Source organism: Streptomyces sp. NPDC057950 (assembly GCF_042887295.1).
GTDB classification, from domain to species: Bacteria; Actinomycetota; Actinomycetes; order Streptomycetales; family Streptomycetaceae; genus Streptomyces; species Streptomyces kaempferi.
Genome location: NZ_JBHVPP010000022.1, coordinates 162157 through 218266, shown reverse-complemented (window position 1 = coordinate 218266; position 56110 = coordinate 162157). Strand labels below are relative to the sequence as shown.

The window sequence follows — 56110 nt, the reverse complement described above, 5'->3', positions numbered from 1 at the left end:
TCCCACAGGCCGACGCCGCGCAGACCGGGTGTGTCGATGAGGACGCCGCCGCCGGGGAGCGCGAGAAGGTTGCGGGTCGTCGTGGTGTGGCGGCCCTTGCCGTCCACGTCACGCGCGGCCTGGACATCCATCACGTACTCGCCGATCAGGGCGTTGGCGAGGGTCGACTTGCCCGCGCCGGACTGTCCGAGGAGCACGGTCGTGCCGCCGGAGAGGACGGCCGCCAGTACGTCGAGCCCCTCCCCCGTGCCGGCGCTCACCGGGAGTACGGCGACCCCCGGCGCGGTGGTCTCCACGTCCTGTACGAGGTGACCGAGGGTGACGGGGTCCGGGACCAGGTCGGCCTTGGTGAGGACGACGACGGGTTGCGCGCCGGATTCCCAGGCCAGCGCGAGGAAGCGTTCGATGCGGCCGAGTTCGAGTTCCACGGCGAGCGACACGGCGACGACGACGTGGTCGACGTTGGCCGCGAGGATCTGTCCCTCGGAGCGTTTGGAGGAGGTGGAGCGCACGAAGGCGGTACGGCGCGGCAGATACGTGCGTACGTAGCGCGGGTGGCCCCCGGGTTCGACGGCGACCCAGTCGCCCGTGCACACGACCCGCAACGGATCGTGCGGGGTCACGAACGCGGTGTCCGCGCGCAGGACACCGTCGGCGGTGACCACGTCGCACTGCCCGCGGTCGACGCGGACGACCCGCCCGGCCAGCAGCCCCTCGGCGTCGTACGGGGCGAACTCGTCCGCCCAGGCGTCGTCCCAGCCGTACGGCTGGAGAGGGTGTGCCACGGGGAAAACGGAGGAAGTCAAGGGAAACCCTTCACAAGGGTGGCCCCGGCACGCGCACTCGGGCGCGAGGAAGGTGGAAGGTCAGCCGGCGGCCACGGAGGTGGACTTGATGAACTTCTGGATGCGGGCAGCGCCCATCTCAGTGACAGCCATCGGTCACACCTCCTTCATCGCTCAGCCGGCAGCGGCGGCCGACGGCCACCGTGTGAAGCGGTCCTCACTGTATAGAGAGCCGATTCTCGGCGCCACCGGATATTTCCGCTCCGGCACGGCACCGGACCGGCACACGTCACCGCGGGCCGGAGGTGGGCCCATGCGACCGCCCTCCCGGCCGCCCTCCCCGACCGGCGCCCTAGACCGGCGCCGTCCAGCAGACGCCCCCTCAACCACCGTCGTCACAGCGGCTGTTGTTGAGGGTGAAGCCGTGCGGGGCCGAGTTGGCGCCGCTCCACGAGCCGAGGAAGCCGAAGGCGAAGGTGCCGTTGGCGGCGACGGATCTGTTGTAGTCGGCGGCGGTGGCCGTGACCCTGGCGTCGTCCTGGGCGAAGGTGCCGTCCCACATCTGGCCGACGCGCTGGCCGTCGTCGAAGGTCCAGCCCAGCCGCCAGGTGCCGAGGGCCTCGGCGGAGGTGACGGTGACGGTGGCCTGGAAGCCGTCCGGCCACTCTTTGACGATCTCGTACTTCACCTCGCAGTCCGCCGGCGCGCTCTTGGTGACGTCCGCCGGCCGGTGCGACTTGTCCGCGGGCTCGGAGGACTCTCCCTGGGCCTCCGGGTCCGAGCCGGCCTCCGGCCGTGCCGTCGAGGCCGCGGTGGCGGTGGCCGTGGCGGGCGAGCCCGACGTGGCCACCGGGAGGGAAGGCACGGGCTCCGCCACCGGCTGCCGCTCGTCCGGCGCGCCGGACGCGGGCGTACCGCCGCCGTGGGAACCGCCGAAGGGCATCAGGGAGACCGTGAGGGTCAGCGCCGACACGACGGCGGCGGCCACCAGGATGCCGGTCCGGCCGATCCGGGGCCGGACCGGCCCGCCCTCGGCGAGGCCCGTGTCCACCGTCGCGTCCGTACGGCCGCCGGCCCGTCCCGCCTCCGCGGCGCGGCGCCGCCGTTCCAGATACGCGAGTCCGCCCCAGCCGATCACGCCGCCCGAGATCGCCGCGGGCAGCCCACCGCCGTGCAGCCGCAGACAGGCGGCCGCCTCGGCGCACCGCACGCAGCGCGCGAGATGCCGCGAGAGGTCCCCGGGGGTCTCGGCGCCGGACGAGCGGGTGACCGCGTCCAGGAGCCGTGCGTAGCTGCGGCAGTCGGCGTCCATCGGGGTGTCGAGGTGGTTGCGATGGCAACGGTCCCGGAACAGCGCCCGCACCTGGGTGAGTTCGGTACCCACGGACGACGGGTCCAGGCCGAGCCGCCGGGCCACCGCGGGCAGCGGCAGCGATTCGACCTCGGCCAGCCACAGGAGGGCGGCGTCCGGCTCCTGCATGTCCTGCAGGCCGCGCAGCGCGACGGGGCGGTGCAGCGGCGGACCGGTGTAGCGCGCGGCCTTCTCGGAGTTGAGCCACAGCCGCAGGTCGGGGTCGAGCCGGTGGCCCAGGCCGCCCGCCTCCCAGGCGGCCGCCGCGGCCCGGACCGAGGTCAGCATCAGGGGAATGCGGGGCAGCCGGAGCACCCTGCGGCCGGTGCCGGTGCTCTTCGATGCCGCGGTGGCGGCGCGCAGTTCGGTGATGCCGTGCGTGAAGGCCTCGGTCGCCAGGTGCGTGGCCGCGGCCGAACCGGACGTGCACAGATCGGCGTACGACAGGACCGCGTCCCAGCACTCCGAGAGCAGTGCGGCCTCGGCGGCGTCCTGGGGGGTCGGCAGGTCGGGCATGGGGGGGTCCTGCATCAACTGCTTCCATGTGCTACGTCAAAGAACGCAAATTCCAACTCGTCTTCTGTACTGGAGAGTTGGTAGCCATCTCAACGACGGGGCCCGAGCCTTTCACGGTTTCCGCACAACTGACAAGCGAGGCATTCAATTCATGCGGCGGTCGATCACGGTGTCCCTCGGGGCACCGCGACCGGTCATGGCGCCACGCAAGGGCCTCCCTCCCGTGGTACGGGAGGGAGGCCGGAAAGTCTCGGTCTCAGGCGGATCTCACGAGACGGCGGACCCACTCGTGTCGGCGGCCGCGGGCTCCAGCGCCGGAAGGCTGTCCATGAAGGAGCTGACCGAGAAGACCGCGTTGCCCGGTCCGGGCGGGCCGTATCCGGGCGGGGAGGACAGCCCGAAGTCGTCCATCGTGGAGCGGTACGCCTCCAATAGGCGGATGTGGTACTCGAGCGGCGCGCCCTGGGGGTTGGCCTTCCCGAGGGGGGTCGTCGGCTCGGGGCACCAGGTGGTGAAGCGGGGGGTGATGCCGTGCGACATGAAGAAGCGCAGCCCCTCGGTGGTCGAGGCGATGGCCTCGTCGACCGTGGTGAAGCCGAACGGCTCGGCCATCTCCACGCCCGCCACGAAGTTGGGGATGACGTTGCGCGCGCCGAAGATCTCCGCCGAGTCGAGGATCCGCCGGTGCCACTCGTCGCGGCCGACGTAGCGCTCCTTGCCGGGGCAGTAGAGCTCGAAGAGACGGCGGTCCCACACCTCGTAGTTGGGGTGGTAGATCTGCACCCCGTAGTCCTTGAACCGCTGTACGTCGTCGCGCGGCAGCGCCTGTGCGACGACCTTTCCGATCCACCGCCCCGGGAACCGCTCCTCGATGGCCTTGGCGTAGTGCCCGTAGAAGTCGGCCTCGTCGCGGCCGGCGACCCGCGAGGTGATGGCGCCGCCGGTGAGGGTGTACGCGGTGGACGCCTTGGCGGTGTCGTACCGGTCGATGATCTCCAGCGCTTCCAGGACCTCCTCCACGTCCTTCACGCCGGTGTACGGGCGTCCGGCCGCCTTGTGCTGGCGCCAGTTGTGGTTGATGTCGCAGTACTGGCACTCCTCCTTGGCACCGAAGTACTGGCAGACGCGGAAGACGGTGAGGTAGATCAGGTAGCCCCACTGGATGGTGGGAGCCACCTCCATCACGGACTTCCCGTTGGAGAGGGTGTGCCGGTAGTACTCGGGCATCGGCGGCACGCCGACGTCGGAGATCCGCTTGCCGTCGAGGTACAGCCCGAGCATGCCGTCCTCGTCGGCGGCCACCCGGTACGGCGAGGCGGGGTTGACGCGCACGGACACGACCGTCCGCCGCAGGTCGTACGGGCCGCCGGTGAGGATGATCTCCTCGGGCGGACGCCTCAGGGCCGCCTCGCCCAGCTCGGGCAGGGTGCCGTGGTCGAAGGAGAAGATGAAGTACGACTTGGGCTTGACGTCACCGGCCGCCTCGTTGGTGGTATCGCTCAGCGCCGAGGCGTCGAAGGCCACACCCCCGCGGAGCAGGTCCTCCTTGAAGACGGCTTCCCGCGGTACGTGCGGGAACCGCTCCATCAGATCCTCGACCAGCGCGGTGCGGCTGCCGCCCATCCCGTTCTCCTCGCTCCCGGCTCGTGCCGAGCCCTGTGGCTCGACTCCTCACGGTATGCCCCTGCCTGCGCGTCAGCCGTGCCGGGTCCCCTCGCGTCGCGCGATGTGCGCGGGCGCGACCAGCTCGGGCGGCAGCAGCGGGTCGGGCTCGGGTGCGCCCCAGACCGTCGTGAGCGGCAGCGTCCCGGCCCAGAGTCCGAGCGCCGCGTCCGGGCCGTCCCCGTCGCCCGGGGCGCCCGTACGGATCTTCACGGAGGCCTCTTCCAGGGAGAGGGCGAGGAGGGGGGTCGCGGCCAGTTCCCGGCGGCTCGGGCGGCGGGCGTAGGCCCACTGGCCCGGCGTGGCGTGCTCGGTGAGCCGGCGCAGTCCCTCCGTCTTCTCCTGCGGGTCGGTCACCTTCCGCGGTACGCCGTGGATCATGGCGCTCCGGTAGTTCACCCCGTGCTCGAACACGGACCGCGCCAGGACGAGCCCGTCGACGTGCGTGACGGTCACGCAGACCGGCGACCCCGCCGCCAGGCTCCGGCCGGCGACCGACCCGTGCACGTACAGCGACTCCTCGTCCCGTCCGTAGACCGTCGGCACGACCACCGGGCGGCCCTCGACGACCACCCCCAGATGGCAGACGAATCCAGCGTCCAGGATGGCGTCCAGCTCGCCCCTGTCCAGGGAGCCCTGCTCGCGCAGACGGCGGTGGCGGGTGAGGTCGGTCTCGGGGAGCGGATTGTGGACCATGAAGCGAATATTACCGATAGCGCAGACATGGATCCATAAGTCGACGGAATCAGCAGCCACGGATGTCATTTTCGACGGAATCCGTCACTGCTGCTGACTCGCACCGACGCCTGCGGGAAGCCCTCACCGCGGTCACGCCCGCCGGCGTCCCCGGCGTCCCCCCGTCACGCCATCCGCCCGAGCTCCCGTTCGTCCACGCGGAACTCCGGCACCCGGCCGGAGACCAGCCGCTCGGCCTCCCCGACCACCACCAGGCCGAGCCGGGCGAGTTCGTTGCCCTGGGAACCCGCGAGGTGCGGCGTGACGAAGGCGTTCGGAAGGTCGTACAACGGGGAGTCCGCCGGGAGCGGCTCGGGCTCGGTCACGTCGAGGATCGCCGCGATCCGCCCCGCCCGCAGCTCGTCGGTCAGCGCGTCGTGGTCGACGAGCGAGCCGCGCGCGGTGTTGACGAGCACCGATCCGTCCGGCATCAGGGCGAGTTCGCGACGTCCGATCAGATGCCGTGTCCCGGCGGTCTCGGGTGCGTGCACGCTGACGATGTCGCTGCCGCCGAGCAGCGCGTCGAGCGGCAGCAGCGCCACCCCGAGCGCGGCGGCCCCGGCCTCGTCCACGTACGGGTCCGCGAGGCTCACCCGCAGATCGAAGGGCCGCAGCAGTTCGATGAGGCGGCGGCCGGTGCGCGAGGCCCCGATGACGCCGACACGGCGGCCGAGGTTGCCGATGCCGGGGACGACCCCCTGGTGCGGGAACATCCGCTCGGTGCGCAGGCGGTCCCGGTACGCGAAGACGTTCTTGCCCGCGAGCAGGATCATGGCGAGCGTGTACTCGGCGACGGGCAGCGCGTTGGCCCCGGCCGCCGAGGACACCACGAGCCCCCGCTCCCAGACCGCGGGCGTCACGAAACCCTTCACGGAGCCCGCGGCGTGCAGCACCGCACGCAGTTCCGGCGCCCCTTCCAGCACGGCCGCGTCCAGCGGCGGGCACCCCCAGCCGCTGATCAGGATCTCGGTCCCGGCCAGCGCCTCGCGGACGGCGGGCCGGGTGAAGTCCTCGGCGACCACGCCGGGATCGATGTCGACGAGGTCCCGCAGCCGGGCCAGCACCCCGGGCGGGAAGATCCGCGGCACGTTCTGCGCGGTCATGGCGAACATCGCGACGGGGCGCTCGGACAAGGAGTCGGCCTTCCGGCTCGGCGACCTCGGGGGAAAGCGTTCTCTACGTTAGGCGGCGCCACGTGAGAGGGTCAATGGACGGGCCGCCGGGACGCCCGGGGCGACGAGGTAGTTTCCAGCAGTGGCCGCCGCGCACCGCACGGCCACGAACGGCGACTCCCCGGAGAGGGACGACAGGAATGACCAAGCCCCTGACCAACTGGGCCGGAAACATCACGTACACCGCCGAGGAACTGCACCGGCCGCAGTCGCACGACGCGCTCGCGGCACTGGTCGCGAAGAGCGACCGGGTGCGGGTGCTGGGCAGCGGGCACTCCTTCAACCGGATCGCCGACCCGGGCCGAGGCGGCGTCCTGCTCTCGCTGTCCGCGCTGCCCCCGGTCGTGGACGTCGACACGACGGCGCGTACGGTCCGGGTCGCGGGCGGCGTCCGCTACGCGGAGCTGGCGCGCCGGGTCCACGAGCACGGGCTCGCCCTGCACAACATGGCCTCGCTGCCGCACATCTCGGTGGCCGGGTCCGTGGCGACCGGCACGCACGGCTCGGGCCTGCGCAACGGCTCGCTCGCCTCGGCCGTCCGCGAGGTGGAGCTGATCACGGCCGACGGTTCGGCGCTGACGATCGGCCGCGAGGACACCGGCTTCGACGGGGCGGTGACCTCGCTCGGCGCGCTCGGCGTCGTCACCGCGCTCACCCTCGATCTGGAGCCGGATTTCGAGGTGAGCCAGCACGTGTTCACCGAACTCCCGGAGGACGGGACGGACTTCGAGACGGTGGCGGCGACGGCCTACAGCGTGAGTCTGTTCACCGACTGGGGGCGGCCCGGCTTCCGGCAGGCGTGGCTCAAGCGCCGCACCGACCAGCCGCTGCCGGAGTTCCCGTGGGGGACGCCGGCCACCGGGGCGATGCACCCGGTCCCGGGCATGCCCGCCGTGAACTGCACCCAACAGCTCGGTGTCCCCGGCCCCTGGCACGAGCGGCTGCCGCACTTCCGGGCGGAGTTCACCCCCAGCAGCGGGTCCGAGCTGCAGTCCGAGTACCTGCTGCCACGCCCGGACGCGGCGGACGCGCTGCGCGCAATCGGCACGATCCGCGCGATCGTCGCTCCGCTGCTGCAGATCTGCGAGGTGCGGACGGTCGCCGCCGACCGGCAGTGGCTGAGCCCCGCCTACGGACGGGACACCGTGGCCCTGCACTTCACCTGGGTCGAGGACACCGACGCCGTACTGCCGGTGGTACGGCGGGTCGAGGCGGCGCTGGAGCCGTTCGATCCGCGGCCGCACTGGGGCAAGGTGTTCACCGTGCCGTCGGACGTGCTGCGCGGGCGCTATCCGCGACTGGACGACTTCCGGGCGCTGGCCCGTGCGACGGACCCGGCGGGCAAGTTCGCCAACGCCTTCGTGTCGGACTTCCTCCACCCCCTTTCCTAACCCCTTGTCGAACGCCTCTCCCCGGCCGTAGCCTTGCGCCGCGCCGGGGCTCACGCGCCCCGTCCCGGGCCCCGGTCCGCACCGTACGTCACGCGTCGGCGACGACCGCCCGGGGCCCGCTCGTGGTTCGGAGGACCGACGTGGCAAGGCCCGTGAAGCGCACATCACGCGACATCCGCACCGCGAACCGCTACGAGGTACTGCGCCAGATCATCGCCGAGTCCCCCACCTCCCGCCAGGAGTTGGCGGCGGCCACCGGGCTCAGTCTGGCCACGGTCGCCACGCTCGTAGGCGAGTTGCTCGGCCTCGGGATGCTGACCGAGGTCGGGTTCGAGGACTCCGCGGGAGGCCGCCCGCGGGGTCTGGTCGCGGTCGACGCGTCGGGGGGCGCGCTGATCGGCGTCGACATCGCGGAGACCTACGTCCGTGTGGAGCTGTTCGACCTCGCGCTGAACGTGCTCGCCCGCGCCGCCGAGGACATGCGGCCCGGCGGGAGCCGCCCGGATCAGGTCGTCGGACATGTCGTCACGGCCGTGCGATCGGTGGTCTCCCAGGCCGGCCCCATGGGTGCGCGCGTCCTCGGTGTCGGCGTGAGCGTGCCGGGTCAGGTGGACCGCGACACCGGGATCTCCGCGTACGCCCCGAACTGGGACTGGCACGACGTACCGCTGCTCGACCTGCTCTCCGAGCACCTCGCGTACCCGCTCCACCTCGACAATCCCCTGCGCGCCTGCACGGTCGCCGAGTTGTGGTTCGGCGCGGCCCGGGGGCGCGGGGACGCGGTCGTGGTCGATCTCGGGACCGGGGTCGGTGCCGGGCTCGCGCTCGGCGGCGCGCTGCACCGCGGGGTCAGCAACAGCGCGGGCGAGTGGGGCCATACGACACTGGTCCTGGACGGACGGCCCTGTCACTGCGGCAATCACGGCTGCGTGGAGACGTACGTCGGGGCGCCCGGCATCATGCTCAGCCTGCGTGAGTCGCACCCGGGCAGTCCGCTGCTGCGCCCCGGGGACCAGACCGCCACGATCGACGCGCTCGCGCGCGCGGTCGCCGCCGGCGATCCGGTGGCGGTCGAGGTCGTCCGGGACACGGCACGTCACCTCGGCGCGGGCATCGCGGTCCTCGTCAACCTGCTGAACCCGGAAGTCGTGGTGCTCAGCGGCTGGGTCGCCGCCGCGCTCGGTGAGCCGCTGCTGCGCGAGGTGCGTGCGGCCGTCGCCCGGCACGCGCTGAGGCGGCCGCTGGCCGCCACCGAGATCGTCCTCTCCCCCGTCCCCGGCGACCCGGTCTGTCTGGGCGCCGCCACCTTCGCCCTGGAAGGGGCCCTCGACGCGGTGGGGCTCGGACCCGTGCACGGCAGGACCGCCGTGCGCCGCTCCGTCCCCGCGCGAAGCCGTACCGCACCACTGTCCTGACACCGGGAGACCCATGTCCTTCCGCAGTCCGCCCAGGTTCCCGGCCGCGCCCGGCCGCGAGGAGCATCCGTCCGCCGTCGACTACGTCGAGGACGTCACACCCAGCGGCGAAGCACTCCCGCCGCGCGCCCGGTACACGTCCTCGGACGCCATGTCCCTCTCACTCAACGGCAGTTGGTGCTTCCGGCTGTCCTCCACCGCCGACGCGCAGGACGACTCCTTCGCGGCGGAGGGCTACGACGCCGCGGACTGGGCCCGGGTGTCCGTGCCCGGCCACTGGGTGCTGCAGGGACACGGCGCGCCGATCTACACCAACCACCGCTACCCGTTCCCGGTCGACCCGCGCACGTACCGACCGAGAACCCGACCGGTGACCATCTGCACACCTTCGACCTGCCGTCCGGGTGGCCCGCAGACGGCGCGGCGGTGCTGCGCTTCGACGGAGTCGAGTCCTGCGCCCGGGTCTGGCTCAACGGCACCGACGTCGGGGAGTTCAAGGGCTCACGGCTGCCGCACGAGTTCGCGGTGGGCCATCTGCTGAAACCCACGGACAATGTGCTGGCCGTCCGGGTCCACCAGTGGTCGGCGGGCTCGTACCTGGAGGACCAGGACCAGTGGTGGCTGCCCGGCATCTTCCGTGACGTCACACTGCTGCACCGTCCGGCGGGCGCGGTGCTCGACTTCTTCGTGCACGCCTCGTACGACCATGCCACCGGCACCGGGACCCTGCGCGTCGACTCCGACGTGGACGGGCGGGTCACCGTGCCCGCCCTCGGCATCGACATGGCGACCGGCGAGTCCGTGACCGGACCGGTCCGGCCGTGGACCGCGGAGACACCGCGGTTGTACGACGGGATGCTGGCGACCGGGGGCGAGCGCGTCCCGCTGCGGATCGGCTTCCGCACGGTGACCCTGGAGGACGGCCTGATCAGGGTCAACGGCACGGCGATCCTCTTCAAGGGCGTCAACCGGCACGAGTGGCATCCGGAGCGGGGCCGGGCCCTGGACCTGGAGACCATGCGCGCGGACGTGCTGCTCATGAAGCGGCACAACATCAACGCCGTCCGGACCTCGCACTACCCGCCGCACCCCGCCTTCCTCGACCTGTGCGACGAGTTGGGCCTGTGGGTGATCGACGAGTGCGATCTGGAGACCCACGGCTTCGTCGCGCAGGCCTGGCGCGGCAACCCGGTGGACGACGACCGCTGGACCCCGGCACTGCTCGACCGCGCGGCCCGCATGGTCGAGCGGGACAAGAACCACCCCTCCGTCGTCGTCTGGTCACTCGGCAACGAGGCCGGCACCGGCCGCGGGCTCACCGCGATGGCCGAGTGGATCCGCGGCCGGGACCGCTCGCGGCTCATCCACTACGAGGGCGACCACGACTGCCGTGACACGGACCTGTATTCACGGATGTACACCGCCCACGACGAGGTCGAGCGGATCGGCCGGGGCCTGGACGGCGGACCGCCCGAACGGCGCGGGCTCCCGTTCGTTCTCTGCGAGTACGGCCACGCCATGGGCAACGGCCCCGGTGGACTGGCCGACTACCAGCGCCTGTTCGCCTCCCACGACCGCGTCCAGGGCGGCTTCGTCTGGGAGTGGATCGACCACGGCGTCAAGGACGGGCGGTACGGGTTCGCGTACGGCGGCGACTTCGGCGAGGAACTGCACGACGGGAACTTCGTCTGCGACGGACTGGTCTTCCCTGACCGGACGCCCTCGCCCGGACTGACCGAGTTCAAGAAGGTGATCGAGCCGGTCCTGATCGACGGCCGCGGCGCGGACGGCACCGTACGGATCACCAACGCCCATGACTTCGCGGACCTCTCCGCGCTGGCCTTCACCTGGTCCTTCCACGCCGACGGTGGGACCGTCGGGGCGGGCCCGCTGGCCGTGCCCGCCCTGGCCCCGGGCGAGTCGGCCGTGGTGAAGCTGCCGGAGCGGCCCGCCGTCGGCGGGGGCGCCGAGACGGGGTGGACGGTACGGGCACTGCTGGCCGCCGACACGGCGTGGGGGCAGAAGGGCCACGTGGTGGCCTGGGCCCAGGTCCCGGTCACCGGGCGCGCGCCGATCGCCATGACCGCCGGTGCGCGTCCGGTCCTCGGCGACGGCCTGATCACCCTCGGGCCCGCCGCCTTCGACGCCCGTACGGGTGCGCTGCGTTCGGTCGGCGGGGTGGCGGTCACCGGGCTGCGTCTGGACGTGTGGCGTGCGCCGACGGACAACGACGACGGTGCCGCCTGGCAGGCGGATCCGCGCCTCGGCCCGCTCTGGCGGAAGCTGGGCCTGCACCGGATGCGGCACCGCCTGGAGGCGGTGGAGGCGGGCGAGGACGCGCTGACCGTACGGACCCGGGTGGCGCCCGCGGCGACGGAGGTGGCCCTGCGTACCGCGTACCGGTGGACGTCCGACGGGACCCGGCTGCGGCTGACCGTGTCCGTGGCCCCGGAGGGCGACTGGACGCTGCCGCTGCCCCGGCTCGGGGTCCGGTTGGGGCTCGCGGGCACGGCCGACCGGGTGAGGTGGTTCGGCGGTGGCCCCGGCGAGGGATATCCGGACACCAAGTCCGCTTCGGTCGTGGCCCGTTGGGAGTCGACGGTCGACGGGCTCCAGACGCCGTACGTCCGCCCGCAGGAGAACGGCGCCCGCCCCGACGTCCGGTGGGCGGAGATCGGCGGACTGCGGGTCGACGGCGAACCGGAGTTCTGGTTCACCGCGCGCCGCTGGACGTCGGAGCAGCTCGACGCCGCCGGGCACCTCACCGACCTGTCGGCGGGCGACACGGTGTGGGTCAACCTAGACCACGGCCAGCAGGGCATCGGCTCCCAGTCGTGCGGCCCCGGTGTACTGCCGCCCTACCGACTGCCCGCCGCTCCCGCGGAGTTCACCTTCCTCTTCGCGGAGACGGAGGGCTGACCCCGCACAGGGGCCGTGGCGGCCCGGTCGGGGCGGGTCTTCGTGGGCACGCGGGCCGAGCGGACGTCAGCGGGCCCCTGTGAGCGCCGGCCTCAGGACGTCCGCCAAGGGGATCGTGGGCCGCCCGAGAAGCCGGCCGAGCGTGGGGTCGGCGGGCGCGAACCCGCCCTGGCGGCTCGCGGCGAACAGGCCCACGAGCAGGTCGGCCGTCGGTTCGGGGAGCCCGTGCGCGACCAGGCCCGCGCGGTAGTCGGCGTCGGAGACGACGATCCGGCGGACCGGGCGGCCCGTCAGCCGCGAGGCGATCTCCGCGACACCGGCCAGGTCGAGCGCCTCGGAACCGGTGAGGGCGGGCGTCACCCCGTCGGGGCCCGCCCCGGTGAGCGCGAGCGCCGCCGCCTCGGCGAGGTCGGCGTGGGCGGTCCAGGCGACGGGTCCGTCCTCCGGCGCGACCAGTTCACCCGTCCGCGCCGCCGCGCCGAGCAGCATCACGGCCGAGGTGGCGTAGAAGCCGTTGCGCAGCGCGGTGAAGGCGACGCCGCAGTCCCGCAGGGCCGCCTCGGTGGCGGCGTGGTCGGGCATCGGGGGGAAGGGCGAGGACGGGTTCGCGCCCATGTGGCTCGTATAGAGGACGTGCCCGGCGCCGGCCGCCACCGCGGCCTCGACGGCCGTGCGGTGGTGGCGGACGGCCGCCTCGCCGGTGGCGTCCGTCGACACGACGAGGACCTTGGCGGCGCCCTCGAAGGCGTGCGCGAGGCTCGCGGGGTCGGCGAAATCGCCGCGCCGGACGCGTACGCCCCGGTCCATGAGGCCGCGCGCCCGCTCCGGGTCGCGCACGCTGACGCCGATCCGCCCGGCGGGCACGCGCTCCAGCAGCTGTTCGACGACCGCCCGGCCGAGTTGGCCGCCGGCCCCGGTGATGATGATCATGATGACCTCCTTGGGTGTTTCCACTGATAACAGAATGACAGTATCACCGGAATCAAAGGAGTGCTAACGCGATTCTGTTATCGTCGGAAACATGGAGAACGTCGACGTCACGCCCCCGGACGGGCACCGCGAGCGCATCGTCACGGCCGCTTCCCGGCTGCTGGCCGAGGGCGGCCCCGAGGCGGTCTCGACCCGGGCGGTGAGCGCCGCGGCCGGGGTGCAGCCGCCGACCATCTACCGGCTCTTCGGCGACAAGGAGGGCCTGCTCGACGCGGTCGTGGCCCACGGTTTCACGGCCTATCTGACCAGCAAGACAGCGCGGGAGCCGACCGACGACCCGGTCGAGGACCTGCGCACCGGCTGGGACCTGCACGTGGGCCTCGGCCTGGCCAACCCGGCGCTGTACACGCTGATGTACGGCCGCTACCGCCCCGGCACGTCCTCGCCCGCGGCCGTCGCCGCCTTCGCGGTGCTGGCCCGGCACATCCGGCGCGTCGCCGAGGCGGGCCGGCTGGCAGTCCCCGAGGACCGCGCCGCGGCCCTCGTCCACGCGGCCGGCTCCGGCACGACGCTGACGCTCATCGCCACCCCCGCGGACCGCCGCGACCCGGAGCTGTCCCGCACCGCCCGCGAGGCGGTCATCGCGGCGATCACCACGGACGCTCCCGCCACGGCGGCCCCGGGCCCCGTCGCGGCCGCCGTCACCCTGCGCGCCGTACTCCCCCGTACCGACGCCCTGACCGCCCCCGAACGCGGCCTCATGGAGGCGTGGCTCGACCGCATCGCCGACAGCGACACCGACACCGACACCGACACCGACACCGACTGAGAACGCTCCCCGGGCGTCTTCGTCACCCGGGTGCTGCGGTCCTTCGCCTCCCGCACCCCGGACCTGCCCGCGCCGAAGGCCGCTCCGCCCGCCTCACCCCCGGCGCCGGACTCGACTCACGGGGGCCAACTCCCCTACCGGACCGCGGCCTCGCCCGCGGAGCTCAGCGGCGCCGGCTCCGCCGAGTTCCCCGGTGAGCACATCGGCGTCGTCGAGCACCCCGTCCCGTTCGCGGACCGGCTCACGGCCCTCTTCACCGGGGTGGCCGGGGGCTCCAGCGGTCGCCGCCGGACTGCCCCGCACCTTCCTGGCCGAGCGCCTGTACCGCGTCGTAGGCCGGCGCCGTGCCCCGCGCCGGACGGCCGGCCCGGATGTCCCGCACGGCGTCGAGGGCCGCGCCCAGCGCGCGCCGGTAGAGGAACGAGCCGAGACTGATCCTGCGTACGCCGAGGTCGGCGAGGTGCGCGACGGACGGCCCGGACGGCGAGTAGAGGATGTTGAGCGGCACGTCGAGGCTCGCCACGAGGGCGGAGATCCGGGCGGGGTCGGTCAGGCCCGGGACGAACACGCAGTCGGCGCCCGCCTGTCGGTAGAGGTCGAGGCGGCGGAGCGTCTCCCGTGCGTCCTCGCCGTCGCCGAGCCAGTGGGTGTCGGTGCGGGCGTTGACGAAGAGGTCCGGTACGGCGGCCTTGACCGCCGCGATCTTCGCCGCGTGCGACTCGGCGGGACCGAGCCCGTCCTCGAGATTGACGCCGACGACGCCCGCGGCGGCCAGTTCGCGTGCCAGCCCCGCCACCTCGTAGGGGTCCTGTGCGAAGCCGTCCTCGGCGTCCACGGACAACAGGTACGGCCCGGCGGCGAGCCGCCGGGCCAGGCGCACCGTCAGGTCCCGGGTCGCGGCGGCACCGTCCGGCAGCCCGGCGGCGGCGGCCACACCGAGACTCGTCGTCCCGATCGCCTCGAAGCCCTCGGCGGCGAGGAGCGCCGCGGAGGCGTGGTCCCAGGCGTTGGGCAGAAGCAGCGGGGCGCCGGTGTGGTGGAGTGCGGCGAAGGGCGTCGGGCGGGAGGCGGGGCGCCGGATCCCCGCGGTGGGCTGATCGGCGTTCATGTTCCCCACGCTAGTGCCACGACCCTTCGGCGCCGGCCGAACCGTGTCCGCCGGAGCGCGGACGGACGGTCACCGGCGCGGACCGGCGGTCACCGGCGCGAACGGGCGATCACAGGGGCGCCACCGACCACGACGACGCCGTGCAGCGCCCGTCCGCGGAGCTGAAGCGGAAGCGCGCCGCCGGACCGGAGGCCCAGCTCACACTTACGTCGTACGCCCCTTCCACCGTCACGGACACCAACTCGTCGAGGGGCCGGGGATCCGGTTCGGCGGTGAGGCGGGCGAGGGCGACGAAGAGGGTCGCGTCGTCTCCTGCCGCACCGGCCCCCTCCACAAGGCCGTGCAGGGAGAGGAGTTCGGACCGCGGCGCGAAACCGTGCGGCCAGCCCGTCACACGTACCGGTGTCCCGGGAGCCGCTCCCGCGACCAGGTGCGCCCGCACCTCGACCGCGCCGTGCGCGACGACGAGGCTCGTGACCCGGACGCCGTCCCCGTTCCGGTGCCGGGACGCCGCCCAGCCGCTCCCGGCACCCAGCGGCTCGATGTGCGTACGGCTCGGGTCACCGCCGACGATCACACTGTTGTCGTGACAGGGATGGTCGCCGGTCGGGACACCGTCGTCGGCCGAGGCACCGGAGTGGCTCGGAGCACCGGAGTGGCTCGGGGCGCCCGCTTCCTCCGGCGCCGAGGGCCGCGTGAGCGTCGAATAGGCCAGCCGCGTGTAGTACGGGTCGTAGCGGACGTCCTCGCTGCCGTGGTTGTGCAGGCGGACCAGGCCGTCCGAAGCGGTCGTCTGGAGCAGCCAGTTGGGCGGGCCGACAGGAGTGACCGCGTCGGCGCGGTCCGTCGGGCCGGGCTCCTCGCGGGCCGTCCACACCTCGTCGTCGGACGGGAGGAGCAGGCCGATGAAGCCCTTGCTCGCCCAGTACGGGGACGCGGGGCCCGAATAGCCCTGCAGGACCGACTCGTCGGGGCCGTGCCAGCCGAGGGTGAGCAGCCCCCGTCCGTCGACCGCGCCCCGGTCGAGGAAGTGGCGCAGCGCACCGGACGCGAGGCGCCGGGTCTCGCCCGGCGCCAGCGGCGTACGGCCCGTCAGCGCGCCCAGCCACAGCGGCGCGGCGGTCGCGAAACGGTAGGTCAGGGAGCGGCCCTGGTGCACCGGGGCACCGTCGGCGCCGAACAGCCGTGCGTAGTCCTCGAGATGGCGCGCCAGCCGGCCGCCGTACAGGTCGAGCAGCCGCTCGTCGCCGGCCAGCCGGGCGTGCAGCACCGGATACAGGTGCATCGCCCAGCCGTTGTAGTAGTCGAAGGCCCGGCCGGGACCGTCGCTGTACCAGCCGTCGCCGAGGTACCACTGCTCGATGCGGTCCAGGCCGCGGTCGACCGCGGCGCGCGCGGCCTGCGGCTCGTGGCCGATCTCCGCCAGGAACCCGCCCACCGTCACCGGGAACAACTCCCAGTTGCAGGGCCAGGGTTCGGCGGTCAGCGCGTCGCCGAGCCACCCCGCCGCACGCTGCCGTACGGCGTCGTCCAGGCGGTCCCACAGCAGTGGCCGGGTCAGCCGCAGCGCCAGGGCGACGGACGCGGCCTCGACGAGCGGCTGGCTGCGGTCCCGAACCCGCGGCCAGACACCGGCCGTTCCCGCGGCGAGGCCGTCGGCGTAGCGTTCCAGGACCTTCTCGTCGCGGCGGAAGGCGGCCAGGAGCAGGGTGCGGGCGTAGCCCTCCAGACCGTCGGAGAGCCTGCCGGACCAGCTCGTGCGGTCCGCGGGCAGGTGGTAGAGCGCGCCGTCGGCGGTGGCGTAGGGGGCGACCGCCGCGAGCAGGGAGTCGGCGGCCGCCTCCCAGTGGGCTCGTGTGCAGCCGGTGTACGGGCTGAGGGCGCGGTCCTCGGGGAGTGCGAGGAACGACGGCGGTGAAAGGGGCGGCATCGGCGGACTTCCTTTCTGTGCCGTGGCATCCGTGTCATCGGATCTGTTCATCGGATCTGTTCGTCGGCGTCTGTTCATCGGCGTCTGTTCATCGGATCCGATGAACGGATCCGTGCCGTGGGAACGACGAAAAGGTAGAGGTGGGGTACGGGGAGGTCAACGGGGCCCGGCGGGCGTCGCCCCGCGGATCGGCTAGCGTCGTGACATGACCAGTGACGCCTCCCGCAGCGGCCGACCCCCCACCCTCGCCGGCGCGCTCGCGTCGGGAACGGTGGTCCTGGACGGCGGGATGTCCAACCAGCTCGAGTCCGCCGGACACGATCTGAGCGACGAGCTGTGGTCGGCGCGGCTTCTCGCCGAGCGGCCGGAGGCGATCACCGAGGCCCATCTCGCCTACTTCGAGGCGGGCGCTGACGTGGCGATCACCTCCAGCTACCAGGCCACCTTCGAGGGCTTCGCCAGGCGTGGCATCCCGCGCGAGCGGGCGGCCGGACTGCTGCGCCTCAGCGTCGGATCGGCGCGCGAGGCGGCCCGTCGGGCGCGCGCGAAGGGTGTCACACGGCCCCTGTGGGTGGCCGCGTCGGCCGGCCCGTACGGGGCGATGCTCGCGGACGGCTCGGAGTACCGGGGCCGGTACGGGCTGAGCGTGGCCGAACTGGAGCGCTTCCACCGGCCGCGCCTGGAGGTACTGGCCGCCGCCTCGCCCGACGTACTGGCCCTGGAGACCGTGCCGGACACCGACGAGGCCCGTGCGCTGCTGCGGGCGGTGCGCGGGCTGGGCGTACCGGCGTGGCTGTCGTACAGCGTCGCCGGTGACCGTACCCGGGCCGGGCAGCCCCTGGAGGATGCCTTCGGCGTGGCCGCCGAATCGGACGAGATCATCGCGGTCGGCGTGAACTGCTGCGCGCCCGAGGACGTGGACGGCGCGGTCGCGACGGCGGCGCGGGTGACCGGCAAGCCGGTCGTGGTCTATCCGAACAGCGGCGAGGTGTGGGACGCGGGGGCCCGTGCGTGGAGCGGGTGCTCGACGTTCACCGCCGAGCAGGTGGCCGGCTGGCGGCGGGGCGGGGCCCGGCTGGTCGGCGGGTGCTGCCGGGTCGGCCCTGCGGCGATCACGAGGATCAGGGAGTCGCTGGCCCCCGGAGGCTGACGGCCGTACGACGCGACGCGGGCGGGTGAGGGAGCCCCCGGGCCCGCCGGTCGCCCACGCCGGTCGCTCACGCCGGCCCCGCGCGGGCGACCCCGCGGACGGGCGACGGGACCTCGTCCGCGGACCCGGGGTGGCCGTCGTCAGGACCGAGGGGTTCCGCCGGAGCGACGCAGACGGCGTACGGCCGACAGCGGAGCGGCTGTCCGGGCGGGCGAAGCGGCGCGAGGGCGCGACGCGGGTGGGGACCCCGGACCGCCGAACGGACCCCGGGCGCTCGCCGGTTTTTTCGACTCCGCCGTCCAGAGGGCGAGTTCACGATCACGTGGCCCTTGGACGATGTGCGGTCCCGCCGTGCCGAACACCCGTACCGGATGGGTGGTGTCCCAGGGCTGCCAGCCGGGGTCGCCCTCGGCCGCGAACCGCACCCAGGCCGCGTGCATGGTGTCGGCGAGTTCCCGCGGGGCGCCCTCCCCGGCGAGCATCGCCGACTCCGGTGCCTCGGCGGTGTCGAAGACGAAGCCGAGCTCCAGGGCGTGGCAGGCGCCGAGGCGGGGCACGTTCGAGGGCCAGGCGAACTCGTAGGCGTACGAGCGGGAGTGCCCGCGGCGGGCGTCCGCGAGCCGGTGCAGCGGAACCCTCAGGAGGTGGTCGGTGACCATCTGGCCGACGAGGTCGCCGGTGCTCGCCGCCGGGTGGATCGCGCGGTAGCCGCGCGGCACCTCGTGGCCGCAACGACAGCGGGCCATGGCACCGGCGACGGCGACGGCACCGAGCCGGTCGACGCGTTCCAGCAGGCCGCCGGGGACCAGCCAGAGGCGGTACTCCTCACTGGTCCAGCCGAGAAGCAGGTCGACGCCGGGTGCGGCGCCCTCCAGGAGGGCCTCCAGCGGGTCGCGCGGGACCAGGTCGCCGTCGACGACGATGCCGAAGGAGGGCCCGCCGAGCACGGGGCTGCCGAGCCGGCTCGCCTCGGCCTGGGTGCGCAGCAGCCGACCGCGGTCGACGGCGGCGAACGCCTCGGCCGTCGCCGGGACCTTCAGCCGGGCGGCCATCCTGCGGACCATCCGGCGCACCTTGTCCCGGTCGGCCGCCTCCGGTGGCCCGCTCTGCAGGACCGCCCGGTGGAAGAGTCCCCGGGCATGGGGACCGGCGAGCAGCGCCCCGATACTGACGGCGCCCGCGGACTCCCCGAAGACGGTCACCCGGTCGGGGTCGCCGCCGAAGCCCGCGATCGACGCGCGCACCCACTCCAGGGCGGCCAGCTGGTCGCGCAGACCGGGGTTGGCCGGGCGGTCCGGGAAGAGGCCGTAACCCTCCACACCGAGGCGGTAGTTGAGGGAGACCAGGACGACCCCGTCCCGGGCGAAGGCGCGGCCGTCGTAGACGGGCACGGCCGACGAACCGCGGGTCAGCGCCCCACCGTGGATCCACACCAGTACGGGGAGCCGGGCACCGGGGCCCGGTTCCGGCGTCCACACGTTCAGGTTGAGGCAGTCGTCGCCGGGCACGACGGGGTCGGCCAGCAGCCGCGCGAACGCCTCCGAGTACGGCGGTTTGGGCGGCGTCGGCCCGAAGGCGCCCGCGTCGCGCACCCCGTCCCAGGGCTCGGGGGGCACCGGCGGCCAAAAGCGGCGCGGGCCGAACGGCGGGGCCGCGTAGGGGATGCCGCGGAAGACGGCGACCGCGCCCTCGTACCTGCCCCGCACCGCTCCGTAGGGGGTGGTGACCACCGGATCCGTCTGCCGTACCGCGTCCGTCGCCATCCGATCACCAGCTCCTCGCCGCTCGCGCACCTTCCCGGCCGGGCATCACATCGCTTCCGACGGTTCCCGCTGTGGCGAGGGGCCGGTGGCCCGGTGGCGCTCCTCGTCCTCCAGCCGTGCGGGGGCGTGGCACGACTGCCCGTCCGCGCTGTCGATGATGTCCTCGTACACCCGGACCTTGAAGGTGATGATGTCCATGCACTGCTCGAGCTGCTTCATCCGGGCGGCCACCTCACCCTGGTGCCGCCGCAGGAGCTCGATGCGTTCCGGCTCGTTGCCGGTGCCCTGCCTGGCGAGTTCGGTGTAGCGGCGGATCTCCGGCAGGGCCATACCGGAGGCTCGCAGGATGATGCACAGGTTCAGCCAGTCCACGTCCTGCTCGCTGTAGACGCGCCGGCCGCCGGGGTCCCGTGGCACGGGATTGACCAGGACACCCTCCTGTTCGTAGAACCGCAGCGCGTGCACGCTCAATCCCGTGCGTTCGGCGACCTGTCCGATGCTCAGGTTCCCCTTGCTCTCAGCCATGCCGCCGAGGATACGGGCTTGATCTCGAGTCGACTCGAGCTCCTAGAGTGCGGCGCACAGTGAACTGGCCAGCAAGGGAGCCCAGCCATGCGTTACCGCGTCCTCGGCGGCACCGGCATCGAGGTAAGTACGTACTGCCTCGGGACCATGATGTTCGGCGCGGTCGGCAACCCCGACCACGACGACTGCGTCCGCATCATCCACACGGCCCTCGATGAGGGGGTCAACTTCGTGGACACGGCGGACATGTACTCCGCGGGCGAGTCAGAGGAGATCGTCGGCAAGGCGTTGCGGGGCCGTCGCGAGGATGTCGTACTCGCCACCAAGGTCCACTTCCAGATGGGGGAAGGACGCAATCGGAGCGGAAACTCGCGGCGCTGGATCGTCCGGGCGGTGGAGGAAAGCCTGAAGAGACTGCGGACCGACTGGATCGACCTCTACCAGGTGCACCGCCCCGACCACACGACCGACATCGAGGAGACGCTCGGGGTCCTGGGCGACCTCGTGCGCGAGGGCAAGATCCGCGCTTTCGGGTGCTCGACCTTCCCGGCCGAGGAGATCGTGGCGGCCCATCATGTCGCTGAGCGGCGCGGGTTGCCGCGTTTCCGGACCGAGCAGCCGCCCTACTCGATCCTCGCCCGGGGCATCGAAGCCTCGGTGCTGCCCGTCTGCCGGCGCTACGGCATGGGTGTGCTGACCTGGAGTCCGCTCGCCTCCGGGTTCCTGACGGGCAGGTACCGGCAGGGCCGGCCCGTCGATCTTTCCACCGGCCGGGCCCAGCTCACCCCTGCCCGGTTCGACCCCGCCATCCCCGTGAACGCGGCCAAGCTCGCCGCGGTCGAGCAGCTCACCGAGGTCGCGGCCGGGATCGGCTGCACCCTGCCCGAGCTGGCGGTCGCCTTCCCGGTCACGCACCCCGCCGTCACTTCGGTGATCATCGGGCCGCGCACCCAGGAGCAACTGGAGCACCTCCTCAAGGGTGCCTCAGTGGTGCTCGACGACACCGCACTCGACCGGATCGACGAGATCGTGCCACCGGGGGTCGACCTGTACCACCCGGACGGTGCCTGGCGGCCGCCCGCGCTCGACGACACCGCGGGCCGTCGGCGCGCGTCGGCCGACCGCGCCGCCGCGTAGCCGGCTGAGGCCAAGGGGCCGGCCAGCCGCACCAGGCTCGGTTCGCGCCCCGGGCGGACGCTGCACGGCGACAGGAACTGCTTCGGTGCCGTCTTGGAGCACCGGCTCGCCGAGCCGAACGTCCGGCTGACGATCGCTGCCCCCCCTGGGATCGATCGTCTAGACGGAATCGGCCCGGCCGCGGGCGGCCCAGGTGATGCCGCCGAGCAGGTGGTGACGGAAGTCCGGGTCCTCGTAGGCCCGCTCGGTGTGGCCGAGCGCGGTGTAGAAGACCCGGCCCGCGCCCTGCTCGCGGCACCACACGAGCGGGTGGTCGTCGCCCATGCCGCCTCCCTCGTAGGAGGATTCGTCGGCGCGCACGAGCACGCGCGCCGAACCGTCCGGCCCGGGGCGGAAGTCGTACCACTCGTCGGTGAACTCCCAGACCGGCGGCAGGTGTCGGGTCGCCGGGTGCGCGCGGTCCACGACGAGGGCCCGGCCCGGCTGGAGGTCGGGATGCCGGTCGAAGCGCGCGCCGAGCAGTTCGCCGTAGTAGGGCCAGTCGTACTCGGTGCAGGCGGCCGCGTGGACACCGACGAACCCGCCGCCGCCCTCGACGTACGCCGCGAGCCGGGCCCGGCCCGCCGGTGTCAGCACGTCGCCGCTGGTGGAGAGGAAGACCACGGCGGTGTACGCGTCGAGCGGCCGCTCGAAGAGGGCCGGGTCCTCGGTGGCGACGACGTCGAACCCGTGGGCGTCGCCGAGGGAGCGTACGGCGGCCACGGCGGCCGGGATGGAGTCGTGCCGGTAGGCGGTGGTGCGGGTGTGGACGAGCACGCGGTGGGCCATGGTGGTGAGCCTATTCCGCCGCGGCCCGGCTCCCCGGCCGTCCGATTCCTTCAAGACCCGCCCCCCGTCGTCGGCCTACCGTGCCCTCATGACTCCACGATTCGATGTGATCGGCCTGGTCGCCTCCGACATGGCCGCCACGCTCGCCTTCTACCGCCGCCTCGGTCTCGTCTTCCCCGAGGGTGCCGAGGACCAGCCGCATGTCGAGGCCGCGCTGCCCGGTGGCCCGCGGCTGGCGATCGACACCGAGGAGACGATCCGGTCGTTCCACCCGGCATGGCGGCCGGGCGCCTCCGGGGGTGGCCGCACGTCGCTCGCCTTCCTCTGCGACAGCCCGGCGGAGGTCGACTCGGTGTACGAGGATCTGGTGGGCGCGGGCCACCACGGTGAGCTCAAGCCGTGGGACGCCGTGTGGGGCATGCGGTACGCGGTCGTGCACGACCCGGACGGCAACTCCGTGGACCTGTTCGCGCGGCTCCCGGAGAAATAGTCCCGCACCCGGCGGCGGCCCTCCGGTCGGGGGCTCTCAGGAGCGTGCGAGCAGTTCACCCAATGGTATGCCCGCCAACTCCTTGACTTCCCGGGCGAGATGGGGCTGGTCGGCGAAGCCGGACCGGGCGGCGACCTCCGCGAAGGGGACACCGTCCCAGGCGAGGGCGAGGGCTCGTTGCAGCCGCAGGACCCGGGCCAGCGTCCTGGGTCCGTAACCGAAGGCCGTCAGGGAGCGGCGGTGCAACTGGCGTGTGCTCAGGCCCAGTCGGTCGGCCGTGGCCGCCACCGGCCTTCCGGCGTCGAGGGCGGCCACGATCTCGCGCAGCAGCGGATCGGGGGGCGCGGCGCCCGCCGACCGTTCCAGCGCGACCTCTTCGAGCGCGGTGACGGGGTCGGCCGCCGCGTCGATCCGCTCGGTCAGGCGCCGTACCTCGGCGGCGGGCCACAGATCGGCCAGGTCCACCCGCAGGTCACGGAGTTCGTCCGCGGGGACGCCGAGGAGGGCGGGCGCCGTACCGGGGAAGAAGCGGACCCCCGCCCAGTCGGCCGGGGCGCCGCCGGGAACGTGGGCGCGGGTGTCGGGGCCGGCGACCAGCAGCCGGCCCTCGGTCCGGAGCAGGTCCATGCAGCCGTCCGGGAGCACGGGCCGTGCGGCCGCGGCGGGCGTGGACACGACGCGGCTCCACACGACCGCGCCGGGCAACCGGGACGCACGCTCCACGTACACGGACGCCAGGCTACGCCGCCCTGGTCCGGTGCTCCCGCGGGCTGATCCCGTACACCCGTTTGAAGGCGCTGGACAGGGCGAACGCGCTGCCGTAGCCGACCCGGCGGGCGATCGCCTCGAGGGTGTCGTCCGTCTCGCGCAGCCGGTCGGCGGCCAGGGCGAGACGCCAGCCGGTGAGGTACGTCATCGGGGGCTCGCCCACGAGTTCACCGAAGCGCCGGGCCAGCGCGGCCCGCGAGACCCCGGCCCTCGCGGCGAGCGCCGCCACCGTCCAGGGGTGCGCCGGGTCGTCCTGGAGGAGCCGTAGCACCCGTCCGACGACGGGGTCCGCGAGCGCCCGGTACCAGGCGGGGGCCGCCGCCTGCGGACGGGAGAACCAGGCGCGCAGCGCGGCGATCATGAGCAGGTCGAGCAGCCGGTCGAGGACGACCTCCTGGCCCGGTTCGTCGCGGGCCATCTCCTCGGCGAGGATGGGCGTGAGCGGGCAGTCCCACACGTCCTGGGTGAGGGACAGCAGCGGCGGCAGCGCGTCGAGCAGCCTGCCGCTGATCTCGCCCCGCATCATGTACGTCCCGATCAGCAGCACCGTCGAGCCGTCGGGGCGCTCGCCCCAGCTGCGCACACCGAGGTCCCAGTGGCCCTGGAGCGAGCGTCCGTCGGGGTAGGTGCACTCCCCGCCCGGCAGGATCACCGCCTGCGGCGGGGTCTCGGGGTCGTCGGCACAGGTGTACGGGTCCGGGCCGCGGGCGATGGCGAGGTCGCCGGCGCGCAGCAGGAGCCGCTCCCCCTCGCTCGGCGTGATCCACGCCCGGCCGCGGACCACGAGCATGATCGTCAGGGGTGCGCGGTCCTCGACGCGTACGCACCAGGGCGGGTCGAAGGCCGCTCTGATCATGAAGGCGCCGCGTGCCCGGGGGCCCTCCAACAGGCCGGCGAGTGCGTCCATGGCGTCAGCGTAGACGGCCCCGCCGCGCCGTCGTGGACGTCCGCTTATGGGAACGAGCCCTTCGGCGATGGGACCCCGGCGCGCGCGGCGCTTGACTGACGGCATGACGGATCACAGGGCACATGATCAGGACATCCGGGGCGCGCGGGGCATGACGGTGGTGGTGACGGGGGCCTCGGGGCGCACCGGCCGCCGGGTGGCGGGGGCCGCGCGGGCGGCCGGGCTCACGGTGCGGGCGGCCTCCCGCGCGCGGGGTTTCGACTGGACGGACGGGTCGACGTGGGCCGCGGTCCTGCGCGGAGCCGACGCCGCGTATCTCGCCCACCCGACCGACATCGGCTCGCCCGCCGCGGCCGGGGCGGTCGGCGCCCTGGCGCGGGAGGCGGTCGGGCTCGGTGTGCGGCGCCTGGTGCTTCTGTCGTCACGGGGCGAGGAGCAGGCCGGCCCGGCCGAGGAGGCTCTCAGGGCGTCGGGCGCGGACTGGACGGTGGTCCGGGCCGCCTGGTTCGCGCAGAACTTCAGCGAGGGCCCGCTGCTCGACGGGCTCCGGCACGGCGAGCTGGTGTTCCCGGCCGGCGAGGTGCGCGAGCCGTTCATCGACGTGCGGGACATCGCGGACGTCGTGGTGGCCGCGCTGACTGCGGGCGACCGGTACGTGGGCCGGGATCTCGAGGTCTCCGGGCCCCGGCTGCTGACCTTCCGCGAGGCGGTCGCGGAGATCGCCGGGGCGACCGGCGGTGACCTGGTCTATGTCCCGGTGACGGCGCGGGAGTACGGGGAGACTCTGGCCGGTTTCGGGGTGCCGCCGGAGGAGGCCGAGTTCCTCGTCGGGCTCTTCGGGAGCCTCCTGGACGGCCGCAACGCCCGTCTGTCGGACGGTGTGCGGCAGGTCCTGGGCCGTGAGCCGCGCGACTTCGCGGACTTCGCCCGGGAGGCCGCGGCGGCGGGAGTGTGGAAGGCCTGAGGGCACCGGGGGCCCGCGTCGTCGGCGGGAGCGGAGGGGGAGGCCGGTCGACCGGTGGCGAGCCGTTCGGTGGCGAGCCGTTCGGGGACGCTCTCGGCCGGGGACAAGACCGGCCGGGGACAAGACCGGCCGGGACGAGACCGGCCGGGGACAAGACCGGCCGGGACGAGACCGGCCGGGAGGTCACTCGGCCGGTGGGCCGCCCTCGCCGTCGTGGTTCCTGTGAGGGTGGTGCGTGCTCTTCACATGACCCCGGAGCCGGGACGTCAGGTCCTCCGGGGGCAGGAAGCGCGACCAGCGCTCGGGAAACTCGGAGGGCATGTCCGGGTCGTCGGGGTCGGGGTCGGCGGAGAAGGAGGCCGCCGCGCGGGCCACGTACTCCGCTGCCTGCTCGTGGCGCAGCCGTTCGTTGGCGGCACGGGCGGCGGCCGTGGCGGCGGCCGGCCAGACCCGGTCGATCGCCGCGTTGACCGCGGCGCCCACCAGCACCGCGAACGCGGACACGCCGATCCACAGGAGGACGGCGACGGGCGCGGCCAGTGAACCGTAGATCGTCGGGCCCTCGACCGTGCTGGTCAGATAGATCCGGAGCAGGAAGCTGCCGAGCACCCACATGGCGAGCGCGACCAGGGCGCCCGGCACGTCCTCGACCCAGGGCGAGCGCACCGGCACGGAGACGTGGTAGAGCGTGGTGAGGAAGACGACCGAGAGCACGATGACGACGGGCCAGTACAGCACCTGCACGAGCGTCGCCGACCACGGCACGATCTGCACCACCGCGTCCGGGCCCGCGACCATCAGCGGCAGGGCGATCGAGCCGATCAGCAGCGCCACGACGAACAGCAGGAACGACATCATCCTGGTCTTCACGATCCCGCGGGTGCCGTCGAGGCCGTACATCACGGTGATGGTGTCGACGAAGACGTTCACCGCGCGCGAGCCCGACCACAGGGCGAACAGGAAGCCGATGGAGATGACGTCGGGGCGGCCGCCCTTCATCACGTCGTGGAGGATCGGTTCGGCGATCTGGTGCACGCCCTTGTCGGTCAGGACCGTGCGGGACGCCTCCAGGATGTTGGACTCCAGGCTGGCGATCGAGTGCGCGCCGGTCCAGTCGTCCACGTAACCGAGCAGCCCGATCAGGCTGAGCAGCAGGGGCGGCACGGACAGCAGCGTGAAGAAGGCGGACTCGGCCGCCAGCCCCAGGATCCGGTACTCCATGCAGGAGTTGACGGTGTCCTTGAGCAGCAGCCAGGCGGTCCTGCGCTTCGACACGTTCCTGTACAGCGCGCGAGCGCGGTGGAAGCGGCCCGAGGGAGGCCGTTCAGGTGTTTCTTTTGCCTGGTGCACATCCTTACCGTATCCGTATGGCAGCCAGCACCCACACCGTGACCAACCAGGCTCCGCCCCTGGTCGGATATGACGTCTTTGCCGCCGACCGGGCCCTCGTGGAGGCGGTCGAACGACACCTGGATCCACAGCTTCTCGACGAGGCCCGGGACGAGCTGACGACGCTCGGCCGCACGACCGGCTCCGCGCAGGTGCAGGAGTGGGGGGTGCTCGCCAACGAGAACCCGCCGAAGCTGCGCACGCACGACCGCTACGGCAACCGGATCGACGAGGTCGAGTTCCATCCCTCCTGGCACCGGCTCCTCGGCAAGGGCGTCTCGGCCGGGCTGACGGCCGCCTGGTCGCGCCCCGGCGGACACCTGAGGCGGGCGGCCGGGTTCATCGTCTGGACGCAGGCCGAGGCGGGCCACGGCTGCCCGCTGTCGATGACCCACGCGGCGGTCCCCGCGCTGCGCACCGACCCCGCGCTCGCCGCCGAGTGGGAGCCGCGCCTCACCTCGACCGTCTACGACCAGGGGCTGCGGCCCGCCGCCCGGAAGGCCGGCGTGCTCTTCGGCATGGGCATGACCGAGAAGCAGGGCGGCAGCGACGTACGGGCCAACACCACGGAGGCACGGCCGCTGGCCGAGGACGGGACCTACGCGCTGACCGGCCACAAGTGGTTCTGCTCGGCGCCCATGTCGGACGGTTTCCTGGTGCTGGCGCAGGCCCCGGGCGGCCTGACGTGCTTCCTGGTGCCGCGGGTCCTGGAGGACGGGACCCGCAACGTGTTCCGCGTCCAGCGGCTCAAGGACAAGCTCGGCAACAGGTCGAACGCGTCCAGCGAGGTCGAGTTCGACGGGACCTGGGGGCGCCGGGTCGGCGACGAGGGCCGCGGGGTGCGCACCATCATCGAGATGGTGTCGGCGACCCGGCTCGACTGCGTGCTCGGCGCCGCCTCGCTCATGCGGCAGGCCGTCGCGCAGGCCGTGCACCACAGCGCCCACCGGGAGGCCTTCGGCGGGAAGCTGATCGACAAGCCGCTGATGCGCAACGTGCTGGCGGACCTGGCGCTGGAGTCGGAGGCGGCCACGACGCTGGCGATGCGTCTGGCGGCCGCGTACGACGACGGCGGCGAGGAGGAGCGGGCGTTCCTGCGGCTCGCGGTGCCGGCCGCCAAGTACTGGGTGACCAAGCGGTGCACGCCGGTGGCGGTGGAGGCGCTGGAGTGCCTGGGCGGCAACGGGTACGTCGAGGAGTCCGGCATGCCGAGGCTGCTGCGCGAGTCGCCGCTCAACTCCATCTGGGAGGGCGCCGGCAACGTACAGGCCCTCGACCTGCTGCGCGCGCTCCAGCGCGAGCCGCAGGCACTGAACGCGTTCCTGCGCGAGGTGGGCCTGGCCCGCGGCGCCGACCACCGGCTGGACGGCGCGATCAAGAACCTGCTGGCCGAACTCGCCGACCTGGACGGCATCGAGGCGCGTGCCCGCCGCCTGGTGGAGCGCATCGCCCTGGTGCTCCAGGGTTCGCTGCTCGTCCGGTACGCGCCCCCGGAAGTCGCCGACGCCTTCTGCGCCTCACGCCTGGGCGGCGACTGGGGCTCGGCCTTCGGGACCCTGCCGCACAGTCTGGATCTGGCCACGGTGGTGGAGCGGGCGCGTCCGGTGTCCTGAACCGGTGGCGCGGGGGTGGTGCTGCGCCGACACGGCACCACCCCCGCTCTCTGGCCCCGTCGCGAGGAGCACGAACGCCGCACGGGCGGCGTCGCTCAAGTTTCGGACCCCGTACGACTGTTCGCCAGGGTTGCAGAGGGTTGCAACTTTCCTGCGGAGTGTGTGCGGACTGTCTCCCTCCGTCGCCGCCGGGCGGCACCATGAGAACCGCAGTCAGTACGGGGTGGAGTTCCCTTGGCCGGAAAGGGCCGAGCGTCCGGTCGTCCGCCGCCGTGCGCCGTCCGCCAGGGGAGGAAGAGTGGCGCACCCGCCGATCGACGTGACACGGCTCGCCGGCCTGGACGCCGCGCAGGCGGCCCGGGTGCTGGGCGAGGTGCGCGAGGCCACGCTGGCCGGACATCCGGCCCGTATCGCGCCGCGCCCGGTGATCGGGGAGTCCTGGGAGCGCATGCTGCGCGGCGGCGTCGACCCCGACCACGACGTCCGGTCGGGGCTGCTCGCCCGCGACGAGGTGGAGCGGCGGCGGCAGACCTCGGAGCTGCGGCATGTGCTGCCGGTGCTGCGCGAGGGGCTGCTCTCGGTCGCGGACGCGGCCCATCACATCGTGGTGGTCGCGGACCGGACGGGCCGGATCCTGTGGCGCGAGGGCTGCGCGTCGGTACTGCGCAAGGCCGACGGGTTCGGTCTCGAGCCCGGCGCGGACTGGCGCGAGAGCGTCGTCGGCACCAACGGGGTGGGCACTCCGCTGATCGCCCGCCAACCCGTACAGGTGTTCTCCACCGAGCACTTCGTGCGCACCCATCACTCGTGGACCTGCGCCGGCGCCCCGGTCACGGATCCGCGCGACGGCAGTCTGCTCGGTGTGGTGGACGTGAGCGGACCGCTGGACACCCTGCACCCGGCCACCCTGGCGCTGGTCGGCTCGGTGGCCGGACTCGCCGAGGCGCGGCTGCGCGAGCTGCACCTGACCTCGCTGGAGCGGTTGCGCGCGGTGGCGGCGCCGGTGCTGGCCCGGGTCGGCGGACGCGCCATCGCCGTTGACCGGGACGGCTGGACCGCCGCCGTCACCGGGATGCCGTACACGAACCGGCTCGCGCTTCCCAAGGAGCCGAGCACCGGGCGGGGTTGGCTGCCGACGCTCGGGACGTGCTTCGTGGAGCCGCTGCCCGGTGGCTGGCTGGTGCGGGCCGCCGACGATCCGGCGCCCCGGCGGCCGGCGCGGATCGTGCTGGACCTGGCGCGTCCGCGCCACTGGTCGGTGACGGTCGCCTCGGACGCGGGGACCTGGTGCCAGGAACTGACGCCCCGGCACGCCGAACTGCTCTATCTGCTGGCGGCGCGCCCCGCCGGCCGCAGCGCCGCGGGTCTCGCCGACGACCTGTTCGGCGACTCCGGCCGCACGGTGACGGTACGGGCGGAGATGTCGCGCGTACGGCGATACCTCGGGGCCTTCCTGGAACACCGGCCGTATCGTTTCTGCGACGACATCGAGGTGGAGTTGGCCCTCCCCGACGATCCCCGGGACCTGCTCGCCCACTCGACGGCGCCGGCGGTACGCAGGGCGCGCGCCGCGGGACCCCCTTGTACCGCACCGGGGGCCGCCGTGTCCCCGGTGAACCACAAGGAGCGTATTTCGGGACCGTCTTCCGGGGTCCTCGACCAGGTACGCCGCTCCCTGCCGTAGCATCCCCTCACAGGCCACCCCACCCGTCTCTCCGTCAACGTACTGATCATGAGAGGCAGTTGGCCTTCCTCGGGAGGACGCATGAAGCAGCGCGGCAGGCACCGCCGACAACGGAGGGGACAGGCGCTGCGCGCCACCCTGGCCGGAACCGCCCTGGCGCTCACCGCGGCCGCCACGCTGATCAGCACCTCCCAGGCCACCGGCGGCAACAGCCCCGGATCACTGACCCCGCTCAGCTCCGCGGCGGCGTCCGGCGGCTTCCGGCTGCACGAGAACCTGCTCCCCGCGGACACCCTCGCCGCGCTCACCAGGAGCATGGGCGGCAACGTCGGAGTCTCGGGCGTCCTGGCGGACACCGACCACGTGATGCGTGACCGGGCGCAGTGCTCCGGCGCCGAGCGGGCCGCGCTGCCCCTCGAACCCGCTGCCACGCGGGCGTACTGCTGGGCCGCGGACGACGCCGGCACCCGGCAGTGGCGGCCCGCGTCCGTCACCACCTCCGGCGACGCCGACGACGACGGCCAGTGGGGCGGGCAGCGCGTCATCATGGCGGGCTGGACGCACGACGACCGGGCGGCGGGCACGACGGCCGAGGACCGGGGTCTGGCCCGCATCGCCCTCATCGACGCGAGTGACCCACGGGCTCTCGCCTACCGCTGGGTGCTGCTCGTCGCGCCGCGCGACGGGGGCCGGGACTTCGGCGCGGTCCGCTCCCGGATGGGCGGCATGGTCTGGTACCAGGGCAAACTGATCGTCACCGGGCGAGGCGGCGCGGGCCGTGACGACGCGCTGCTCGTCTTCGACCTGCACCACATCCTCAAGGCCGGTGTGAACAGCGGAGCGGTCGGCAGGGTGCGGGGCGGCTACTCCGCGCACGGCTACCAGTACGTCCTGCCGGCCGTCGGCTCGTACAGCCCGGCGGGCGGCACCTGCGGCTCCGCCGGCGGGACGGTCCCCTGCTTCGGTTCGCTCTCGCTGGACCGCACGTCGACGCCGGACAGCCTGGTCGCCACGGAGGCGACCGGGGCGGGCGGCGGCGAGCGCACCCGGATCTGGCGCTACCCCTACAGCGCCGCCGCGGGCCGCGAGGGCCTGCTCCGCAGCGACTCCCTCGGCCGGGTCGACGCCGACGAGGCCTACACGACCAAGGCCGCCGGTCTGTCCGGCGTCCTGTCGCACACACCCGCCGGGGCTCGCAGGGCCGACTGGTACGTCGGGCACACCCCCGACAGCGGCGGCCGGCACGGCACCCTGTGGCGGCAGAGCGCGAGCGGCACCGAGGCGGTGCGGTGCAGCGGCGACCAGTCGTACGCCTGCTGGGGGCAGCACACCGCGTCCCTGTCGTACTGGCAGGAGACCGGCGAGCTGTGGACCCTGAGCGGCGCGGGCACGGACACGACGCCGGAGCGGACGCTCTACGCGGTGCCGCTGTCTTCGGTGGACGACTCACTGGGCTAGCGCGCCACCCGGGGGCCGGAGGGTCCCGGCCATCGCCCCGAGGGCCGGGACCCTCCGGCCCGGATGTCCGCGGCGACCGCCAGGGGCCGCGGGGTCCGCCTTGGAGGGGGCCGAGCCGCCGTGGTTCCCTGACCTCATGAGCAACGTCACTGTGACCACCTGGTCCCTGGAGCAGACGGCCCCGGCCGACCTGCTCCCCGCGGTCGCGCCCGACGGGGACGTCCGGATCGTGCGCGCCGAAGTCTCCTCGCCCGAGTTCAGCCGCTTCCTGTACGCCTCGGTCGGCGCCGACATCCTCTGGACCGACCGGCTGGACTGGACGTACGCGCAGTGGGAGCGGTTCCTGGACCGGCCGGGCGTGGAGACCTGGGTCGCCTACGACCGGGGGACGCCCGCGGGCTATGTCGAGCTGGAACCGCAGGACGACGGCGTCGTGGAGATCGTCTACTTCGGCCTGATCCCCGCCTTCCGCGGCCGGCGCATCGGCGGCCACCTCCTCTCGTACGGGGTCGCACGGGCCTGGGACCTGGCGGATCGCGTGCCGGGGCGCGCCGAGACCAAGCGGGTCTGGCTGCACACCTGCAGCCTGGACGGCGAGCACGCCATGGACAACTATCTGCGGCGCGGGTTCAAGCTCTTCGACACCGAGGTCGAGGAGAAGCCGGACGTGGCCACCCCCGGCCCCTGGTCCGGAGCGCGGACGGTCTGACCTGCCACGCGGCGCCCGGGAGGGGCCGACCGGGTGACCGATACCGCCCTTGTCCCACCACTCGGGACAAGGGTGTCCACATGATGGATGATGGTGGACTCCCCCGAGATGCCCGTGACACGCTTCCGTCATGTCTGGAACTGGAATTGCCTTGGTGAGTCGGCGGCACGTCGACCTCGGCCGCATGTCCAGCGCCATCTGTCCGGTGAGCTGACAGCCCCGACCGAGCCGGCATCCCCCTTTCGCCTCTCTCCACGCAATGACGCGCGCGTACTTCCGTACGCGCCCATATGCGCGCTCGAGAGCGCCCTCCTTCCTGTCCCGCAGTCCCGAAGGACGTATCAACCATGGCCGCCACCCCGCAGAATCCCGACGCCGCGCCCCGCCGCAAGGTGAGCCGTCACCGCGGTGAGGGGCAGTGGGCCGTGGGGCACTACACCCCGCTCAACGGAAACGAGCAGTTCAAGAAGGACGACGACGGTCTCAATGTGCGGACGCGCATTGAGACGATCTACTCCAAACGGGGCTTCGACTCGATCGACCCCAACGACCTCCGCGGACGGATGCGCTGGTGGGGGCTTTACACCCAGCGCAAGCCCGGGATCGACGGCGGCAAGACCGCGATCCTGGAGCCGGAGGAGCTGGACGACAAGTACTTCATGCTGCGCGTCCGTATCGACGGCGGCCGGCTCACCACCGAACAGCTGCGCGTCATCGGCGAGATCTCGCAGGAGTTCGCGCGCGGCACCGCCGACCTCACCGACCGGCAGAACGTGCAGTACCACTGGATCCGCATCGAGGACGTCCCGGAGATCTGGAACCGTCTGGAGGCCGTGGGCCTGTCCACGACGGAGGCGTGCGGTGACACCCCGCGCGTCATCCTCGGCTCGCCCGTCGCCGGGATCGCCGAGGACGAGATCATCGACGGCACCCCCGCGATCGACGAGATCCACCGCCGGATCATCGGCAACAAGGACTTCTCGAACCTGCCCCGCAAGTTCAAGTCCGCTGTCTCCGGCTCGCCGCTGCTGGACGTGGCCCACGAGATCAACGACATCGCGTTCGTCGGCGTGAACCACCCCGACCACGGCCCCGGCTTCGACCTCTGGGTCGGCGGCGGCCTCTCCACCAACCCGAAGATCGGACAGCGCCTCGGCGCGTGGGTCCCGCTGGACGAGGTCCCGGACGTCCACGAGGGCGTCATCTCGATCTTCCGCGACTACGGCTACCGCCGCCTGCGCACCCGCGCCCGCCTGAAGTTCCTTCTCGCCGACTGGGGCGTGGAGAAGTTCCGCCAGGTCCTGGAGGACGAGTACCTGGAGCGCAAGCTGGTCGACGGCCCCGCGCCCGAGCAGCCCGTCGCCCGCTGGCGCGACCACGTCGGAGTGCACCGGCAGAAGGACGGCAACTTCTACGTCGGCTTCGCCCCGCGCGTCGGCCGGGTGGACGGCACCACCCTCACCAAGATCGCCGAGCTGGCGGGGGCCCACGGCTCCGGCCGGCTGCGCACCACCGTCGAGCAGAAGATGATCGTGCTCGACGTCGAGGAGAGCCGGGTCGACTCGCTGGTGGAGGGTCTCGAAGCCCTCGGCCTGACCGCCCGGCCGTCGCCCTTCCGGCGCGGCACGATGGCCTGCACCGGTATCGAGTACTGCAAGCTTGCGATCGTCGAGACCAAGGCACGCGGTGCCTCCCTCATCGACGAGCTCGAACGGCGTCTGCCCGAGTTCGAAGAGCCGATCACCATCAACGTCAACGGCTGCCCGAACGCCTGCGCCCGTATCCAGGTCGCGGACATCGGTCTCAAGGGCCAGCTGGTCCTCGACGACCGGGGCGAACAGGTCGAGGGCTTCCAGGTGCACCTGGGCGGCGCGCTCGGCCTGGAGGCCGGCTTCGGCCGCAAGGTCCGCGGCCTCAAGGTCACCTCTGACGAGCTGCCCGACTACGTCGAGCGGGTCCTCAAGCGCTTCCAGGCGGGGCGCGCGGACGGCGAACGCTTCGCCGCCTGGGCCTCCCGGGCCTCCGAGGAGGACCTGACATGAGCGAGCGCGCCGCACCGTTCTACTGCCCGTACTGCGGGGACGAGGACCTGCGCCCCAGCGAACAGGGCCACGGCGCGTGGGAATGCGCGGCGTGCAACCGAGCCTTCCAGCTGAAGTTCCTCGGGCTGCTGGCCCAGGGCGTGAACCGCGCCTCGCACCAGGGGATCGTCCGGCGCGACGAAGGCGGAGGGGACGAGATATGACAACCGTTCAGGAAGAACGCGACACCCGGGACTTGAGGAGCATCGCCGAACAGGCCGGACGCGACCTCGAGGACGCGTCCGCCCTGGAGATCCTCCGGTGGGCCCTGGACACCTTCGGCGGGAAGTTCTGCGTGACCTCCTCGATGGAGGACGCGGTCGTCGCCCATCTCGCCTCCCGTGCCCGCCCCGCCCGCGGTCCGGTCGACGTCGTCTTCCTCGACACCGGCTACCACTTCCCCGAGACCATCGGCACCCGGGACGCGGTCGAGGCGGTGATGGACGTCAACGTCATCACCCTCACCCCCCGGCGGACGGTCGCCGAACAGGACGCCGAACACGGGCCCGCGCTGCACGACCGCGACCCGGACCTGTGCTGCGCCCTGCGCAAGGTCAAACCCCTCGAAGAGGGCCTGACGTCGTACGACGCCTGGGCGACGGGGCTGCGCCGGGACGAGTCACCGACCCGGGCGAACACCCCGGTCGTGGGCTGGGACGAGAAGCGGCGGAAGGTCAAGATCTCACCGATCGCCCGCTGGACGCAGGACGACGTGGACGCCTACGTCGCCGAGCACGGCGTGCTCACCAACCCGCTGCTGACGGACGGTTACGCCTCCGTGGGCTGCGCACCCTGCACCCGTCGTGTTCTGGAGGGCGAGGACGCGCGCGCCGGTCGCTGGGCGGGACGCTCCAAGACCGAGTGCGGGCTGCACGGCTGACCATGACCGGGATCGCGGACAACCAGGAGAACCAAGTGACCGGAGCCACCATCTGGCTCACGGGTCTGCCGAGTGCCGGCAAGACCACCATCGCGTACGAGCTGGCCGGACGGCTGCGCGAGGAGGGCCACCGCGTCGAGGTGCTCGACGGCGACGAGATCCGCGAGTTCCTCTCGTCGGGCCTCGGCTTCTCGCGCGCCGACCGCGACACCAACGTGCAACGCATCGGATTCCTCGCCGAACTCCTCTCCCGCAACGGCGTCAAGGCGCTGGTGCCGGTCATCGCGCCGTACGCGGACAGCCGGGAGGCGGTACGTGGGCGTCACCGGGCCGGTGGCACCGCGTACTTGGAGGTGCACGTGGCGACCCCGGTCGAGGTGTGCTCGGTACGTGATGTGAAGGGGCTGTACGCCAAGCAGGCCGCGGGCGAGATCTCGGGACTGACCGGCGTCGACGACCCCTACGAGGAACCCGAGTCGCCCGATCTGCGCATCGAGTCGCACACCCAGTCCGTGCAGGAGTCCGCGGCCGCGCTGCACGCGCTGCTCACCGAAAGGGGTCTCGCATGACGACCGCAGCCACTGTGCCCGAGGCGGCCGGCGACTCGGGGGACGCCGGCCCCTACGCGCTGTCGCACCTGGACGCGCTCGAGTCCGAGGCGGTGCACATCTTCCGCGAGGTCGCGGGCGAGTTCGAGCGGCCGGTGGTCCTCTTCTCCGGCGGCAAGGACTCCATCGTCATGCTGCACCTGGCGCTGAAGGCCTTCGCCCCCGCGCCCGTCCCCTTCTCGCTGCTGCACGTCGACACCGGACACAACTTCCCGGAGGTCCTGGAGTACCGCGACCGCACGGTGGCCGCCCACGGCCTGCGCCTGCACGTCGCCTCCGTACAGGACTACATCGACCGCGGTGTCCTCAAGGAGCGTCCGGACGGCACCCGCAACCCCCTGCAGACCGTGCCGCTGACCGAGAAGATCCAGTCGGAGCGCTTCGACGCCGTGTTCGGCGGCGGACGCCGCGACGAGGAGAAGGCCCGCGCGAAAGAACGCGTCTTCTCCCTGCGCGACGAGTTCTCCCAGTGGGACCCGCGCCGCCAGCGTCCCGAACTGTGGCAGCTCTACAACGGGCGCCACGCCCCCGGCGAGCACGTCCGCGTCTTCCCTCTCTCCAACTGGACCGAGCTGGACGTCTGGCAGTACATCGCCCGCGAGCACATCGAACTCCCCGAGATCTACTTCGCGCACGAGCGCGAGGTCTTCCAGCGCGCCGGCATGTGGCTGACCGCCGGCGAGTGGGGCGGGCCGAAGGAGAGCGAGACGGTCCAGAAGCGGCAGGTCCGCTACCGCACCGTCGGCGACATGTCCTGCACGGGCGCCGTCGACTCCGACGCGACCACGCTGGACGCCGTGATCACCGAGATCGCCGCCTCCCGGCTCACCGAGCGGGGCGCCACCCGCGCCGACGACAAGATGTCGGAAGCCGCGATGGAAGACCGCAAGCGCGAGGGGTACTTCTAGTCATGACGAGCGCCACCGAACCCACCGAGCCGTTGTCGGTCGAGCAGTTGTCGGCGACCACGCTGCTGCGCTTCGCCACCGCGGGCTCCGTCGACGACGGCAAGTCCACGCTCGTGGGCCGTCTGCTGCACGACTCCAAGTCGGTCCTGACCGACCAACTGGAGGCCGTGGAGCGGGTCTCGGCCGACCGCGGCCAGGACACCCCCGACCTCGCGCTGCTCACCGACGGCCTGCGCGCCGAGCGGGAGCAGGGCATCACGATCGACGTGGCCTACCGGTACTTCGCCACCGCGCGTCGCCGGTTCATCCTCGCCGACACCCCGGGCCATGTGCAGTACACCCGGAACATGGTCACCGGCGCCTCGACCGCCGACCTGGCCGTCGTCCTGGTCGACGCCCGCAACGGCGTCATCGAGCAGACCCGGCGCCACGCCGCCGTCGCCGCGCTCCTGCGCGTCCCGCACGTCGTCCTCGCCGTCAACAAGATGGACCTCGTCGACTACCGGGAGTCCGTCTTCGCGGCGATCGCCGAGGAGTTCACGGCGTACGCCTCCGAGCTGGGCGTCCCCGAGATCACCGCGATCCCGATCTCGGCGCTCGCCGGTGACAACGTGGTGGAACCGTCCGCGAACATGGACTGGTACGGCGGCCCGACGGTCCTGGAGCACCTGGAGACCGTCCCGGTCAGCCACGACCTGGCGCACTGCCACGCGCGGCTGCCCGTGCAGTACGTGATCCGCCCGCAGACCGCCGAGCACCCCGACTACCGGGGGTACGCCGGCCAGATCGCGGCCGGTACCTTCCGCGTCGGGGAGAGCGTGACGGTGCTGCCCTCCGGGCGCACCTCGAAGGTCGCCGGAATCGATCTGCTCGGCACGCCGGTCGACATCGCCTGGACCCCGCAGTCGGTGACCCTCCTGCTGGCGGACGACATCGACATCTCGCGCGGTGACCTGCTCGTACCGAGCAAGGACGCGCCCCCGACCACGCAGGACGTCGAGGCGACCGTCTGCCATGTGGCGGACCAGCCGCTCACGGTCGGCCACCGGGTCCTGCTCAAGCACGGCACCCGCACGGTCAAGGCGATCGTCAAAGACATCCCGTCCCGGCTGACGCTGGACGACCTCTCGCTGCACCCGCACCCGGGCCGGCTCGTCGCCAACGACATCGGCCGCGTCAAGATCCGTACCGCCGAGCCGCTCCCGCTCGACTCGTACGCCGACTCCCGGCGCACCGGCGCGTTCATCCTGATCGACCCCTCGGACGGCACCACGCTCACCGCGGGCATGGTCGGCGAGTCCTTCGCCGCGCCACAGCCGGTCAAGAACGAGGGCGACGACGACGGGTGGGACTTCTGACATGACGTCCACCGACTTCTACTCCACGTTCGCCAAGGAGGGCGGCCGCGTCGGCAGCGGCGCCCTCGGCAGCGGGCAGGGCGGGGTGGCGCGATGTGCGCTCTGACGTACGCGCACCGCTTGCGCGCCCCGTCCCCCCACAGCCTGAGCGTCCGAAGACCTGCCGACCTCCCGGCCACGAACTGACAACGTGACCGCCGGGCCAACGAGAGGAAAACCTCCCGTGCCTGCCATCCGCTCCACCCTCGCACGCCGTGGCATAGCCGCCGCCGTCGCACTCCCGCTGCTCGCCCTCGCCGCGTGCAGCTACGGCTCCGAGTCCAAGGGCGACAACTCGAAGGCGAAGGTCGCCGTCGGGTCCAAGAAGATCGACGGCCTCGACGCCGTGAAGATCGGCTATTTCGGCAACCTGACGCACGCGACCGCGCTGGTGGCCAACCAGAAGGGCTACTTCCAGAAGGAGCTCGGCGCCACTCAGGCCAAGTACCAGATCTTCAACGCCGGTCCCTCCGAGATCGAGGCACTGAACTCGGGCTCGATCGACATCGGCTGGATCGGTCCCTCCCCGGCCATCAACGGCTACACCAAGTCCGCGGGGAAGAACCTGCGCATCATCGGCGGTTCGGCGTCCGGCGGAGTGAAGCTGGTGGTCGACCCGAAGAAGATCAAGACCCTGAAGGACGTCAAGGGCAAGAAGATCGCGACCCCGCAGCTCGGCAACACGCAGGACGTCGCGTTCCTCAACTGGGCGGCGGAGCAGGGCTACAAGGTCGACCCGCAGAGCGGCAAGGGCGACGTCTCGGTCGTCCGCACCGACAACAAGATCACCCCGGACGCCTACAAGTCCGGCTCCATCGACGGCGCCTGGGTGCCGGAGCCGACCGCGTCCAAGTTGGTCGCCGAGGGCGGCAAGGTGCTGCTCGACGAGCGGGACCTGTGGCCCGACAAGAAGTTCGTGATCACGAACATCATCGTGTCGCAGAAGTTCCTCAAGGAGCACCCGAAGGCCGTCGAGGCCGTGCTGAGGGCCTCGGTCGAGACCAACAAGTGGATCAACGCCAACCCGGACGAGGCGAAGGCGGCGGCGAACAAGCAGTTGGAGGCCGACTCCGGCAAGGCGCTGCCCGCCGAGGTGCTCGACCCGGCCTGGAAGTCCATCCAGGTCACCGATGACCCGCTGGCGTCCACCCTCAACACCGAGGCGGACCACGCGGTGAAGGCCGGCCTGCTGGACAAGCCCACCCTGACCGGTATCTACGACCTGACCCTGCTGAACAAGGTCCTCAAGGCAGCGGGCGAGAGCACCGTCGACGACGCCGGTCTCGGCGTCAAGTAGGGCTGTATCCCGATGAGTTCCCAGGAGGTGACGACCATGGCCACGACCTTCGCCAAGACCGCCGGCAGCGTCGACAGCGCCGAAGCAGTCGACCACGCCGCCAGGATCGAGCACGTGTCGAAGTCCTTCGCAGGACCGGCTGGACCCCAGCTCGTCCTCGACGACATCACCCTCGATGTCGCACCGGGCGAGTTCGTCACCCTCCTGGGGGCCTCGGGGTGCGGGAAGTCGACGCTGCTCAATCTGGTGGCGGGGCTCGACGCCCCGACCACGGGCGGCATCACGACCAACGGGCGCCCGGCTCTGATGTTCCAGGAGCACGCCCTCTTCCCGTGGCTGACCGCGGGCAAGAACATCGAACTCGCCCTGCGTCTGCGGGGCGTCGCGAAGTCCGAACGCCGTGACAGGGCGGAGGAACTGCTCGAGCTCGTACGGCTGAAGGGCGCGTACGGCAAGCGCGTGCACGAGCTGTCCGGCGGGATGCGCCAGCGCGTCGCGATGGCCCGCGCGCTCGCCCAGGACAGCGAACTCCTGCTGATGGACGAGCCGTTCGCGGCGCTGGACGCCATCACCCGGGACGTCCTGCACGACGAGCTGACCCGGATCTGGCGGGAGACGCGGGTGTCGGTCCTGTTCGTCACGCACAACGTGCGCGAGGCGGTACGGCTCGCGCAGCGCGTCGTGCTCCTCTCCTCGCGCCCCGGGCGGGTCGCGCACGAGTGGACCGTGGACATTCCGCAGCCCCGCCGCATCGAGGACACCGCCGTGGCGGAGCTGTCCGTCGAGATCACCGAACAACTGCGTGGGGAGATCCGCCGTCATGGCCAGCACTGAGACCAAGGACGACGCGGCCGTCAGGGCGGACAACGACCTTGCGGGCCTCGATGCCCTGGAGGCCGCGGTCCACCCGGACCGGGCCTCCTTGCGGCAGATCTTCGTCGCGAAGGTCCTGCCGCCCCTCGTCGCCGTCGCGCTGGTGCTGGTGGTCTGGCAGTCGCTCGTCTCGTTCGACATCGTCACCGACCCCAGCAAGCTGCCCTCGCCCTCGGCCGTCTGGGACGAGGCGAAGTCCGCGTGGCTGCAGGGAACACTGCTCGACTACGTCTGGACCAGCGTCTCCCGGGGCCTGCTCGGCTTCCTGCTGGCGCTGGTGATCGGCACACCGCTGGGCCTGCTGGTGGCGCGGGTGAGGTTCGTCCGCGCCGCGATCGGCCCGGTCCTGTCCGGCCTCCAGTCCCTGCCCTCGGTGGCCTGGGTGCCGCCGGCCGTGATCTGGCTGGGCCTGAACAACTCGATGATGTACGCCGTGATCCTGCTCGGCGCCGTCCCCTCGATCGCCAACGGCCTGGTCTCGGGTGTCGACCAGGTGTCCCCGCTGTTCCTGCGCGCGGGGCGGACGCTGGGTGCCACCGGGCTGCGCGGCACCTGGCACATCGTCATGCCCGCGGCGCTGCCGGGCTATCTGGCGGGTCTCAAGCAGGGCTGGGCGTTCTCCTGGCGCTCGCTGATGGCCGCCGAGATCATCGCGTCCTCGCCCGATCTGGGTGTCGGACTCGGCCAGTTGCTGGAGAACGGGCGCAACGCCAGTTCCATGTCGATGGTGTTCCTCGCCATCTTCCTCATCCTGTTCGTCGGTATCGCGATCGACCTGCTCGTCTTCAGCCCCCTGGAACGACGGGTGCTGCGCGGTCGCGGTCTCCTCGTGAAGAGCTGAGCCCCTCATGCACCGCCCGGTCCTCCTCGTCATCGCCCACGGCAGCCGCGACCCGCGCCATGCCGCGACGGTCCACGCCCTCGTCCGGCGGGTCCGGGCGCGGCGGCCCGGCCTGCGCGTGGAGACCGGCTTCCTGGACTTCAACGTCCCGTCGGTGAACGGAGTGCTGGAGTCGCTGGCGGCGGAGGGCGTACGGGACGTGGTGGCTCTGCCGCTGCTGCTCACCCGCGCCTTCCACGCGAAGTCGGACATCCCGGCGGTGCTGGGGCAGGCCCCCGCGCGGCTGCGCATCCGTCAGGCGCCGGTGCTGGGCCCGTCACCGCTGTTGACGGACGCGCTCGAGCGGCGTCTGCACGAGGCGGGGCTGACCCCGGCCGACAAGTCCTCGACCGGGGTCGTACTGGCCTCGGCGGGGTCCACGGACCCGGAGGCGATCGCGGTGATCACGGAGATCGCGCGGGAGTGGCGGCGCACCGGCTGGCGCGCCGTACGGCCCGCGTTCGCCTCCGCCGCCCTCCCCCGCACCGAGGACGCGGTGCGCGAGCTGCGTGCGCTCGGCTGCGCCCGGGTGGCCGTCGCGCCCTATGTCCTGGCCCCTGGTTTCCTGCCGGACCGGATCGCCCGGGGCGCGGCCGGGGCGGACGTACTGGCGGACGTGCTGGGCCCGGCACCGGAGGTGGCACGGGTACTGCTGGAGCGCTACGACCAGGCACGGCTGCCGGCACTGGCCGCGGTCGGCGCGTAGATCGTGTCCGCCGTACGCGTGGGCGCTCCCCGTGGTCGGCGCGTGGTGGTCAGGCCGGGCGGGTGGCGGAGATGCCGCCGTCGACGTAGAGCGTGACGCCGTGCACCATGGCCGCGTCGTCGCCGGCGAGGTACAGGACTCCCTTGGCGATGTCCTCCGGCCGGACGACGACGCCCGCCGGAGTGGTGGCGGTCATGGCTTCCAGTTCGGCGCGGGCCCGCTCGTTGCCGGGCGTGAGGGTCGCTCCGGGCGCGACGGTGTTGACCCGCACGCCGCGCGGCCCGTACTCCGCGGCCCAGCTCCGGGTGAGCTGCTCGTCGGCGGCCTTGGTCGCGCTGTACATCGCCCCGTAGGGAGTGCCGAGACGGGCCATCCAGGAGCCGATGGTGACGATGGCGCCCCCGCCCCGCTCGGCCATGGCCGGGGCGATCGCGGCGACCAGGACGTGCGGGGCGCGGACGTTGACCGCGAGCATGGCGTCGAGGTCGGTGTCCGGGAGGTCCTCGGTCGGTGTCGCCGGGTAGATGCCGGCGTTGTTGACCAGGATGTCGACCCGGCCGCCGAGCACCTCCGTGGCCTCGGCGACGAAGGCCCGCAGCTGCTCGTAGCCGCCTGCCAGGTCCGCCGCCACGAAGTCGGCGCGGCCGCCGGCACCGGCGATCTCCTTGACGACCCGCTCGCCGCTGGTCCGCTGCCGGCCGCTGACCACGACGTGCGCGCCCTCGGCGGCCAGGACGCGGGCGATCGCCTCGCCGATCCCGCTGGTAGAGCCGGTGACGACGGCGGTACGGCCGGTGAGCCGGGAGCCGGGGGCGGCAGGGGTGCTGTCGTTCGTGTGAAGTGAAGAAGTCAGGAGCCCCTTTCTATGGCGGTCCCGGGTGTCGGGCCAGGACAGGACGAACCTGGGCACGGCAGGACCACCCAGGGCTCCGACGGCTCGCCTACCCTGGAGGAATGTCACGCGACCGCTCCGCGCTCGGAGCGTTCCTGCGCTCCCGCCGGGACCGCCTCACCCCCTCGCAGGCGGGCATCGAAGCCTTCCCCGGGGCTAGGCGCGTGCCGGGGCTGCGGCGCGAGGAGCTCGCCGTGCTGGCCGGTCTGAGCCCGGACTACTACAGCCGACTCGAGCAGGGACGCCAGGCCAACATCTCCACCGAGGTGCTCGACGCGCCGGCCCGCGCACTGCGCCTCGACGAGGTCGAACGCGCGCATCTCCACGACCTCGCCGCGCCCACCGCGCGGCACCGCACCGCGAGCCCGCGGGCGGCCCAGCGCCCCGATCCCGGCCTGCTGCGGCTGATGCGCACGCTCGACCATGTCCCGGTGCTGCTGCTCGGCCACCGCGGCGAGGTCGTGGCCCGCAACAACCTGCTGACGGCGGTACTGGGCCGTCCGCTGGAACCCGGGACGTCGTTCGTCCGCTTCATGTTCCAGGACCCGGTCGCCCGCGAACGGATCGTGAACTGGGCCGACTTCGCCTCGGCCACCGTCGCCACGATGCGCAGGGAGATCGCCCGGCGCCCGTACGACACCCTCCTCACGGCGCTGGTGGACGAGTTGCGCGTCACCGACCACGATGTCGCCCGGTGGTGGGACGACCACACCGTCCGCGACTACGCGTCGGTGACCAAACGCGTCGAGCATCCCGCCGCCGGCCCGATGTCCTTCGACATCGAGATCGTCCGCGCGCCGCACGAGCCCGACCAGCGGCTGGTCGTCTACACCACGGAGCCCGACTCTCCCACCGCCCGCGTCCTGCCCATCCTGGCCAGCTGGGACACGGCACCCCGTCCCTGAACGGGCCGGCACGCGCCGCGATGAGGGCCGCCCTCGGCCCGGCGAGGTACCGCGTCCGACGCCGCGCGCGGTTCCACCGGCCATGACGGGAGGGCCCTCAGGGACGCGGGGGCCGCTCCTCGCGAACCGCCGCGACGGCCTCCCCGGCCAGCCGCGCCAGCTCGGCGAACGGCATCGAACCCGCCGCCCTGCGCTCGCGCGCGAAGGTGTTCGCGAGCCGCTGGAGCAGGTCGTTGAGCGGGGTCGGTACGCCGTGCAGCCGGCCCAGGAGGGCGATCTCGCCGTTGAGGTGGTCGGCCTCGATGGTGCCGGTGGCGCGGTCGAGGGACTGCCAGGAGGAGCCGCCACGGCGCGGGGAGCCGTCGAGGGGCTGGAGGCGGATCCTGTCGCCGCGGACCCGCCGCTGTTCCTCCTCGCTCACGTACGCGATCCCGGCGGCGGCGAGCACCGCCTCGCCCTCCGCGCGCACCCGTCCGAGGAGCTCCAGGCCCTCCTCGCCGGTCACCGGGCCGCTGACCGCCTCCATCGCGTTCGCGAGGTTGCCGAGCAGCTTGGCGTACTGCCAGCGCGCCACGTCGGGCACCACCGGCGCCTCGAAACAGGACTTCTCCAGGTCGGCGGCGATCCGGCGGGCCGTCTCGTCGGTGCCGTGCGGATACCGGCCGAGGTGCAGGATGCCGGTGAGGGGGGTGCCGGCCGCCGACACGGCGCCGGGTTCGACGAAGGTGGCGGGCAGCCAGACACAGACCCCGTACACCCGCCGGAACCGGCGCAGTGCCAAGCGCTGGCTCTCCACGCCGTTCTGCGCGCAGACCAGCGGAAGTCGCTCGGCGGCCGTGCCTCCGCCGGCCACGGGGGCCGCACCCCAGGCCGCCAGGGCCGCCTCGCTGTCCTGCGTCTTGACGGCGAGCAGCAGGACGTCGTCGGCACGCAGCGCGCCGAGTGCCGCGGGCTCGTCGACCACGGGCAGCAGGTGGGTGCGGGTGCCCTCGGCGGTCGTGAGGCGCAGTCCGAAGGCTCGCAGCGCCTCGTGGTGGGCGCCCCGCGCGACCAGGACGACGTCGTGTCCCGCTTCGGCGAGCCGGCCGCCGACGGCGCCGCCGACGGCTCCCGCTCCGATGATGACGTAGCGCATGGGACGAGCCTCGCACAGTCGTCCCGCACCGGTGTCTGTAGCCTCCGTGGATGGTTCCGCAACGATTCACGCTCGGCGGCGAGCTGCCGGTACGCAGGCTCGGTTACGGCACGGCACAGCTGACGGGACCGGGCTACTGGGGCCCGCGCGGGGACGCCCGGGACGCGGTGGCCGTACTGCGGCGGGCCGTCGAGCGCGGGGTCACGCTGATCGACACCGCCGACAACTACGGCCCGTCGGTGGCGGAGGAGCTGATCGCCGAGGCCCTCCGTCCCTACCCCGGAGATCTGCTGATCGCCACCAAGGGCGGCGTCGTCCGTACCGGCGGCAGCGCGTGGCACGTGTCCGGGCGACCGGAGACGCTGCGGGCGATGTGCGAGGCGAGTCTGCGGCGGCTGCGGCTCGACACGATCGGCCTGTACCAGCTGCACCGCCTGGACCCGCGGGTGCCGATGGCCGAACAGCTCGGCGCGCTCGACGAGTTGCGCGCCGAGGGCAAGATCCGGCACATCGGGCTCGACACCGTGACCGCCGAACAGCTCGAAGCGGCACTGGCGTTGACCGACATCGCCGCAGTCCAGAACCGCTACAACCTGCTGGACCGTGCTTCGGAGCCGCTGCTGGAGCTGTGCGAGGCGCGCGGTATCGCCTTTCTGCCGTGGTTCCCTCTCGGCAACGGCTCGCTCACCGCCGCGACGGCCCGCGCGGAGATCGCCGCCGCGCACGGGGCGACGCCGGGCCAGCTCGCGCTCGCCTGGCTGCTGCACCGTTCCCCGGTGCTCTGCCCTGCGCCGGGCACCGGGTCGCTCGTCCACCTGGAGGAGAACCTCGACGCGGCCGCGGTGCGGCTGACCGCCGAGGACATGCGGGCCCTGGGCTGACCCCGCCCCCCTGGCGGCCGCGACGGGGTCGAGGCGCCGCCCTGGGACGGCCGGGCCCCGGGATCCACGCCTCACCGTCCGGGGCGAGGTCGCCTGGCACCGGCCTGTCGGGATGCGCGGAAGGTCACTCCGTGTCCGAGGGCTCCGCACTGAACGGGGTGCCCTGGTGGAAGTACAGCCGCCAGCCGTCGGCCGTCCGCCACCACAGCGAACTCCGATGCGCCAGACGGCCGTCGTCCCCCTCCGTGTCGAAGGTGACGTGGACCAGGTCCGGTGCCAGCTGGACGCCCTTCATGCGGGAGGCGGTGATGGGCCGTGATCCCGGCCGCGTCGTCGAGGTGAGATGCACGAGCATCGAGGCGCGGTCCCACAGCCGGCCCGAGGAGCCGAACTCGCGGAAGCCGGGGTGCAGCAGGGCTCCCAGCCGCTCCGGCGATCGGCGGACCTCCGCGTCGAGCAGGCTCAGCTCGCCCTCGATGGCCGCCTCCACGGCGGGATTGCGGTCAGGCACCTGTCAGCTCCTCGAGTTTGACGACGGTGTTCCAGTTGCGGGTGGTGGCGGTGACACCCTTGAGGAGCCTGGGCTTGGCCAGGGCCTCGGCCAGCTTGGAGCGTCCGAGGCCGTCAGGGGCGTACAGGTACAGGGCGCGGTCGCCGAACCCGAACTCCTCCGGCAGGAAGGCCGCCGGGTCGACCGACGCGAAACGTCCGGGGTCGACCGGGGCGGAGAAGTAGGTGACGTGCAGTTGCTTGGCCTCCAGTTCGGCGGCCGGGAACGGGCACGCGTCCCGTACGGCCCTCAGGTAGGCGTGGTCGCGGACCAGCACGCCGACGGTGAAGCCGAAGTGCTTCTCCACGGCGTCGGCCAACTCGGCCGCGAGGGAGTCCTCGTCACCGCGGTCGGAGGAGAAGACGGCGTTCCCGCTCTGGAGATAGGTGCCCACGCCGCCGTGGCCGAGCCGCTGCAGAAGGGTACGGAGCTCGGCCATCGGCACCTTCTTGTTGCCACCCACGTTGATCCCGCGCAGCAGCGCCGCGTACGTCGTCGTCATCCGTTCACCATAGGACGGCCGTCCGGCGCATCCGCACCAACACCCGCACCCTGACCCCGATCCCCGAGAACCCTCCCCGTATGTAAGGGGCTTCTATCCTCCCCAGTGCGGAGACGGCGGGGTCCGCGGGGAGGAGCCGGGGGCCGGACGGTTCACCGGGCAGTACGAGGAGACGGTCTCGTCCGGGCCGTACCTTCATAACGGAAGGTGGCGGCAGGGGGCTGTCACCGCGCACAAGGGGGCTGGCCCGTCATGGGGAACGGAGACATACGGGTGCGGGGCATCGCCGCGCGGGCAGGCGGCTGGAGCGCCCGGCACCGATGGGCCGCCGTCGGAATCTGGGTGCTGTTCGTCGTACTGGCGATGGGGCTCGGCTCGGCCGCGGGCCGCGTGGACGTCAACGAGAGCGATCAGCTCAAGGGCGAGACGCACACCGCCGCGAAGATCATCGAGGACTCGGGGATCAAGGAACCCTCCAGTGAGAGCGTCCTGATCCAGGCGAAGGACGGGAACGTCACCTCCACTGACGCCGAGTTCCGCGGCGCCGTCGCCGCCGTCGTCGAGGCCGTCGGCGCGACCGGCAAGGTCACGGACGTGACTTCGCCGTACGACACGAAGACGATCTCCAAGGACGGCCGCAGCGCCCTGGTGCAGTTCGACATGCGGGGCGACTCGGAGACCGCGGGCGATCGCGTCGCGCCGGTGCTGAACGCCGTCAAGGGGGTGCAGAAGGAGCACACGGGGCTGCGGATCGAGGAGATCGGCGGCGCCAGCATGCAGAAGACCTTCGACGACGCGTTCGGCGACGACTTCCAGAAGGCCGAGCTCTCCGCCGTGCCCGTCGCTCTCGGCATCCTCCTGATCGCCTTCGGCGCGCTGGTGGCGGCACTGCTCCCGGTGGCGCTCGCGGTCACCGCGATCGTCGCGACGATGGGCCTGATGGGCATCGTCAGCCATCTGCAGCCGATGAGCGACACCGCCAACTCCGTGATGCTGCTTGTGGGTCTGGCCGTCGGGGTCGACTACTGCCTGTTCTATCTGCGCCGTGAGCGCGAGGAGCGCGAGGCCGGCCGGGACGCCCAGACCGCCCTGCGGATCGCCGCCGCGACCAGCGGCCGGGCCATCGTCGTCTCCGGTGTCACGGTCTGCGTGGCGATGGCCGGCATGCTCTTCACCGGACTCGCCGAGTTCGAGGCGATGGGGCTGGCCTCGCTGATGGTCGTGGCCGTCGCCATGGTCGGCTCGGTCACCGTGCTGCCCGCGCTGCTGTCGCTGCTCGGGGAGCGGGTGGAGAAGGGCCGCATCCCGTTCCTGCACCCGGACAAGCGGGGCACGGGCGGCCGCCGGGGCAACGGCCGGCCGGGCCAGGAGGGCAGCCGCTTCTGGGGTGCCGTGCTGCGGGTCGTGCTCGCCAGGCCCGGAATCTCCCTGGTCGTGGCGGCCGGGGTGCTGCTCGCCATCGCCTCCCCCGCTCTCGGCATGAAGACCCAGCAGCTCACGCTGGACAAGGAGTTCGGCGACTCGCTGCCGATCGTCGGGACGTACAACCGGGTCAACGACGCCTTCCCGGGCGGTTCCGAGCCGGCCGAGGTGGTCGTCAAGGCGCACGACATCGACGCCGCCGACGTGCGATCCGCGCTCGACGGCTTCCGTACCCGGGCGATCTCCTCGGGTGCCTCGCGCGGCCCCGTCGACATCAAGGTGCACGCGGCGCAGAACGTCGCCTTCGTCTACGTCCCGCTCGTGGGCGGCTCGGACCAGGACAAGGCGGAGAAGAGCCTCGAGCTGCTGCGCGACACGGTGCGGCCCGCCACGCTCGGCAAGGTGGACGGGGTGCAGGCGCCGATCACCGGGCAGGTCGCCGGATCACACGACTTCAACGACCAGTTGGTGGGCTCGGTGACCCCGGTCTTCGCGTTCGTGGTCGTCTTCGCCTTCCTGCTGATGCTGCTCTCGTTCCGCTCGCTGACGATCGCGATCACCTCGATCGTGCTCAACCTCCTGTCGGTCGCTGCCGCCTACGGCATCCTCGTCGCCGTCTTCCAGCACGGCTGGGGCGCCTCGCTGGTGGGCGCGGAGGGGGTGGGTGCCATCGTCACCTGGCTGCCGCTGTTCCTCTTCGTGATCCTCTTCGGGCTGTCGATGGACTACCACGTGTTCGTGGTCTCACGGATCCGTGAGGCGCGGCTGCGGGGGCGTGACACCAAGGACGCGATCCGGCACGGGGTGGTCACCACGGCCGGTGTCGTCACCAGCGCCGCCGTCATCATGGTCGCCGTCTTCGCGATCTTCGGGACGCTGTCCATGCAGTCCATGAAGCAGATGGGTGTGGGCCTGGCGGCCGCGGTGCTCATCGACGCGACGATCATCCGCGGGGTGCTGCTGCCGGCCGTGATGGCTCTGCTGGGCGAGCGCAACTGGTACCTGCCGAAGTGGCTGAACCGCCTTCCGGACCTCACCCACGACGAGTCACCGGGGGCCGCGCTGCCGCCCGCCAGGCAGGACGAACGGGCCGGGGTGTAACTCCGGCCGCGACAGGGCTCGTCGGTCCCCACCGGGGAGGAACCGACGGGCCCTTCGCGCAGGGCGGGCCCGAACGGACGGGCGGCCCGGCCGATCCGGGCGATCCCGGCGGTTCGTGCGGTTCGTGCGGTTCGTGCGGTTCATGCGGTTCATGCGGTTCATGCGGTTCATGCGGTTCATGCGGTTCATGCGGTTCGTGCGGCGCACGGTCCGCGCCGTGCGCGACCTCGGCGGCCACCGGGCACACTGGCGGACATGCCCGCCTCACTGCATCACATCGTCATCGACGCCCATGACCTGCCCGCCCTGGCCCGGTTCTGGGCCGGGGTACTGGACTGGCGGATCCTTTCCGAACGGGAGCGGGAGGTCGTGATCGGACCGGACGAAACCGCGCCGGTGGGCATCTGCTTCATGCCGGTGACGGACCGTAAAGTCGTCAAGAATCGTCTGCATCTTGATCTGACGTCCGCCGCGGAGGACCGGGAAGCGGAGATCGAACGCATCCTCGCGCTCGGCGCGACCAGGGCGGACGTCGGACAGAGCGGCGGTGAGTCGTGGACCGTGCTCCGCGATCCGGAGGGGAACGAGTTCTGCGTGGTCCGGCCGAAGACGACCCTCATCCGCTAGGTGCGTCGACCCGCCGGGTCACGGCCACCTTGTTCACCAGGTCGACCAGGTCCATGTGCCCGCCACCACGGCCCGGCGCCTGTCGTCCTCCTCGACGCCGCCCGTGTCGCCCCGCCGGACCGCCGCCGCGAACTCGGCCAGACAGTTGTGCAGTTGGTCGGCGGCCGGGAGCGTGAACCGCTCCTCGTGATCCTGCTCCTCCAGCACCAGCACGGGCTGGTACGCGGGCGGCGGTGTTGACGCGGCTGATCGGTTGCTCGGCACGGGGGCGCCCCTGGCCGATGCCGCCCCCGCCCGTCGGTGCCTACCGGTGAGGGACGCCCTCCTTCTGAGCGGGCGTGGGCAGTTCGGCCTCGATGAGATCGGCCGCCCGGTGTGTTCCGCCCTCCTGCGCCATCTGCTCGCGGATGTCCCGCAGGCGCCGCGCCACCTCGGGGTCGCCGGTGAGGGAGAGGACCGCCTCGCGCAGGGTGCCGGCCGTCGCCTCCGCCATCGGCAGGTGCCGGGCGACTCCCAGCGCCTGGAGCATGTCGGCGTTGCCGAACTGGTCGACGGCCTGCGGTACGGCGACCATCGGCGTGCCGGTGGCCAGACCTTCCTGGCTGCCGCCCGCACCGGCGTGCGTGACGAAGGCGTCGGCCTGGCGCAGGATCGCCAACTGGGGCACCCAGTGGCGCACTTCGACGTTTCCCGGCACGTCGCCCAATTCCGCGGGGTCGACGAAGCCACCGATCTGCAGCACGACATGCCAGCCCGGCAGATCCCCGAAGGCCTTCACACACTCGCGGTAGAACCCGGGCTGTTTGGTGAAGCTGGAGCCCAGCGAGACGAGCAGCACCTTCTCGGCTCCCGCGGGCCGCCGCCAGTCCCCCTGGGAGGCGCGGTCGCCCTGGCAGCCGCCGACGAAGGTGTAGCGCCCCTCGTCGACACGGTCCGCGTTCGGCTGCAGGGCCCGGGGGATGAGGACGAGGCAGCGGTCGGGGCGGCCCATGAAGTCCTCGACGCTCAGCTCCATGCCGTTTCCGGCGATCCACCGGGCGAAGGTGTCGTAGAAGGCCCGGCCGCGCGGTGTCCGCTTGAGCGGTTCGAAGACCGCCTTGCCGACCTCCTCCCCGTATCCCTCCCAGGCGACCATGCTCGGGGAGAGCTGCACGATCGGGACACCCCAGCGATGCGCGAGGACCCGGGCCGGGTAGGCCGTGATGTCGTACAGCACGAGGTCCGGCTCGTCGCCCCCGTAGGCCGCCGCGAGCTGCGGCTCGGCCTGCAGAGCGTCCGCCAGGAACGGTTCGAGGTGGTCGATCGTCTCCGTCCCCCACGCGTCCGGGTCGTCGTCGGTCGGCAGCGTCGAGTGCCATGTCCTGGGCTCCGCCCCCGTCGCGGCGACCATCTCGGCGAAGGCGGGCGGAACGGCGTACGTGACCCGGTGCCCGCGCGCGACGAGCTCGCGGATCACTTCGATGCTCGGGTTCACATGCCCGTGGGCGGCGATGGAGAACATGGCGATGTGGGCGCGTCGGGTGGTCATGCCCCGACCGTAGGCGAGACGATACGTCTCGTGCAACCTCAATCACGCGCGGCACCGGCCACCCGGCGCCGGTGCGTCGCCCGGTACGTCGCTCAGCGCTGGTACCGGGCCAGCACCAGGTTGCCGTCCCTCACCAGTCGTCTGCGGAGTTCCGCCAGGCCGATCGCCCCGCTGTAGTACTCCTGGAAGGCGGGGGTCGCGACCTTGTCCTTCCACTCGGGGTAGCCGCGCACGGACTGGGCGGGCGCCGGGCGGAGGTGCGAGGCGAGGGCGGTGCCCGTCGCCCAGCCGTCCTCGGCGGTGTGCAGGGCGGGGTCCTCCAGAGCCCGCGATCCCGTGGGAAGCATCCAGTCCCCGAGCGCGAGCCTGACCATGTTCTTCGGCCGGAGCAGGAAGTCCACGAACGCGGCCGCCTCCTTCTTGTGCGGGCTGTCCGCCGCGACGGACAGGGTCTGCGGGCTCACCCCCTGGGTGAGGCCGTCCGCGCCGGCCGGGGCGGGCAGCACCTGCCAGTGGAAGCCCTCGGGGGCCTGCTGCGCGATCTGCTGACGGTAGGAGAACCCGAGCGGCACCATCGCGTACCTGCCGCCGAAGAACCCGGGCAGCGTGTCCGAGCCGCCCATGCCGAGCGTCGCGCCCGACGCGCTCCCGTCCGTGTTCACCTCGTCGTGCACGGTCCTCGGAACCACGGCGTCGGCTTCGTCGAAGCGCACGGTCACCTTGCCGTCCGGGCCCCGGTGGAACAGCCGGCCGCCCGCGGAGAGGGAGAGGTTGAGCGTCGCGGAGACCGGCTCCTTGAGCGGCCAGGCCACACCGTAGGTGCCCTTGCCGCTCAGCCGCTTCACGATCGTGCGGAACTCGCCCCAGCTCCACGGCCTCTCGGGGGTCGGGACGCGGACGCCCGACTTCTTCAGCCGGTCGGCGTCGGCGATCAGCACACGCGGCTCCTGCAGGAACGGCACGCCGTAGACCCCTCCCCCGAAGGTCGCCGCCTCCCAGCTCCGCCGCGGGATGTCGGATGTGAGCCGCTCGGACAGCAGACCGCGCAGATCCGCGAGATAGCCGCCGTACGCGAAGTCCGCGAGGTCGTCCGAGGCGTCGTGGATGATGTCCGGCGCCTCACCGCCCTCGAAGGAGGTGAGCAGCTGATCGTGGACGCTGTCCCAACTCCCTTGCACGTACTCGACCTTGACGTCCGGGTGGGCGGCGTTCCACTCCTTCACCAGTTCCTTGTTGGCGGTGACGGACTCCTGCTGCCAGGCGAGGGACTGGAAACGGAGCGTGATCGCTCCTCGCGGTCCGCCCCCGCCGGCCGTGCAGGAGGTGAGCAGCAGGCCGATGACGGCCAGGACCGCCAGCAGTCTCTTGCGCACCAACTGTCTCGTACACACCAACAGGCTCGTCCGCATCAGCTCTTCACCGCCCCGGCGAACATGCCGCCCGTGATCCGCTTCTGGATGACCGCGAAGACGACCAGCGACGGCAGGGTCGCGAGGAACGACGCCGCGGCGAGCGGGCCGAGGTCCGCGACCCCCTCCGCACCGATGAAATGCGTCAGGACGACCGGCAGCGTCTGCTTCTGCGGCGTCTTGAGCAGGACGAGCGCGAAGAAGAACTCGTTCCACGCGCTGACGAAGGCGAACAGCGCCGTCGCCACGATGCCGGGCGCGAGCAGCGGCGCGGTGACGGAGACCAGTGTGCGCACCCGCCCGGCCCCGTCGACCGCGGCGGCCTCCTCCAGCTCGGTGGGCACGGCCCGTACGTGACCGACCAGCATCCACAGCGCGAACGGCAGCGCCCACACGACGTACACCATGACCAGCCCGGCGCGGGAGTCGATCAGGTGGAGGTTCTTGAGGATCAGGAAGAGCGGGATGATCACGAGGACGAACGGGAACGCCTGGCTGACCACGACCCAGCCCGTGGCGGCCCTCGCGAGCGCGGTGCGCCGACGGGCCATGACGTAGGCCATCGGGGTCGCGATCAGTACGGCGATCACCGCCGCGCCGAGCGCGGCGAGCAGGGAGTTGAGCGCGGCGTGCAGCAGGGGCTGCTCGTCGAAGGCCTGCCGGAAGTTGGCGAGGGTGGGGTGCCGGGGGATCCAGGTGGGGTGGAGGCCGGCCAGCTCGCGGGCCGGTTTGAACGCGGTGGAGATCAGCCACAGGAAGGGGAAGCCCAGGAAGACGAGGTAGCCCAGCAGCGCGAGGTACTGGCCCGCGCGGACTCCTTTGCGGGTCCTCACGCGTCCTCACCTCCGCCCAGCCGGGCCGCCAGCCGGATCGCGAGAATCACCGCGACCGCCGCGACCATCACACAGCCCATCGCCGCCGCGTAGCCGAACTGCCCGTAGCGGAATGCCTCTTCGTACGCGAAGAGCATCGGCAGCCGGGTACGGCCGCCGGGGCCGCCGTTGGTCAGCACGTAGACCAGGGCGAAGGAGTTGAAGTTCCAGATCAGGTTGAGCGCCGTGATGGCGAGCGCGACAGGTCTCAGGGCGGGCCAGGTGACGGTCAGGAAGCGGCGCCAGGCACCCGCGCCGTCCATCACGGCCGCCTCGTGGAGTTCGCGCGGGGTGTTCTGCAGTCCGGCGAGCAGCGCGACCGTGGTCTGTGGCATGCCGGCCCAGACACCGACGACGATCACCGCGGGCAGCGCGGTGCCGAGGCCGCTGAGCCAGTCGCGGCCGTCGCCGAGGCCGACGTCGCGCAGCGTCTCGTTGAGCACACCCGCGTCGGGGTTGTAGACGAGCCGCCAGATGATGCCGACGACCACCTCGGGCATGGCCCACGGGACGATCGCGAGAGCGCGGGCGAGCCAGCGGAAGCGGAGCTCCTGGTGGAGCAGGAGGGCGAGGCCGAGCGCGAGGAGGAACTGCGGCACGGTCACCCCGACGGCCCACACCAGACCGATCCGGAACGAGTCCCAGAAGAGGGTGTCGTGTAGCAGGTCCTGGAAGTTGAGGCCCCCGATCCAGCGGGTGGGGGCGGTGCGGCCCGACTGGGAGTCGGTGAACGCCAGCGCGATCCCGTACAGCAGCGGTCCGACGCTGAGCACCAGGATCGGGATCAGCGCGGGCAGCACCAGGAACCAGGCTCCGTGGTCGAGGGGGCGCCGGCCACCGCCCCGGCGGGGCGTGCGCCCGGCCGGCCGACTCGTCGCGCTCGCCAAGGTCATGGACACGGCTCCTTCGGACGGGTCGTGCGGATCCGGCCGTCCCGGCGGCCCTCGTCATGGTCGTGAAGGCGGCGGGCACCGTCAAGACACCGTGCACATGGCGCGACCTGTGCGAATGCGAGACTGGCGGCGGATGGCGTGAACGCGACGCCGTGCGCGACGGCCCCGTGCGGACCGCCCCGTACGGAACGCACCGCCCGGACGCGAGGACCGCGCGGGCACCGCGCGGGGAGACGGAGGCGACGGATGGACGAGGCACGGGCGCGGGACGTACTGGCCGCGGCGGACGTACTGCCGGGGCCGGCCGGGGAGTCCGCGCTCCTCGCGCTGGGTGAGAACGCGGTGTTCGCCGCCGGTGACCTGGTGGTCAAGGTGGGGCGGGACGCCGAACTCCTCGACCGCGCCCGGCGGGAGCTGGCCATCGCGGCCTGGCTCGCCGAGGCGGACGTCCCCGCGGTGCGGGCGGCCGAGGCTGAGGCGCTGCTGGTGGACGGTCATCCGGTGACGGTGTGGCACCGGCTGCCCGAGCCCGTACGCCCGGCCGAGCCGCGCGATCTGGCCGAACTGCTCCGGGTGGTGCACGCGCTGCCCTCGCCCTCCTTCTCCCTGCCGCCCCGCGAACTGCTGGGCGGTGTGGAGCGCTGGCTGCGTCTCGCGGGCGACGCGATCGACCCGGCGGACGCGGCCTATCTGCGCGCCCGGCGCGACGGCTTCGCGGCGGCCGCCGCCGCACTCACCCCGCACCTGACCCCGGGTCCGATCCACGGGGACGCGCTGCCGCGCAATGTCCACGTCGGTCCCGACGGCCCGGTCCTGGTCGACCTGGAGACCTTCTCCGCCGATCTGCGCGAGCACGATCTGGTGGTCATGGCGCTCTCCCGGGACCGCTACGGGATGCCCGCCGAGGCGTACGACTCCTTCACCCGGGTCTACGGCTGGGACGTGCGCGCGTGGGAGGGCTGTTCCGTGCTGCGGGGTGCGCGGGAGACCGCCAGCTGCGCGTGGGTGGCCCAGCACGCGCCGGCCAACCCCAAGGCGCTGGCCGAGTTCGAACGGCGGGTGGCGTCACTGCGGGACGGGGACGAGTCGGTGCGCTGGTACCCGTTCTGAGCCGGTGGTTCCCCACTCGGACCGGCGTACCCGAGCCGGTGCTTCCCCACTCGGACCGGCGTACCCGAGCCGGTGCTTCCCCACTCGGACCGGCGTACCCGAGCCGGTGCTTCCCCGCTCGGACCGGCGTACCCGAGCCGGTGGTTCCCCACTCGGACCGGCGTACCCGAGCCGGTGCTTCCCCACTCGGACCGGCGTACCCGAGCCGGTGCTTCCCCGCTCGAACCGGCGTACCCGAGCCGCCGCCCGTCCGAACTCCGCGGGCCGTCAGTCGGATCTGCCGGCCCGCCTGAACCGCCGACCGTGCCAGGCACCGAGGGTTCCCGTTCCGGCCGCCCTGCCCGCCCGAGTCGCTGCCCGTACCGCGCACCGCGGCTCCCGGACTCAGACCTCGCGTGCCGCCTCGCCCGACATCCCCACCCAGCACCGCAGGTCCCCGCCCCGGCCGTCCGGCCCACCGAAGGTGCCACACCCGTACCGAACACCGCAGGTCCCGGACTCGGACCCGACATCCCACCCCAGCCG

General features: G+C 72.6%; 50 protein-coding genes and 1 pseudogene (1 of these 51 cut by a window edge). 28 read left to right on the top strand and 23 right to left on the bottom strand.

Features of this window, described 5'->3' with window-relative positions; all coding sequences use genetic code 11:
• The 5 genes from rsgA to ACFVTC_RS32380 all read right to left on the bottom strand — a co-directional run.
• Nucleotides 1–785 carry the 5' portion of a ribosome small subunit-dependent GTPase A gene (gene rsgA, locus ACFVTC_RS32400; protein WP_390132030.1) on the bottom strand. The gene continues 286 nt to the left of window position 1, outside the view, so only the first 785 of its 1071 coding nucleotides appear in the window; the start codon lies at nt 783–785; the stop codon falls past the left edge of the window.
• Between the two features lie 382 nt (nt 786–1167).
• Complete coding sequence (locus ACFVTC_RS32395; RefSeq protein ID WP_390132041.1) at nt 1168–2652, bottom strand: cellulose binding domain-containing protein; 1485 nt, start codon at nt 2650–2652, stop codon at nt 1168–1170.
• 267 nt (nt 2653–2919) lie between these two features.
• Nucleotides 2920–4275 carry a radical SAM protein gene (locus tag ACFVTC_RS32390; protein ID WP_390132029.1) on the bottom strand — a complete coding sequence of 452 codons (1356 nt, stop codon included), beginning with the start codon at nt 4273–4275 and terminating at the stop codon, nt 2920–2922.
• Nucleotides 4276–4347: 72 nt separating this feature from the next.
• The gene (locus ACFVTC_RS32385) at nt 4348–5010 is read right to left on the bottom strand and encodes a pyridoxamine 5'-phosphate oxidase family protein (protein WP_390132028.1); all 663 of its coding nucleotides are present in this window, start codon (nt 5008–5010) and stop codon (nt 4348–4350) included.
• 164 nt (nt 5011–5174) lie between these two features.
• Nucleotides 5175–6182 carry a hydroxyacid dehydrogenase gene (locus tag ACFVTC_RS32380; protein ID WP_390132027.1) on the bottom strand — a complete coding sequence of 336 codons (1008 nt, stop codon included), beginning with the start codon at nt 6180–6182 and terminating at the stop codon, nt 5175–5177.
• A gap of 179 nt (nt 6183–6361) precedes the next feature.
• Between ACFVTC_RS32380 and ACFVTC_RS32375 the strand changes: the two genes are divergently transcribed.
• From ACFVTC_RS32375 to ACFVTC_RS32365, 3 genes and pseudogenes are all read left to right on the top strand, one after another.
• Nucleotides 6362–7612: an FAD-binding protein gene (locus tag ACFVTC_RS32375; protein ID WP_390132026.1), complete on the top strand. Its 1251-nt coding sequence runs from the start codon at nt 6362–6364 to the stop codon at nt 7610–7612.
• Nucleotides 7613–7764: 152 nt separating this feature from the next.
• Nucleotides 7765–9027: an ROK family transcriptional regulator gene (locus ACFVTC_RS32370; RefSeq protein WP_390132025.1), complete on the top strand. Its 1263-nt coding sequence runs from the start codon at nt 7765–7767 to the stop codon at nt 9025–9027.
• Nucleotides 9028–9040: 13 nt separating this feature from the next.
• A pseudogene (locus ACFVTC_RS32365) lies at nt 9041–11946 on the top strand (glycoside hydrolase family 2 TIM barrel-domain containing protein).
• A 66-nt stretch (nt 11947–12012) separates the two neighbouring features.
• Here ACFVTC_RS32365 and ACFVTC_RS32360 read toward each other — a convergent pair.
• Nucleotides 12013–12876: an NAD(P)H-binding protein gene (locus ACFVTC_RS32360; protein WP_390132024.1), complete on the bottom strand. Its 864-nt coding sequence runs from the start codon at nt 12874–12876 to the stop codon at nt 12013–12015.
• Between the two features lie 91 nt (nt 12877–12967).
• On the opposite strand from ACFVTC_RS32360, the gene ACFVTC_RS32355 reads away from it, so the two are divergent.
• Nucleotides 12968–13705 (top strand): TetR/AcrR family transcriptional regulator, encoded by a 738-nt coding sequence (locus ACFVTC_RS32355; protein WP_390132023.1) that lies wholly within the window; start codon nt 12968–12970, stop codon nt 13703–13705.
• A gap of 253 nt (nt 13706–13958) precedes the next feature.
• Here ACFVTC_RS32355 and ACFVTC_RS32350 read toward each other — a convergent pair whose 3' ends face one another.
• Together ACFVTC_RS32350 and ACFVTC_RS32345 are read right to left on the bottom strand one after the other, a co-directional pair.
• Nucleotides 13959–14813, bottom strand: coding sequence for an isocitrate lyase/phosphoenolpyruvate mutase family protein (locus tag ACFVTC_RS32350; RefSeq protein ID WP_390132022.1), 855 nt, complete (start codon nt 14811–14813; stop codon nt 13959–13961).
• A gap of 109 nt (nt 14814–14922) precedes the next feature.
• Complete coding sequence (locus ACFVTC_RS32345; RefSeq protein WP_390132021.1) at nt 14923–16743, bottom strand: DUF2264 domain-containing protein; 1821 nt, start codon at nt 16741–16743, stop codon at nt 14923–14925.
• A 205-nt stretch (nt 16744–16948) separates the two neighbouring features.
• Here ACFVTC_RS32345 and mmuM point away from each other — a divergent pair, with 205 nt between their 5' ends.
• Entirely contained in the window at nt 16949–17893 is a 945-nt protein-coding gene (gene mmuM, locus ACFVTC_RS32340) for a homocysteine S-methyltransferase (protein ID WP_390132020.1), read from the top strand.
• 140 nt (nt 17894–18033) lie between these two features.
• Here mmuM and ACFVTC_RS32335 read toward each other — a convergent pair whose 3' ends face one another.
• Both ACFVTC_RS32335 and ACFVTC_RS32330 read right to left on the bottom strand, forming a co-directional pair.
• Nucleotides 18034–19656, bottom strand: coding sequence for a carboxylesterase/lipase family protein (locus ACFVTC_RS32335; protein ID WP_390132019.1), 1623 nt, complete (start codon nt 19654–19656; stop codon nt 18034–18036).
• A 45-nt stretch (nt 19657–19701) separates the two neighbouring features.
• A complete protein-coding gene (locus ACFVTC_RS32330) occupies nt 19702–20181 on the bottom strand; it encodes a MerR family transcriptional regulator (protein WP_390132017.1) in 480 nt (159 codons plus the stop codon).
• Between the two features lie 87 nt (nt 20182–20268).
• On the opposite strand from ACFVTC_RS32330, the gene ACFVTC_RS32325 reads away from it, so the two are divergent.
• Nucleotides 20269–21318: an aldo/keto reductase gene (locus ACFVTC_RS32325; RefSeq protein ID WP_390132015.1), complete on the top strand. Its 1050-nt coding sequence runs from the start codon at nt 20269–20271 to the stop codon at nt 21316–21318.
• Between the two features lie 159 nt (nt 21319–21477).
• Here ACFVTC_RS32325 and ACFVTC_RS32320 read toward each other — a convergent pair whose 3' ends face one another.
• Nucleotides 21478–22146, bottom strand: coding sequence for a ThuA domain-containing protein (locus ACFVTC_RS32320; protein ID WP_390132014.1), 669 nt, complete (start codon nt 22144–22146; stop codon nt 21478–21480).
• 88 nt (nt 22147–22234) lie between these two features.
• Between ACFVTC_RS32320 and ACFVTC_RS32315 the strand changes: the two genes are divergently transcribed.
• Nucleotides 22235–22636 (top strand): VOC family protein, encoded by a 402-nt coding sequence (locus tag ACFVTC_RS32315; protein ID WP_390132013.1) that lies wholly within the window; start codon nt 22235–22237, stop codon nt 22634–22636.
• Between the two features lie 36 nt (nt 22637–22672).
• Here the strand turns inward: ACFVTC_RS32315 and ACFVTC_RS32310 are convergent, their stop codons facing one another.
• Entirely contained in the window at nt 22673–23365 is a 693-nt protein-coding gene (locus ACFVTC_RS32310) for a helix-turn-helix domain-containing protein (protein WP_390132012.1), read from the bottom strand.
• Between the two features lie 10 nt (nt 23366–23375).
• The gene (locus tag ACFVTC_RS32305) at nt 23376–24311 is read right to left on the bottom strand and encodes a cupin domain-containing protein (RefSeq protein WP_390132011.1); all 936 of its coding nucleotides are present in this window, start codon (nt 24309–24311) and stop codon (nt 23376–23378) included.
• A gap of 103 nt (nt 24312–24414) precedes the next feature.
• Here ACFVTC_RS32305 and ACFVTC_RS32300 point away from each other — a divergent pair, with 103 nt between their 5' ends.
• A complete protein-coding gene (locus ACFVTC_RS32300) occupies nt 24415–25275 on the top strand; it encodes an NmrA family transcriptional regulator (RefSeq protein WP_390132010.1) in 861 nt (286 codons plus the stop codon).
• A gap of 183 nt (nt 25276–25458) precedes the next feature.
• Here ACFVTC_RS32300 and ACFVTC_RS32295 read toward each other — a convergent pair whose 3' ends face one another.
• Nucleotides 25459–26625: a YihY/virulence factor BrkB family protein gene (locus tag ACFVTC_RS32295; protein ID WP_390132009.1), complete on the bottom strand. Its 1167-nt coding sequence runs from the start codon at nt 26623–26625 to the stop codon at nt 25459–25461.
• Between the two features lie 17 nt (nt 26626–26642).
• On the opposite strand from ACFVTC_RS32295, the gene ACFVTC_RS32290 reads away from it, so the two are divergent.
• The 15 genes from ACFVTC_RS32290 to ACFVTC_RS32220 all read left to right on the top strand — a co-directional run bounded on the left by ACFVTC_RS32290 (nt 26643) and on the right by ACFVTC_RS32220 (nt 41758).
• Entirely contained in the window at nt 26643–28277 is a 1635-nt protein-coding gene (locus ACFVTC_RS32290) for an acyl-CoA dehydrogenase family protein (RefSeq protein ID WP_390132008.1), read from the top strand.
• Nucleotides 28278–28575: 298 nt separating this feature from the next.
• The gene (locus ACFVTC_RS32285) at nt 28576–29961 is read left to right on the top strand and encodes a GAF domain-containing protein (protein WP_390132007.1); all 1386 of its coding nucleotides are present in this window, start codon (nt 28576–28578) and stop codon (nt 29959–29961) included.
• Nucleotides 29962–30042: 81 nt separating this feature from the next.
• Nucleotides 30043–31419, top strand: coding sequence for a hypothetical protein (locus ACFVTC_RS32280; RefSeq protein WP_390132006.1), 1377 nt, complete (start codon nt 30043–30045; stop codon nt 31417–31419).
• 136 nt (nt 31420–31555) lie between these two features.
• Nucleotides 31556–32128, top strand: a complete 573-nt coding sequence (locus ACFVTC_RS32275) for a GNAT family N-acetyltransferase (protein ID WP_390132005.1) — start codon at nt 31556–31558, stop codon at nt 32126–32128.
• Between the two features lie 130 nt (nt 32129–32258).
• A complete protein-coding gene (locus ACFVTC_RS32270) occupies nt 32259–32342 on the top strand; it encodes a putative leader peptide (protein ID WP_309474722.1) in 84 nt (27 codons plus the stop codon).
• Between the two features lie 133 nt (nt 32343–32475).
• Nucleotides 32476–34170, top strand: a complete 1695-nt coding sequence (locus ACFVTC_RS32265) for a nitrite/sulfite reductase (RefSeq protein ID WP_390132004.1) — start codon at nt 32476–32478, stop codon at nt 34168–34170.
• Entirely contained in the window at nt 34167–34373 is a 207-nt protein-coding gene (locus ACFVTC_RS32260; protein WP_390132003.1) for a hypothetical protein, read from the top strand. The genes ACFVTC_RS32265 and ACFVTC_RS32260 overlap by 4 nt, the downstream gene beginning before the upstream one ends.
• On the top strand, nt 34370–35089 hold the full coding sequence (locus ACFVTC_RS32255; protein ID WP_390132002.1) for a phosphoadenylyl-sulfate reductase: 720 nt from the start codon (nt 34370–34372) through the stop codon (nt 35087–35089). The genes ACFVTC_RS32260 and ACFVTC_RS32255 overlap by 4 nt, the downstream gene beginning before the upstream one ends.
• Nucleotides 35090–35091: 2 nt before the next feature.
• Complete coding sequence (cysC, locus tag ACFVTC_RS32250) at nt 35092–35658, top strand: adenylyl-sulfate kinase (protein WP_390132000.1); 567 nt, start codon at nt 35092–35094, stop codon at nt 35656–35658.
• The gene (gene cysD, locus ACFVTC_RS32245) at nt 35655–36605 is read left to right on the top strand and encodes a sulfate adenylyltransferase subunit CysD (protein WP_390131998.1); all 951 of its coding nucleotides are present in this window, start codon (nt 35655–35657) and stop codon (nt 36603–36605) included. The genes cysC and cysD overlap by 4 nt, the downstream gene beginning before the upstream one ends.
• Before the next feature lie 2 nt (nt 36606–36607).
• Nucleotides 36608–37963, top strand: a complete 1356-nt coding sequence (locus tag ACFVTC_RS32240) for a sulfate adenylyltransferase subunit 1 (protein WP_168530726.1) — start codon at nt 36608–36610, stop codon at nt 37961–37963.
• A gap of 223 nt (nt 37964–38186) precedes the next feature.
• Entirely contained in the window at nt 38187–39299 is a 1113-nt protein-coding gene (locus ACFVTC_RS32235) for an aliphatic sulfonate ABC transporter substrate-binding protein (RefSeq protein WP_390131997.1), read from the top strand.
• Nucleotides 39300–39335: 36 nt separating this feature from the next.
• Complete coding sequence (locus ACFVTC_RS32230) at nt 39336–40133, top strand: ABC transporter ATP-binding protein (protein WP_390131996.1); 798 nt, start codon at nt 39336–39338, stop codon at nt 40131–40133.
• Entirely contained in the window at nt 40120–41013 is an 894-nt protein-coding gene (locus ACFVTC_RS32225; RefSeq protein ID WP_390131995.1) for an ABC transporter permease, read from the top strand. Before ACFVTC_RS32230 ends, ACFVTC_RS32225 begins: the two co-directional genes overlap by 14 nt.
• A 7-nt stretch (nt 41014–41020) precedes the next feature.
• On the top strand, nt 41021–41758 hold the full coding sequence (locus tag ACFVTC_RS32220) for a sirohydrochlorin chelatase (protein ID WP_390131994.1): 738 nt from the start codon (nt 41021–41023) through the stop codon (nt 41756–41758).
• A gap of 49 nt (nt 41759–41807) precedes the next feature.
• Here the strand turns inward: ACFVTC_RS32220 and ACFVTC_RS32215 are convergent, their stop codons facing one another.
• On the bottom strand, nt 41808–42611 hold the full coding sequence (locus ACFVTC_RS32215) for an SDR family NAD(P)-dependent oxidoreductase (RefSeq protein WP_390132040.1): 804 nt from the start codon (nt 42609–42611) through the stop codon (nt 41808–41810).
• Between the two features lie 101 nt (nt 42612–42712).
• Here ACFVTC_RS32215 and ACFVTC_RS32210 point away from each other — a divergent pair, with 101 nt between their 5' ends.
• A complete protein-coding gene (locus tag ACFVTC_RS32210) occupies nt 42713–43555 on the top strand; it encodes a helix-turn-helix transcriptional regulator (RefSeq protein WP_390131993.1) in 843 nt (280 codons plus the stop codon).
• Between the two features lie 97 nt (nt 43556–43652).
• Here the strand turns inward: ACFVTC_RS32210 and ACFVTC_RS32205 are convergent, their stop codons facing one another.
• Complete coding sequence (locus tag ACFVTC_RS32205; protein WP_390131991.1) at nt 43653–44690, bottom strand: ketopantoate reductase family protein; 1038 nt, start codon at nt 44688–44690, stop codon at nt 43653–43655.
• 50 nt (nt 44691–44740) lie between these two features.
• Here ACFVTC_RS32205 and ACFVTC_RS32200 point away from each other — a divergent pair, with 50 nt between their 5' ends.
• Nucleotides 44741–45571, top strand: a complete 831-nt coding sequence (locus ACFVTC_RS32200; protein ID WP_390131990.1) for an aldo/keto reductase — start codon at nt 44741–44743, stop codon at nt 45569–45571.
• 124 nt (nt 45572–45695) lie between these two features.
• Here ACFVTC_RS32200 and ACFVTC_RS32195 read toward each other — a convergent pair whose 3' ends face one another.
• Nucleotides 45696–46082: a DUF4440 domain-containing protein gene (locus ACFVTC_RS32195; RefSeq protein WP_390131989.1), complete on the bottom strand. Its 387-nt coding sequence runs from the start codon at nt 46080–46082 to the stop codon at nt 45696–45698.
• Nucleotides 46075–46623 carry a DUF1697 domain-containing protein gene (locus ACFVTC_RS32190; RefSeq protein WP_390131988.1) on the bottom strand — a complete coding sequence of 183 codons (549 nt, stop codon included), beginning with the start codon at nt 46621–46623 and terminating at the stop codon, nt 46075–46077. Before ACFVTC_RS32190 ends, ACFVTC_RS32195 begins: the two co-directional genes overlap by 8 nt.
• Nucleotides 46624–46875: 252 nt before the next feature.
• Here ACFVTC_RS32190 and ACFVTC_RS32185 point away from each other — a divergent pair, with 252 nt between their 5' ends.
• Both ACFVTC_RS32185 and ACFVTC_RS32180 read left to right on the top strand, forming a co-directional pair.
• Nucleotides 46876–49146 carry an MMPL family transporter gene (locus ACFVTC_RS32185; protein WP_390131987.1) on the top strand — a complete coding sequence of 757 codons (2271 nt, stop codon included), beginning with the start codon at nt 46876–46878 and terminating at the stop codon, nt 49144–49146.
• Between the two features lie 255 nt (nt 49147–49401).
• On the top strand, nt 49402–49773 hold the full coding sequence (locus ACFVTC_RS32180) for a VOC family protein (protein ID WP_390131986.1): 372 nt from the start codon (nt 49402–49404) through the stop codon (nt 49771–49773).
• Nucleotides 49774–49806: 33 nt separating this feature from the next.
• Here ACFVTC_RS32180 and ACFVTC_RS32175 read toward each other — a convergent pair whose 3' ends face one another.
• From ACFVTC_RS32175 to ACFVTC_RS32155, 5 genes are all read right to left on the bottom strand, one after another.
• Nucleotides 49807–50037 (bottom strand): hypothetical protein, encoded by a 231-nt coding sequence (locus ACFVTC_RS32175; RefSeq protein WP_390131985.1) that lies wholly within the window; start codon nt 50035–50037, stop codon nt 49807–49809.
• A 40-nt stretch (nt 50038–50077) separates the two neighbouring features.
• The gene (gene mgt / locus ACFVTC_RS32170) at nt 50078–51301 is read right to left on the bottom strand and encodes a macrolide-inactivating glycosyltransferase (RefSeq protein WP_390131984.1); all 1224 of its coding nucleotides are present in this window, start codon (nt 51299–51301) and stop codon (nt 50078–50080) included.
• 92 nt (nt 51302–51393) lie between these two features.
• Nucleotides 51394–52710: an ABC transporter substrate-binding protein gene (locus tag ACFVTC_RS32165; RefSeq protein ID WP_390131983.1), complete on the bottom strand. Its 1317-nt coding sequence runs from the start codon at nt 52708–52710 to the stop codon at nt 51394–51396.
• Nucleotides 52710–53543: a carbohydrate ABC transporter permease gene (locus ACFVTC_RS32160; RefSeq protein WP_390131982.1), complete on the bottom strand. Its 834-nt coding sequence runs from the start codon at nt 53541–53543 to the stop codon at nt 52710–52712. The genes ACFVTC_RS32165 and ACFVTC_RS32160 overlap by 1 nt, the downstream gene beginning before the upstream one ends.
• The gene (locus ACFVTC_RS32155; protein ID WP_390131981.1) at nt 53540–54475 is read right to left on the bottom strand and encodes a carbohydrate ABC transporter permease; all 936 of its coding nucleotides are present in this window, start codon (nt 54473–54475) and stop codon (nt 53540–53542) included. The genes ACFVTC_RS32160 and ACFVTC_RS32155 overlap by 4 nt, the downstream gene beginning before the upstream one ends.
• Nucleotides 54476–54721: 246 nt before the next feature.
• On the opposite strand from ACFVTC_RS32155, the gene ACFVTC_RS32150 reads away from it, so the two are divergent.
• Nucleotides 54722–55585 carry a phosphotransferase enzyme family protein gene (locus ACFVTC_RS32150; protein ID WP_390131979.1) on the top strand — a complete coding sequence of 288 codons (864 nt, stop codon included), beginning with the start codon at nt 54722–54724 and terminating at the stop codon, nt 55583–55585.
• The last annotated feature ends 525 nt before the right edge of the window (nt 55586–56110 follow it).

What these genes read in the sequence shown, in the direction of transcription:
- ACFVTC_RS32390 (WP_390132029.1), bottom strand. Translation starts at nt 4,275, where the DNA reads ATGGGCGGCAGCCGCACCGCGCTGGTCGAGGATCTGATGGAGCGGTTC.
- ACFVTC_RS32385 (WP_390132028.1), bottom strand. Translation starts at nt 5,010, where the DNA reads ATGGTCCACAATCCGCTCCCCGAGACCGACCTCACCCGCCACCGCCGT.
- ACFVTC_RS32290 (WP_390132008.1), top strand. Translation starts at nt 26,643, where the DNA reads ATGGCAGCCAGCACCCACACCGTGACCAACCAGGCTCCGCCCCTGGTC.
- mgt (WP_390131984.1), bottom strand. Translation starts at nt 51,301, where the DNA reads ATGACCACCCGACGCGCCCACATCGCCATGTTCTCCATCGCCGCCCAC.
- ACFVTC_RS32280 (WP_390132006.1), top strand. Translation starts at nt 30,043, where the DNA reads ATGAAGCAGCGCGGCAGGCACCGCCGACAACGGAGGGGACAGGCGCTG.
- ACFVTC_RS32325 (WP_390132015.1), top strand. Translation starts at nt 20,269, where the DNA reads ATGCGTTACCGCGTCCTCGGCGGCACCGGCATCGAGGTAAGTACGTAC.
- ACFVTC_RS32220 (WP_390131994.1), top strand. Translation starts at nt 41,021, where the DNA reads ATGCACCGCCCGGTCCTCCTCGTCATCGCCCACGGCAGCCGCGACCCG.
- ACFVTC_RS32345 (WP_390132021.1), bottom strand. Translation starts at nt 16,743, where the DNA reads ATGCCGCCCCTTTCACCGCCGTCGTTCCTCGCACTCCCCGAGGACCGC.
- ACFVTC_RS32305 (WP_390132011.1), bottom strand. Translation starts at nt 24,311, where the DNA reads ATGGACGCACTCGCCGGCCTGTTGGAGGGCCCCCGGGCACGCGGCGCC.
- ACFVTC_RS32275 (WP_390132005.1), top strand. Translation starts at nt 31,556, where the DNA reads ATGAGCAACGTCACTGTGACCACCTGGTCCCTGGAGCAGACGGCCCCG.
- ACFVTC_RS32265 (WP_390132004.1), top strand. Translation starts at nt 32,476, where the DNA reads ATGGCCGCCACCCCGCAGAATCCCGACGCCGCGCCCCGCCGCAAGGTG.
- ACFVTC_RS32150 (WP_390131979.1), top strand. Translation starts at nt 54,722, where the DNA reads ATGGACGAGGCACGGGCGCGGGACGTACTGGCCGCGGCGGACGTACTG.
- ACFVTC_RS32270 (WP_309474722.1), top strand. Translation starts at nt 32,259, where the DNA reads ATGTCTGGAACTGGAATTGCCTTGGTGAGTCGGCGGCACGTCGACCTC.
- ACFVTC_RS32300 (WP_390132010.1), top strand. Translation starts at nt 24,415, where the DNA reads ATGACGGATCACAGGGCACATGATCAGGACATCCGGGGCGCGCGGGGC.
- mmuM (WP_390132020.1), top strand. Translation starts at nt 16,949, where the DNA reads ATGACCAGTGACGCCTCCCGCAGCGGCCGACCCCCCACCCTCGCCGGC.
- ACFVTC_RS32180 (WP_390131986.1), top strand. Translation starts at nt 49,402, where the DNA reads ATGCCCGCCTCACTGCATCACATCGTCATCGACGCCCATGACCTGCCC.
- ACFVTC_RS32190 (WP_390131988.1), bottom strand. Translation starts at nt 46,623, where the DNA reads ATGACGACGACGTACGCGGCGCTGCTGCGCGGGATCAACGTGGGTGGC.
- cysD (WP_390131998.1), top strand. Translation starts at nt 35,655, where the DNA reads ATGACGACCGCAGCCACTGTGCCCGAGGCGGCCGGCGACTCGGGGGAC.
- ACFVTC_RS32255 (WP_390132002.1), top strand. Translation starts at nt 34,370, where the DNA reads ATGACAACCGTTCAGGAAGAACGCGACACCCGGGACTTGAGGAGCATC.
- ACFVTC_RS32335 (WP_390132019.1), bottom strand. Translation starts at nt 19,656, where the DNA reads ATGGCGACGGACGCGGTACGGCAGACGGATCCGGTGGTCACCACCCCC.
- ACFVTC_RS32225 (WP_390131995.1), top strand. Translation starts at nt 40,120, where the DNA reads ATGGCCAGCACTGAGACCAAGGACGACGCGGCCGTCAGGGCGGACAAC.
- ACFVTC_RS32330 (WP_390132017.1), bottom strand. Translation starts at nt 20,181, where the DNA reads ATGGCTGAGAGCAAGGGGAACCTGAGCATCGGACAGGTCGCCGAACGC.
- ACFVTC_RS32360 (WP_390132024.1), bottom strand. Translation starts at nt 12,876, where the DNA reads ATGATCATCATCACCGGGGCCGGCGGCCAACTCGGCCGGGCGGTCGTC.
- ACFVTC_RS32230 (WP_390131996.1), top strand. Translation starts at nt 39,336, where the DNA reads ATGGCCACGACCTTCGCCAAGACCGCCGGCAGCGTCGACAGCGCCGAA.
- ACFVTC_RS32240 (WP_168530726.1), top strand. Translation starts at nt 36,608, where the DNA reads ATGACGAGCGCCACCGAACCCACCGAGCCGTTGTCGGTCGAGCAGTTG.
- ACFVTC_RS32350 (WP_390132022.1), bottom strand. Translation starts at nt 14,813, where the DNA reads ATGAACGCCGATCAGCCCACCGCGGGGATCCGGCGCCCCGCCTCCCGC.
- ACFVTC_RS32375 (WP_390132026.1), top strand. Translation starts at nt 6,362, where the DNA reads ATGACCAAGCCCCTGACCAACTGGGCCGGAAACATCACGTACACCGCC.
- ACFVTC_RS32320 (WP_390132014.1), bottom strand. Translation starts at nt 22,146, where the DNA reads ATGGCCCACCGCGTGCTCGTCCACACCCGCACCACCGCCTACCGGCAC.
- ACFVTC_RS32395 (WP_390132041.1), bottom strand. Translation starts at nt 2,652, where the DNA reads ATGCCCGACCTGCCGACCCCCCAGGACGCCGCCGAGGCCGCACTGCTC.
- ACFVTC_RS32200 (WP_390131990.1), top strand. Translation starts at nt 44,741, where the DNA reads ATGGTTCCGCAACGATTCACGCTCGGCGGCGAGCTGCCGGTACGCAGG.
- ACFVTC_RS32165 (WP_390131983.1), bottom strand. Translation starts at nt 52,710, where the DNA reads ATGCGGACGAGCCTGTTGGTGTGTACGAGACAGTTGGTGCGCAAGAGA.
- ACFVTC_RS32155 (WP_390131981.1), bottom strand. Translation starts at nt 54,475, where the DNA reads ATGACCTTGGCGAGCGCGACGAGTCGGCCGGCCGGGCGCACGCCCCGC.
- ACFVTC_RS32355 (WP_390132023.1), top strand. Translation starts at nt 12,968, where the DNA reads ATGGAGAACGTCGACGTCACGCCCCCGGACGGGCACCGCGAGCGCATC.
- ACFVTC_RS32260 (WP_390132003.1), top strand. Translation starts at nt 34,167, where the DNA reads ATGAGCGAGCGCGCCGCACCGTTCTACTGCCCGTACTGCGGGGACGAG.
- ACFVTC_RS32205 (WP_390131991.1), bottom strand. Translation starts at nt 44,690, where the DNA reads ATGCGCTACGTCATCATCGGAGCGGGAGCCGTCGGCGGCGCCGTCGGC.
- ACFVTC_RS32210 (WP_390131993.1), top strand. Translation starts at nt 42,713, where the DNA reads ATGTCACGCGACCGCTCCGCGCTCGGAGCGTTCCTGCGCTCCCGCCGG.
- cysC (WP_390132000.1), top strand. Translation starts at nt 35,092, where the DNA reads ATGACCGGGATCGCGGACAACCAGGAGAACCAAGTGACCGGAGCCACC.
- ACFVTC_RS32315 (WP_390132013.1), top strand. Translation starts at nt 22,235, where the DNA reads ATGACTCCACGATTCGATGTGATCGGCCTGGTCGCCTCCGACATGGCC.
- ACFVTC_RS32185 (WP_390131987.1), top strand. Translation starts at nt 46,876, where the DNA reads ATGGGGAACGGAGACATACGGGTGCGGGGCATCGCCGCGCGGGCAGGC.